This is a genomic window from Kitasatospora sp. NEAU-CNBT7 (assembly GCF_057220535.1).
Genome location: NZ_JBXQQB010000008.1, coordinates 1 through 55,948 on the forward strand (window position 1 = coordinate 1; position 55,948 = coordinate 55,948).

Below are 55,948 nucleotides of genomic sequence, written 5' to 3' on the forward strand. Positions count from 1 at the left end.
GGCGGGTTGCCGTGCTTGCGGCTGGGCAGGTCGGCGTGCTTGGTGCGGAGCATGGCGAGGGCGGAGGCGAGGACGGTGCGGGTCTCGGCCGGGTCGATGACGTCGTCGACGAGGCCGCGTTCGGCCGCGTAGTACGGGTGCATCAGCTCGCTCTTGTACTCCTTGATCTTCTGGGCGCGCATCGCGTCGGGGTCCTCGGCGCCGTTGATGTCGCGGCGGAAGATGACGTTCGCGGCGCCCTCGGCGCCCATCACGGCGATCTCGTTGGTCGGCCAGGCGTAGGACAGGTCCGCGCCGATCGAGCGGGAGTCCATCACGATGTACGCGCCGCCGTACGCCTTGCGCAGGATCAGCTGGATCCGCGGCACGGTGGCGTTGCAGTACGCGTACAGCAGCTTCGCGCCGTGCCGGATGATCCCGTCGTGCTCCTGGTCCACACCCGGCAGGAACCCGGGCACGTCCAGCATGGTGATCAGCGGGATGTTGAACGCGTCGCACATCTGCACGAACCGGGCGGCCTTCTCCGACGCGTGGATGTCCAGCACCCCGGCCAGCGACTGCGGCTGGTTGGCGATGATGCCCACCACATGCCCGTCGATCCGCGCCAGCGCGCAGATCACATTGGTCGCCCACCGCTCGTGCACCTCGAGGTACTCGCCGTGGTCGACGACCTCCTCGATCACCTTGCGCATGTCGTACGGCCGGTTGCCGTCCGCCGGCACCAGGTCCAGCAGCGCGTCGCCCCGCCGCTGCACCGGGTCGTCGTTCGGCTGCACCGGCGGCATCTCCCGGTTGTTCTGCGGCAGCAGCGACAGCAGGAACCGCACCTCCTCGATGCACGACTGCTCGTCGTCGTACACGAAGTGCGACACCCCGGACACCGTGGAGTGGACGTCCGCGCCGCCCAGGCCGTTCTGCGAGATCTTCTCGCCGGTCACCGCCTGCACCACGTCCGGGCCGGTGATGAACATCTGCGAGGTCTCCCGCACCATGAACACGAAGTCCGTCAGCGCCGGCGAGTAGGCCGCGCCGCCCGCGCACGGGCCCAGCATCACCGAGATCTGCGGGATCACCCCCGACGCCCGGGTGTTGCGCTGGAAGATCCCGCCGTACCCGGCGAGCGCGGTGACGCCCTCCTGGATCCGGGCGCCCGCGCCGTCGTTCAGCGACACCAGCGGCGCACCCGCCGCGATCGCCATGTCCATGATCTTGTGGATCTTCTGCGCGTGCGCCTCACCCAGCGCACCGCCGAAGATCCGGAAGTCGTGCGCATAGGTGAACACCGGCCGCCCGTGCACCGTCCCCCACCCGACGACCACACCGTCGGTGTGCGGCTTCTTCGCCTCCAGGCCGAAACCCTGCGCCCGGTGCCGACGGAACGGCTCCACCTCGTTGAACGAACCCTCGTCCAACAGCAGCGCGATCCGCTCACGCGCGGTCAGCTTCCCCTTCGCGTGCTGCGCCTCGGTGGCCTTCTCGCTCGGGCCACGGCGGACCTGCTCCCGAAGGTCGTGCAGCTCGGCCACCCGACCCCGGGCGTCAGCGGGGGTCTCGGGGACCTCGTCGCCGATCGGCGCCTCGTGCAGAACCGTCATCTCGAAACCACTCCAAGTCGCCGCGGGAACTGTCCGACAGCCGGACCTGCGATGGGCGGCTGCTGCTGCGAACACTTCTTCACTTACGACAGTACGAGGCGGGGCGGCCGCGTTTCGGCGTTGATTCCGTACAAGGTCGAGAGCCATTAGATGTACAGGCTGAACAGAACACCGTTCGGCACCCCGGGTGGGCCACCCGGGGTCGGACGCGTGTCCGAGGGGCGTCCCGGTGGCCGGGACGGCGAGGAAACCGGCTGGTCAGCGCGGTGTATCAGGGGGAGGGTCGGGGCCCGGCCGGCCGCCGGGGCCGACCGGGCCCGGCCCGGCCGACCGGCGGCGGACGGCGCGGCGAACGGGCGGTGACTCGTAGGGAAGCGCCAAAAACGTTTCCGTCAGGCCCGAGGCCCCTTTTCGGGGTCCTCCTTGCCCTCCCGGAGGTCCTCCTCGCGGCGGCGCAGATCGGCCTCCCACTGCTTGAGCATGTCCTCGTGCCGCTGGTTGTCCCGCTTCAACGAAGCCAGGAACTCCGGGTCGTCGTCCGGCGCAAGCTGGCGCCCGCGCGGGCGCTCGTACTCGGGGAAACCGGCGGTCGGTCCCGAGGGCCAGGCCACCGTCCGGGCGCGGGCCGAGCGGCGCTCCTTGCCGACCGCGAGCCAGGCGATCGAGCCGACCAGCGGGAACAGCAGCACGATGACCACCCAGGCCACCTTGGGCAGGTAGCGAACCTCCTCCTCCGGGGCGGTCAGGCAGTCGATGAAGGCCCACACCCAGAAGGCGAGCGCGAGCAGGAAAGGCAGGTTCCTCAACACGGTGGTGATCTCCCCCGGCGAACGGCGACGGCAACGGGTCCGGACGCGGACGGGACCCTTGGCGGGGCCAGGTTAGTCCGTGCCGGATACTGGCTGGCATGGCATACGACGATCTCCGTTCGTTTCTGAGGGCCCTGGAGCGAGAGGGCGACCTCAAGCGGATCAAGGCAGAGGTGGACCCGTACCTGGAGGTCGGGGAGATCGTCGACCGGGTGCAGAAGGCGAAGGGCCCGGCGCTGCTGTTCGAGAACGTCAAGGGCGCCTCGATGCCGCTGGCGATGAACGTCTTCGGCACCGAGCGGCGACTGGCCAAGGCGCTCGGCCTGAAGTCCCCGGACGAGATCTCGGAGAAGATCGGCGGCCTGCTCAAGCCCGAGCTGCCGAACGGCTTCACCGGCATCCGCGAGGCCTTCGGCAAGCTCGCCTCGATGACGCACGTCCCGCCGAAGAAGGTGAAGTCCGGCGAGGCCCCCGTCCAGGAGGTCGTGCTCACCGGCGACGACGTCGACCTGGACCAGCTGCCCGCCCTGTTCACCTGGCCGCAGGACGGCGGCTCCTTCTTCAACCTGGGCCTGACCCACACCAAGGACCCGGACACCGGGGTGCGCAACCTCGGCCTCTACCGCCTGCAGCGGCACGACCGGCGCACCATCGGCATGCACTGGCAGATCCACAAGGACAGCCGCAACCACGCCGCGGTCGCCGCCAAGCGCGGCGAGAAGCTCCCGGTGGCGATCGCCTTCGGCTGCCCGCCGGCCGTCACCTACGCCGCGACCGCGCCGCTGCCCGGCGACATCGACGAGTACCTGTTCGCCGGCTTCGTGGCCGGGGAGCGCACCCGGATGGTCGACTGCAAGACCGTCCCGCTCCAGGTGCCCGCCGACGCCGAGGTGGTGCTGGAGGGCTGGCTGGAGCCCGGGAAGATGCTGCCGGAGGGTCCGTTCGGCGACCACACCGGCTTCTACACGCCGCAGGAGCCGTTCCCGGCGCTGACCATCGACTGCGTGACCATGCGGCGGCGCCCGCTGCTCCAGTCCATCGTGGTCGGCCGCCCGCCGACCGAGGACGGCCCGCTGGGCAAGTTCACCGAGCGGTTCTTCCTGCCGCTGCTGAAGGTGATCATCCCGGACATCGTCGACTACGACCTGCCCGAGGCCGGCGGCTTCCACAACTGCGTGATCGTCTCGATCGACAAGAAGTACCCCAAGCACGCCCAGAAGGTGATGCACGCGATCTGGGGCGCCCACATGATGTCGCTGACCAAGCTGATCATCGTGGTGGACTCCGACTGCGACGTGCACGACTACCACGAGGTCGCCTGGCGGGCCCTCGGCAACGTCGACTACAGCCGCGACCTGTCCGTGGTCGAGGGCCCGGTCGACCACCTGGACCACGCCTCCTACCAGCAGTTCTGGGGCGGCAAGGCAGGCATCGACGCCACCCGTAAGCTGCCCGAGGAGGGCTACACCCGCGACGGCGGCTGGCCCGAGATGGTCGCCTCCGACCCGGCCACGGCCGAGCTGGTGACCAAGCGCTGGAAGGAGTACGGACTGTGACCACGGCGGCCGTCCCGGCCCATCCGAACAAGGCCAAGGCCTTCCTGCGGCTGGTGATGATCGAGCACTCGGTCTTCGCCCTGCCGTTCGCCTACATCGCCGCGCTGACCGCGATGTACGAGCGCTACGGCGAGATCCGCTGGGGCGTCCTGCTCCTGGTCACCGTCTGCATGGTCGGCCTGCGGACCTTCGCGATGGCCGCGAACCGGATCATCGACCGCGAGATCGACTCCCGCAACCCCCGTACCGCGGGCCGCGAGCTGGTCACCGGCGCGGTCTCGCTGCGCACCGCCTACCTGGGCTCGGCCGTCGCGCTGGTGGTCTTCCTCGGCGCGGCCGCCCTGCTCAACCCGCTCTGCCTGCTGCTCGCGCCGGTCGCCGTGGTGCCGATGGTGGTCTACCCGTACGGCAAGCGGTTCACCGACTTCCCGCACGCCATCCTCGGCCTCGCCCAGGCGATCGGCCCGATCGGCGCCTGGCTGGCCGTCACCGGCTCCTGGTCCTGGGACGCCGTGGTGCTGGGCCTCGCGGTCGGCATCTGGATCGGCGGCTTCGACCTGATCTTCGGCTGCCAGGACGTCGCCGCCGACCGCGCCGAGGGCGTCCGTTCGGTGCCCGCCCGCTTCGGCATCCCGGCGGCCCTGTACGGCGCCCGCGCCTGCCACGCCGTCACCACCGGCCTGCTGGTCTGGTACGGCCTGCTCACCGACGCCGGCCCGGCCTTCTGGACCGGCCTCGCCGTGGTCGCCGGCGCCTTCGTCTACGAGCACTCCATCGTCAAGCCCGGCGACCTCTCCCGCCTCAACCGGGCCTTCTTCACCACCAACGGCTTCGTCGGCATCTCGCTGTTCGCCTTCACCCTGGTCGACCTGGTCATCCGCGGCCTCGGCCTCTGACCGCCCCGCCCGCCGCCCGCCGCCGTCCCGGCCCACCGCCGGGACACGCGGCGGGCGCGGTGCTGTCGGGCGGCGACGGGGCACGGGATGCTGGGACGAGAGTCAGCCGTCCGCTGTGAGGGAGTGTCCACCGATGATCGGCAAGCTGCAGTGCGTGGTGCTGGACTGTCACTACCCGGCGGGTCTGGCCCACTTCTACGCCGGGCTGCTCGGCGGGGAGGTGGACCGGCCGGACCCGCGCTGGGAGCTGGACGAGGAGTGGTCGACGGTGCACGCGCCCGGCGGGCTGGTGCTGGCCTTCCAGCGGGTGGAGGACTTCCGGCCGCCGATGTGGCCGGACCCGGCGCACCCGCAGCAGCTGCACCTGGACATCGAGGTGGCCGACCTGGACGAGGCCGAGGCGAAGGTGGTGGCGCTCGGCGGGGTGCACAAGCTCAGCGAGGAGTCCTGGCGGGTCTACACCGACCCGGCCGGGCACCCGTTCTGCCTGGTCCGGCACGCGGCCTGAGCCGCGGGACGGGCCCGGCGCTCAGTCCAGGACCAGGGTGTCCCCGATCCGGAGCCGGCCCGGACGGGTGACGGTGGCCAGCGCGTCGAGCCGGCCGTCGTGGGCGTGGGTGATGGCCTTGAGGATCTCCGGGGCGTGCGGCAGCCCGGGCTGGGCGGTCCCGCTCATCGCGCAGCGCTCGCTGGAGCGGACGAACGCCAGCCGGACGCCCCGCCGCACCCCGCCGGCCCGGCCGAACCAGCCGTCCTCGGCGAACGCGGGGGTGCCGGGCGGCGTCCGCAGCAGGATGTTGGGGCGGAACCGCCGCTCGTCCACCACCGCCGTGGGCACGGCCGCCCGGACCCAGTCCAGGGTGGCGGTGGTGAGCACACTGACCGGCAGCTGGTCGAAGTGCGGGACGCCGTCCTCCCGGGCCAGGCCGACGTCCTCGCGTTCCAGGTAGGCGCGCAGGAAGGCGGTCGGGTCGGCGACCGGGCTGCCGAGCGGGTCGAACAGCTCGGGGGCGTCGATCCGGCTGCCGAGCCGGGAGCTGAGCCGCAGCAGGCCGTCCATCCGGCGCAGCCGCCGGGTGTTCTTCCCGGAGCCGAGCCGGCCGGTGCCGTCCCGGACGGCGTAGAGCCGGTCGCCGGCCAGCCCGCGTTCGTCCACCTCGACGGCGTCGAGCGGTTCGCCGCCGGTGGACTTCACCGGGTACCGCCAGAGCCGCTCCACGACTCCGATGATCTCTGCCATGGCGGGAGCCTATCGGCGCCGCCCGCTATGGTCTAGACCAACTCAAGACGCCCTGGCGCCAAGCGGGTTGGGGTGCCACCGCCCACGGCCGGGCTCACCCCAGCCGGGCCACCGCCCGCACCGGAGCGCCGTCGGCGGCCACCAGCCGCAGCGGGAACAGTGACACCTCCACCGGCTGCCCCGCGGCCTGGGCCGCCAGCAGCGGCGCCAGGTCGGTGAGGTTCTCGGCGATCACCGCGCCGCCGTCCGGCCCGAGCAGCACCCGGTGCGCCGCCAGCGTCGGCTCCTCGGGCGCCGGGTCGTGCTCGTCGGCCAGCTGGTCCAGCAGTGCGGCCACCGCCGGGTCGGCCGGGCCCGGGTCCGGTGTCGGGTCGACCGACAGCGCGTCCACCCCGACCGTACGGATGCCCGCGGCGACGATCGCCCCGGCGGTCTCCGCGGTCAGGTACGGGTGCGCCAGGTAGCGGTCGGTGCCCCAGTGGCGCGGCCAGCCGGTGGCCAGCAGCAGGACGGTGCCGGGCCCGGCCAGGGCCAGCGCGGGCGCCAGCAGTTGTGGTGTCACCGGCGTCCGGGGGGCCAGCCCGCGCAGGTCGGCCACGACGGCCGGCCCGGTGAACAGCTCCAGCGGCAGCCCGTCCAGGGTGGGCCAGGTGACGTCCACGTGGTACGGCGCGTCCACGTGCGTGCCGGTCTGCGAACCCAGGTGCAGGCCGAGCACGTTCACCCCCTCGTCGGCCGAGGTGAGCGCGGGCCGCAGCTCCACCTCCGGGTCCCCGGGGTAGACGGGCATCCCGGTGGTGACCGGATGCGTGAGATCGATCAGCGTCGACGCCATGCCCCCCATCCTCCCGCAGCCCCGGGCCCGGGCCCCTCGACGGGGGCGCCCCGGCCGGCAAGCCCTAGGGTGCGAGGTATGAACGATCAGCAGGTGCGCAGGCCGTGGGTGGTAGGGGTGTCGGGCGCGTCGGGCACGCCGTACGCGGCCTCGGTGATCCGGGGGCTGCTGGCGGCGGGTGAGGCGGTGGACCTGGTGGTCAGCCGCGCGGCCAGGCTCACCATCCTGGACGAGACCGGCATCTCCTTCCGGGACGCCCACTGGCAGGACGACCTGGCGGCCTGGACCGGGGTCGAGGACCTCTCCGGCGTCCGCCACTGGCCGGCCGGCGACTTCGCGGCCGGCCCCTCCAGCGGCTCCTACCCGGCCAAGGGGATGCTGGTGGTCCCCGCGACCACCGGCGCGGTGGCCGGGATCGCGCTGGGCCTGTCCAAGGACCTGCTCCAGCGCGCCGCCAGCGTGACCCTCAAGGAGCGCCGGCCGCTGGTGGTGTGCCTGCGCGAGACCCCCCTCAATGGGGTGACGCTGAAGCACCTCGTCGAGCTGGACGCCCAGGGCGCCGTCGTGCTGCCCGCCTCGCCGGGGTTCTACGCGGGCGGCTCCACCGCCCGTGAGCTGGTGGACTTCGTGGCCGGCCGGGTGCTGGACGCGGTGGGTGTGCCGCACGCGCTGTACCGCCGTTGGGAGGGTGAACTGGGCGGGGCGGTGAAGGCGCCGGGGCGGGCCGGGTGAGAGTCCGGTGAACGGGAGAGTATGTTCTTTGCGATATCCGGGTCGATCCGCGTGTAACGCCTTTGATTTCGGATAATGATCAGTGGGTCTGGAGAGGTTCGGAAGGACGCGGGCAGGCATATGGACTCAGTGGACAGACAGCTCATCCAGGCGCTCCGGGAGAACGGCCGCGCCTCGTACGCCGAGCTCGGCCGGCTGGTCGGCCTGTCCGGCCCCAGCGTGACCGACCGGATCAACCGGCTGGAGCAGGCCGGTGTGATCACCGGCTACCGGGCGACCGTCAACCCGGCCTCGCTGGGCTACGGCGTGACCGCCCTGATCGGTCTTCAGCTGACCGACGCCGCCGACCACGAGGACGTGGCGCACCGGCTCAAGGACCTCCCCGAGGTCGAGGACTGCTGGTTCATCGCGGGCGACGACTCGTACATGCTCAAGGTCAGGGTCCCGGACGTGGAGGGACTGGAGTCGGTGGTCAAGCGGATCTCCGGCACCAAGGGTGTGGCCCGCACCAGGACCACGGTGGTCCTCTCCACCAAGTGGGAGAACCGGGTGAGCGAACTGCCGCTGACGGACATGGGGGAGTGACGTCGATGCCACTGGTCGGACTGGAGGAGCTGCGCGCCGCGCAGCAGCGCATCGCCGGGGTGGCCGTACGGACCCCGCTGCTGCCGTGTCCGTGGGCCGCGGACGGTACCCGTGCGCTCTGGCTGAAGCCGGAGAGCCTCCAGCCCACCGGGGCGTTCAAGATCCGCGGTGCGTTCAACCGCCTCGCCGTGCTGAGCGAGGCGGAGCGGGCCCGCGGTGTCGTCGCCCAGTCCAGTGGCAACCACGCGCAGGCGGTGGCGTACGCGGCCCGGATCCTCGGGATCAAGGCCGTCATCGTGATGCCCGACACCTCGCCGGCCGTCAAGGTCGGCAACACCCGCTCGTTCGGCGCCGAGGTGGTCCTGGTGCCGCCCGGCGAGCGGGACACCCTGCCCGCCGAACTGGTCGAGCGGCACGGCTACGTCTGGGTGCCGCCCTACGACGACCCGTACATCATCGCCGGGCAGGGCACCGTCGGCCTGGAGATCGCCGAGGACGCCCCGGACGAGCTGGACACCGTGCTCGTCCCGGTCAGCGGCGGCGGTCTGATCTCCGGCACCGCGGCCGCCCTCAAGCTGGCCTGCCCGGGCGTCCGGGTGATCGGCGTCGAGCCGGAGCTGGCCGCCGACGCGCAGCAGAGCCTGCGCACCGGCCGGCACACCGTCTGGCCGGTCGCGGACACCTACCGCACCCTCGCGGACGGGCTGCGCACCCCGTCCGTCGGCGCGCTCCCGTTCGAGCACCTGCAGGCATACGTGGACGACATCGTGACGGTCAGCGAGGACGAGATCCGCGCCACCGTGGCCCTGCTCGCCCGCCGCGGCCGCCTGGTGGCCGAACCGTCGGGCGCGGTCGCCCCCGCCGCCTACTTCCACCGCGCCGGCGAGCTGGAGGGCCGGGTCTTCGCCGCGGTCGTCAGCGGCGGCAACCTGGACCCGGAGCTGCTGTCGGAACTCCTCGCCGGGTAGCGGCGGCCGCCGTCCGCCGGGGTGGTGCGGCCCGGTTGCCGGGCCCGGCGGGCGCTAGGCGTAGTCTCGGTTCCGGCATTGATTCGAAGTCGGAGGAGGCGGAGCGCCGCATGGACGCAGGGCTCAAGCGCGAGCTGGAGGCGAAGGTCTACGCGGGTGAGCGGCTGACCCGCGAGGACGGCATCGCGCTCTACGAGAGCGACGACCTGGCCTGGCTGGGCGGTCTCGCGCACCACGTGCGGACGCGCAAGAACGGTGACGTCGTCCACTTCAACGTCAACCGTCACCTCAACATGACCAACGTCTGCGCGGCCTCCTGCGCGTACTGCTCGTTCCAGCGCAAGCCGGGCGAGAAGGACGCCTACACGATGCGGATCGAGGAGGCGGTCAAGCTCGCGAAGGCGATGGAGGTCGACTCCCTCACCGAGCTGCACATCGTCAACGGCCTGCACCCGACCCTGCCCTGGCGCTACTACCCGCGCTCGCTGCGCGAGCTGAAGGCCGCGCTGCCCAACGTCTCGCTCAAGGCGTTCACCGCCACCGAGATCCACTGGTTCGAGCGGATCAGCGGCCTGAGCGCCTCCGAGATCCTGGACGAGCTGATCGACGCGGGCCTGGAGTCGCTGACCGGCGGCGGCGCCGAGATCTTCGACTGGGAGGTCCGGCAGCACATCGTCGACCACGAGACCCACTGGGAGGACTGGTCGCGGATCCACCGCCTGGCGCACGAGAAGGGCCTCAAGACCCCGTGCACCATGCTGTACGGGCACATCGAGGAGCCCCGCCACCGGGTGGACCACGTGCTGCGGCTGCGTGAGCTGCAGGACGAGACCGGCGGCTTCCAGGTCTTCATCCCGCTGCGCTACCAGCACGACTTCCACGACTCCAAGGACGGCATCGTCCGCAACAAGCTGATGGCCCGCACCGAGATGGCGACCGGCGCCGAGGCGCTGAAGACCTTCGCGGTCTCCCGGCTGCTGTTCGACAACGTGCCGCACGTCAAGGTCTTCTGGGTGATGCACGGCGTCACCACGGCCCAGCTGGCGCTCAGCCACGGCGCGGACGACATGGACGGCTCGGTGGTCGAGTACAAGATCACGCACGACGCGGACAACTTCGGCACGCCGAACAAGCTCGGCCGTGACGACCTGCTGGACCTGATCCGCGACGCGGGCTTCCGCCCGGTCGAGCGCAACACCCGCTACGAGGTCATCCGCGAGTACGACGGCCCGGACCTGCAGCGCCGCGAGACCCCGCAGGCGATGCGCCTCTGACCCGGCGTCCCCCGACCCGCCGCCCGCGCCCCCGAGGGGCCGGGCGGCGGACGTCATGGACCGGCCCGGACGGGCCCGTTCATGAAAGGGAGCGCGTATGCTCACAGGCTCACCACACGCCACGGGTTCCGCTCCGCCCCGAGGCTTGGAAGGATCGTCAGCATGTCCGGTTCCTACCGTGCCCAAGCGCCGTACCCCCAGGCCGCCCCGGCGGCACCGTACGGCGGCGGGCCGGTGACGGGCCACCCGGCCGGGCCGCAGGACCCCTGGGCCGGCGGGCAGCAGCACCAGGCCCAGGACCCGTACCAGCAGCCGTACGACCCCTACCAGGGCCACCCGCAGGCCGGCGGCGGATACGGCGGCCACCAGGGCGGTCACCGGACCGGGCAGCAGCCGTACGCCGGGCAGCAGCAGTACCAGGAGCCGTACCGGCAGCCCTTCCAGCAGTACCCGGTGGGACCGGCCGGCGACCCGTACACCGAGGACCCGTACCCGTACACCGAGGACCTCTACACCGAGGACGTCCACACCGGGGACCCGTACGCCGGGGACCTGTACGACGAGGACCTGTACGACGCCGAGCCCTTCGGGGCCGCGTCCCCCGCGCCGGCACCGCCCGCTGCCGCCGCGACCCCTGCCCCCGCGACCCCGGCCGCCGGGCGCCGGGCCGCCGCTGCGGAGGGGGCCGAGGACCGCTCGCGCGGCCACCGGCGCAAGCCGAAGGCGAAGCGCCGCGGCGGCCGGGCGACGGTGGGCGCGGCGGTGGTCCTGGCGGCCGCCGCGGGCTGGTTCTCCGTCGGCCCCGGGCGCGGTCTGCCCGCGTCGATGGTCAGCGCCCTGGACCGTCCCGAGCCGGACCAGGTCACGCCCAGGACCGACGACCCGGCGGCCGCCGCCGCGGCCGCGAACCGCACCGAGGCGCCCGCCGCCGACCGCTCCACCCGGTCCGACGCCGGCCTGGCCGCCATCGCGGGCCTCGGCCCGTCCTGGATGGCGAAGATACCCGCGCAGACCAACCAGCTGGTGCTGGTCTCGGGACGCGGCAAGGACTCTCCCGACTCCACCGTGACGATCTGGACCCGCACGCCCGGCGGCGGCTGGAAGGCCGGTACCAGCTGGCCCTCGCACAACGCCCTCAAGGGCTGGACGGCCTCGCACACCGAGGGCGACCTGCACAGCCCGATCGGCCTGTTCTCGCTCAGCGACGCCGGCGGCCGCAAGCCCAACCCGGGCGGCGCCCTGCCGTACAGCGAGGACGCGAACTTCGTGATGGGCGGCAAGGGCTTCAACGGGGAGCCGCTGGCCGGCTCGTTCGACTACGTGGTCGCGATCGACTACAACCGGGTGACCGGCCGCTCGCCGCTGGACACCGCCAAGCCCGAGGGCAAGGCCAAGGGCGGCGGCGTGTGGCTGCACCTCGACCACGGAGGCCCCACCCACGGGTGCGTCTCGCTGACCGAGGACCACATGGTCGAACTGATCAAGACGCTCGACCCGGCGGCCCATCCGATGATCGCGATGGGCGACGCGGAGTCGCTGGCGGTCTGACCTGGGCGGTCGGGCGCCACCGCGGCCGGCCCGCTGTGCCAAGGGGTGTTGTCCGGCCCCTACAGCATCCGCCGCCGGATCCTGTCTGAGGGCGTCACCGCCCGACTCGCCGGTAACCGGGTTGAGTTGCGGTATGACCGCCTCTCGTATCGTTTCGCTCGGCCACTACCAGCCGCCCAAGGTCCTCACCAACGACGACCTGGCGAAGCTGGTCGACACCGACGACGAGTGGATCCGCTCCCGGGTGGGCATCCGCACCCGGCACATCGCGGTCGACGAGACCCTGGTCGACCTGGCCACCGAGGCCGCCCAGAAGGCCCTGGCCGGCAGCGGCTTCCAGGCCGCCGAGATCGACCTGGTGGTGGTCGCCACCTGCACCGCCGTCGAGCGCAGCCCCAACACCGCCGCCGCGGTCGCCGCCCGGCTCGGGGTGCCGTCCCCGGCGGCGTACGACATCAACACGGTCTGCTCGGGCTTCTCGTACGCGCTGGCCACCGCCGACCACGCGATCCGGGCCGGTTCGGCCACCCGGGCGCTGGTGATCGGCGCGGAGCGGATGTCGGACACCATCGACTGGACCGACCGCTCGACCTGCGTGATCTTCGGTGACGGGGCCGGCGCGGCCGTGGTCGAGGCGGTGCCGGACGAGCAGTCCGGGATCGGGCCGGTGGTCTGGGGCTCCACCCCGGAGAAGGGCGACGCCGTGGTGATCACCGGCTGGGACCCGACCATCAGCCAGCAGGGCCAGGCCGTGTTCCGCTGGGCGACCACCGCCATCGCGCCGCTGGCCCGGGAGACCTGCCGCAAGGCCGGGCTGGAGCCGTCCGAGCTCAAGGGCTTCGTCGCGCACCAGGCGAACCTGCGGATCATCGACGCCATCGCGGCCAAGCTCGGCGCGCCGGACGCCGTGGTGGCGCGGGATGTGGTGGACTCGGGCAACACCTCGGCCGCCTCGATCCCGCTGGCGCTGTCCAAGCTGGTCGAGCGGGGTGAGCTGGCCTCGGGCGACCCGGTGCTGCTGTTCGGCTTCGGCGGCGGTCTGGCGTACGCCGGCCAGGTGGTGCGCTGCCCGTAGCGCGCAGCCCGTCCACACGCCGGTGGGGCGGCCGGAATCACTGGATTCCGGCCGCCCCACCGTGGTGCTGCGGCTCGTTGGTGCGCGTCACGGTACGTCGGCGGACCTCCCCCGAGGACACGGCCGCCGTCCGACACACCCCGGACAGGAGGCCGGGAGCTGCGCGCGGGATGGACGGGGTGGGTGGTGCGGTGGGGCGGACCTACTTGGGCGGCTTCTTTCCGGCCACGCCCAGGTAGACCTGGAGGGCCAGGTTGGGCTTGAGGTCCTTGACCTTGACGCCCCAGGAGGTGAACGCCTTCTGGTGCTCGGCCGCCGAGGCCAGCAGCGAGATCAGTGCGCCGGCGACCGCCGCCGGATCGACCGACTTGTCGGTCTTGCCCTGATTCGCCTTCACCGCCTCGGAGAGCGGTCCGGCCACCGAGTTGAGGACTTTCATGCGGATCTTGAAGAACCGCTTGTCCCCCTCGGCTGCACCGAGAGTGACGACGCGCAGAATGGCGTCGTTCTTGCGCCAGAAGGCGAGGAATCCGTCCACCAGATCTTCCGAAGTGGCGTAGCCGGTCTTTCCCGCCCAGGACTTTCCATCGACGAGCTCTTTGAGCCCGGCGCTGTCCTCGGCCATTTCCTCAGCGATCTCGAGGACGGCGCCCTCGACATCCGGGAAGTACTGGTAGAAGGTCGCGGGGGAGGTACCCGCCATACGGGCGACGTCGATGACCTTGACGTCCCGATACGGCGACGTGCTGAGCATCTCGCGGAGGCAGTCGAGCAGCTTCTGCCGCGTCTCCTGTCCGCGTCGCCCGGCGACGCGACCGTCGACGGTGCGAACTTGTCCTGTCATGCCGTCAGCTTACCGTGGCGAGATCTTGGCGCGATTCGGTGATGCGACTATTACGCCGCCCGGGGGTGCTAAAGCGGGGGCGCCGCGGAGTGTACGCACGGAATTTCAACTGATCGCCCGGATGGTGTTGAAGCCCCCCCGTGCACTGATGACCCCACAGCGTGACGAAGGGTCTGCTGAGGGGAGGTCGGATGACCGACGGTGACCATCGGCGAACCGTCAGATGGTGCCGGCGGTGCTCCGGGGGCGGCCGGGGCGGCGGGCGGAGGGTATCCGCCGACGCGTCGAGGGCGGGGGAGATTGGATCCCGGGGGGTGCGCATTGGACAATCGGTCCGGCACCCCGACGGGTGGCGGCGGTAAGGGGAGGTGGCAACGGAGTGGACCAGCTGACGGCGCACGATCCGAGACGGATCGGGCCCTTCGAGGTGCTCGGGCGGCTCGGCGCGGGCGGGATGGGTCTGGTCTATCTGGCGCGGTCGGCGTCCGGCCGGAGGGTCGCCATCAAGACCGTGCGCGCCGAACTGGCCGAGGACGACCTGTTCCGGGTCCGGTTCGCCCGGGAGATCGCGGCGGCCAAGACGGTCGGCGGGTTCTACACCGCCGCGGTGGTCGACGCGGACGCGGACGCGGCGGTGCCCTGGCTGGCGACCGCCTACGTGCCCGCGCCCTCGCTGGAGGACCTGGTCAACGAGTGCGGCCCGCTGCCGGTGGACGCGGTCCGCTGGCTGACCGCCGGGATCGCCGAGGCGCTGCAGTCGATCCACCACGCCGGGCTGGTGCACCGCGACCTGAAGCCCTCCAACGTGCTGGTGGTCGAGGACGGCCCGCGGGTGATCGACTTCGGGATCGCGGCCGGGGTCTCCAACACCCGTCTCACCATGACCAACGTCGCGGTCGGCACGCCCGCCTACATGTCGCCCGAGCAGGCCCGCGACAGCCGCAGCGTCAAGGGCGCCAGCGACGTCTTCTCGCTCGGCTCACTGATCGTCTTCTGCGCCACCGGCCACGCCCCGTACCGCGGCTCCAACCCGGTGGAGACGGTGTTCCAGCTGCTGCGCGACCAGCCGGACCTCTCCGGGCTGCCGCTGGAGCTGGTCGACCTGGTCCGGGCGTGCATGCGGCCCGCGCCCGAGCACCGGCCGACCCCCGCCCAGCTGCAGGCCGAGCTGGCCCCGCACCTGTTCTCCCGGGACGACGCCGCGGGCGAGGCCGGCGACTGGCTGCCGCCCGCCGCGCTGGACCTGATCGAGCGCAGGCGCAGCCGCCGCCCGGTGCCGCCCGCGCCGGTGCAGCCGCCGCCGGTGCCGTCGGCCCACCCGGTCCAGCCGCCGCCCGTCCTGCTGCCGCCGCCGGGCCGGCCGCCGACGCCGGTCCGCACGCCCGACCCCCGGACCGACGGCGGTTCGCTGGGCGGCGAGGCGGCCACCGAGAAGATCCGCGGCGGCCGGCCGCCGGGCGGCGGGGAGCCCGAGGTGCGCCTGCCGGGCGCCTCGGTACGGATAGGGCCCGGGCCGCGCGCCGACCAGACCGGCAGCGTCGCCCCCGCCGTCCCGCCGACCGGCACGGACTGGGTCCGCCGGACCGGCGCCGCGCCCGTACCGCGCCCCGGGCAGCCGTCCCAGGGGGCGCCCGCCGCGCGCTGGCGGCCCTGGCGGTTCCGGATGTCCAACGACGTCTGGGGCACCCCGGTGGTCGCGGACGGCACGCTCTTCGTCTCCAGCTTCGAGGTGCACGCCCTCGACATCGCCTCCGGCGAGCGCCGCTACAAGACCCGGGACGTGGCCTGGGCGCTGGCCGTGGACTCGGGACGGGTGCACGCGGCCGACGGCCCGCACCTGTACACCGTCGACGTCGCGGACGGCACCGAGCGCTGGCGCAGTTCGCTGGACGGCTGGATCTTCTCGCTGGACGCCGCCGACGGGGTGCTCTGCTGCGGGATCAGGGGCGGCGGGGTGCAGCTGCGTTCGGCGGCCAGCGGCGCCGAGCTGTGGCGGGCCGACGACGCCCAGCAGGACTACGAGAACCCGCAGTCCGGGCCGGCCCTGGTCGGCGGCGCCGCGTACTACCACGGCGCCGGCCGGCTGCGCTGCGTGGACCCGCGCGGCGGCGGCCTGCGCTGGTCCTTCCAACTGGGCGAGGAGGTGCCCGCCCGCCCGGTCGGGCGCGCCGGGGTGGTCTACGCGACGGCGGGCACCCGGGTGCACGCGCTGGACGCGGCGACCGGCGCCGAGCGCTGGCGCTTCGACGCGCCGGTGGTGCTGTTCACCCCGCCCGCGGTGGACGACGGGGCGGTCTACGTCGCCGACTACCTGGGGACGCTGTACGCGCTGGACGCGGCCACCGGCCGGGAGCGCTGGCGCGGCCGGACCGCGCCCCGGCAGGGGGCCGAGCCGGTGGTGCTGGCCGACGACACCGCGCTGCTCGGCTCGGGCGACACGCTGTTCGCGTTCGACACCGCCTCGGGGCGGGAGCGCTGGCGCTACGCGGCGCGCGGCGAGATCGTCGGCCTGCCGGCGGTCGCCGACGGGCTGGTGCACCTCGGCAGCAAGGACCACTCGCTGCACACCGTGGACCTGGCCACCGGCCGGCTGCGCTGGGAGCTGGGCACCAAGGGCGAGCTGACCGGTTCCCCGGTGGCGGTCGGCGGCCGGGTCTTCGTCGGCAGCAAGGACCGCTGCGTGTACGCGCTCGACTCGTACTACGGGACGGCGGTGCCGTAGGCCGGGGCCTTCCGCGGGCTGCGCGGGGCCGTCCGCGGGTGCGGGCGGTCAGGCCCGGCGGGCCTGCGGGTGGCGGGCGCACCAGCCGTCCCAGGCGGAGGCGACCATCGACTCGACCTCGTGCCGGGCCGACCAGCCGAGCTCCTGGTGGATCAGGTCGGCGGCGGCCACCACCCGGGCCGGGTCGCCCGCCCGGCGCGGGGTGATCTCGGGGGTGGTGTCGTAGCCGGTGACCCGGCCGATCACGGCGAGCATCTCCCGGACCGACACGCCCTCACCGCGGCCGATGTTGAGGGTCAGGTTGACCTGCCCCGCGGCGGCGTCGAGCCGCTTGACGGCGGCCACGTGGGCCGAGGCGATGTCCTCGACGTGGATGAAGTCGCGGACGCAGCTGCCGTCCGGGGTGGGGTAGTCGTCCCCGAAGACGAGCGGGGCACGGCCGGCGGTCAGCCGTTCGAAGACCATCGGAACCAGGTTGGTGGCACCCTCGTCGGCCAGTTCGGGGGAGGCGGTGCCGGCCACGTTGAAGTAGCGCAGCGCCACCGTGGACAGGCCGTACGCCTTGGCGGCGGCGTTGATCAGCCACTCGCCGACCAGCTTGGTCTCGCCGTACGGGTTGATCGGCACGCAGGGGGTGTCCTCGGTGACCAGGTCGACGTCCGGCATCCCGTAGACGGCGGCCGAGGAGGAGAACAGCACCCGGGTGATGCCGGCCGCGACGACGGCGTCCAGCACCACCCGCAGACCCTCGACGTTCTCCCGGTAGTAGCGCAGCGGCTCGCCGACCGACTCGCCGACCTGCTTCTTCGCCGCGATGTGCAGCACCCCCGTGACGCCGTGCTCACCGATCGCGCGGTCGACGACCGCCCGGTCGAGGGTCGAGCCGACCACCAGCGGCACCCCGGCGGGCAGCCGCCCGGCGGCCCCGCTGCTGAGGTTGTCCAGGACGACGACCTGCTCACCGGCCTCGGCGAGGTGCTGTGTGACATGCCCGCCGATGTAGCCGGCTCCGCCTGTGATCAACCACGTCATGCAGCGATCCTATGGCGGCGTGCCGCCTCAGTGAACAGGACAAAAAGGTGAAATGCTGACAAAGGTCGGCCCGTTCGCAGGCCCTGAGGAGCCGGAACCCGCCGCCGACCGTGCCAGCACGAACCGGAGGACGTCCAGGTGCGCCCCAAGAAGGTCCCGACCCGGCCGATCCCGGCCGGACCCCGCCCGACCGGCCCCAAGGCCAGGCTGCTGCCCGCCGTCCTGCTGGCCCTGGGCGCGCTGGTGCTGACCGGCTGCTCCGGCGGCTCCTCGTCCTCGTCCGCCGCCGCGTCCTCCTCGGGGGCGCTGCCCTCCTCGTCCTCCTCGGCGGCCAACCAGCTGGAGAGCGACTACCAGCGGGTGATCGCGACCGTCCTGCCCTCGGTGGTCCAGATCACCGCCGGGGACAGCCTCGGCTCCGGCATCGTCTACGACGACAAGGGCGACATCGTCACCAACGCGCACGTGGTCGGGACCGCCAAGAACTTCGGCGTCACCCTGGCCAACAGCACCACCGCGCTGGACGCCACCCTGGTCGGCAGCTTCCCGGACTCCGACCTCGCCGTGATCAGGCTGTCCAGCGTGCCGGGCGGCCTCAAGCCGGCCGTCTTCGGCGACAGCGGCAAGGTCGAGGTCGGCCAGATCGCGCTGGCCATGGGCAGCCCGCTGGGCCTCGCCAGCAGCGTCACCGAGGGCATCGTCTCGGCCACCGGACGGACCGTCACCGAGCCGCAGAACGGCGACTCGCCCGGCGCGACCATCGGCAACATGGTGCAGACCTCGGCCGCGATCAACCCCGGCAACAGCGGCGGCGCGCTGGCCGACCTGTCCGGCCGGGTGATCGGGATCAACACCCTGGCCGCCGTCGACCAGGAACTCAACGGCAGCGCCGCCCCCGGCATCGGCTTCGCCATCCCGGCGTCGACCGTCACCGGCATCGCCGACCAGCTGATCAAGGACGGCAAGGTCACCAACTCGGGCCGGGCCGCCCTCGGCATCACCGCCCGGACGTTCTTCGACAGCAGCTTCCAGCCCGCCGGGGCCGCCGTCGTCACCGTGGTCTCCGGCGGCGCCGCCGGCACGGCCGGCCTCCAGCCCGGGGACGTGATCACCCAGCTGGGCGACACGAAGATCACCACCATCGGCTCGCTCACCACCGCGCTGGCCTCGCTCCAGCCCGGTGCCAAGGTCACCGTCACCTACCAGCGCGACGGACAGACCAAGACCGCCGACGTCACCCTCGGCAGCCTCTGACGGGGCTCCGCGACCGGCACCACCCACCGGACCCGGGCCCGGCGGACCGCGCACACATGGGAGGCGGACCGCCGGGCCCGAACCACGTCCGGCCGCGGCCGGGCCCGGTCAGGGACGGGCCGCCCTGGTCCGCCACGGCAGCTCCACCGTCACCCCGGTCGGACCGCCCGCCGGGCTCTCCACCAGGAACACCCCGTCCACCGCGTCGATCCGCTCCGCCAGCCCGGCCAGCCCGCTCCCCGGGTACGCCGCCGCGCCGCCCCGCCCGTCGTCCTGCACCAGCAGCATCAGCCGGTCCTCCACCCGCCAGACGTCCACCGTCGCCGAGCGCGCCCCCGCGTGCTTGGAGATGTTGGTGAGCAACTCGCTGACGGTGAAGTAGGCGATCCCCTCCACCGCCGAGTCCGGCCGCTCGGCACCCTTCAGGTCGACGTGCACCTTGACCCCGCCGGGCACCGTGCAGCGCGCCGCCACCGCCGACAGCGCCGCGTCCAGGCCGCGGTCGGTCAGCACCGCCGGGTGGATGCCCCGGGCCAGGTCGCGCAGCTCCTGCAGGGCGAGCTTGACCTCGCCGTGCGCCGCACCCACCATCGCGGCCGCGGCCGCGACCCCCTCCGGGGTGTCGGTCTCGGCCAGCTTCTCCTTCGCCAGGCCCAGGTCCATCGCCAGCGCGACCAGCCGGGCCTGCGCGCCGTCGTGCAGGTCCCGCTCGATCCGGCGCAGGTCGGCGGCGGCGGTGTCGACCACGGCGCCCCGGTCCTCCTCCAGCTCGTGCACCCGCTTCGCCAGCGCGTTCGGCGCCAGCAGGCTCTCCACCAGCATCCGCTCCAGCGCGGCCATCCAGCGCACCACCCAGGGCAGCACCGGCCAGCCGACCACCAGCAGCACCAGGGTCACCGTGAAGCTGATCAGCCCCCACACCAGCTGCACCACGTTGAACAGCGCCGACCGCCAGCCCAGCGAGTCCGTCAACAGGGCGATCACCCAGCCGGAGACCCCGCTGCGGCGCTGCACCAGCGGGCCCGGCTCCTCGGCCGTACTGCCGAGCGACGCCCGCGCCCTGGCCCGTTCGACCCGTCCGAGCCCCCGGCAGCCGGCCAGCCCGGCGGCCAGCAGCGGCAGGCCGAGCACGGTCACCGACAGGGCCAGGCCCACGGTCAGCGTCGTCACGGTGAACACGAAGCCGGCGATCCCCACCGGCAGGTTCAGCAGCAGGTGCTGGACCTGACCCCACAGCTGCGCCCCGTACAGCGACGGGCGGCGCGGCTGTGCCGGCCGGTGCTCCGCGGTATCCATCCGACTTCCACCCTCTCGATCGACCCGGTGGCACCCAGCATCCCGGTAGCGGCGGCTCCGGGGCCATGGGGGTGATCTCCGTTCGCTCCCGGGGGATAACCCCACCACCCCGTACCCGCGGGTAGGGTGCCCGGTCGCCGTCTTGAGGACCGGGCAGGTGCGGGAGCAGCGAGGCCGTGCACTTAGACTCACGCCGTAGCGATGGTTATGGGTGTGTAAAGAAGAGCGGTGATCCTGCCGGGCCCCGGGCCCGGCCGGGCGGCCCGATGTGGAGGCGAACGCATGGAGGGGCAGCTGGTCGCTGCCGACCCTGCCGTGGGCAGCGGCTACTTCGACGCGTATGCGGCGGTAGGCCTGCTGGCGGTCATCGGCGTGCTGTTCGTCGCGGTGGCGTTCACCGCCAACCGCCTGCTGCGCCCGGCGGTGTACTCGCCGGAGAAGCTGCTCACCTACGAGTGCGGCGTCGACCCGGTGGGCGAGGGCTGGGCGCACACCCAGGTCCGCTACTACGTCTACGCGTTCCTGTACGTGATCTTCGCGGTCGACGCGATCTACCTGTTCCCGTGGGCGACGGTGTTCGCCGCCGCCGGCTACGGCGCGGCCACCCTGGTGGAGATGTTCGTCTTCATCGCCTTCCTCGCGGTCGGACTGCTCTACGCCTGGAAGAAGGGCGTTCTGGAATGGACGTGACCCACTCGCACGGTTCCGGCGGGCCCGTACCGCTGGGGATGCCCGACCCCGCGCGCCCCGGCGCCGCGGTCGAGCAGCGCCGGCTCGGCCCGCTGGCCCGGCTCGCGCCGGACCCGGTCAAGGTGGTGCTCAACTGGGGCCGCCGCTACAGCCTCTGGTGCTTCAACTTCGGCCTCGCCTGCTGCGCGATCGAGTTCATCGCGGCGTCGATGGCCAAACACGACTTCATCCGGATGGGTGTCATTCCGTTCGCGCCGGGCCCCCGCCAGGCCGATCTGATGATCGTCTCGGGCACCGTCACGGACAAGATGGCCCCGGCCGTCAAGCGCCTGTACGAGCAGATGCCCGAGCCCAAGTACGTGATCTCCTTCGGCGCCTGCTCCAACTCCGGCGGCCCGTACTGGGACTCCTACTCCGTCACCAAGGGCGTCGACCAGATCATCCCGGTCGACGTCTACGTGCCCGGCTGCCCGCCCCGGCCCGAGGCGCTGCTCCAGGGCATCCTCAAGCTCCAGGAGAAGATCGCCGCCGAGTCGCTGCCGGAGCGCTACGCCGCCCCGGACTCCGCGCTGCGCCGCCCGCTGGTGGCCGGACCCGGGGAGGCGTCCGAGTGACCCGCACCCCCGAGGAGACCGCCGCCGCCATCGGCGAGTGGGCCACCGCCGCCGAGGCGTACCAACTGCTCACCGTGGACGTCCCGGCCGAGCACTGGACCGAGGCGCTCACCGCCGCCCGCGACACCCTGGGCCTGACCTACTTCGACTGGCTGAGCGCCGTCGACGAACTGGCCGACTGCTACGCGGTCTGCGCCCACCTCGCCGCCCCCGGCGGGGGCACCGTCCGCCACCTGCTGCTGCGCACCCGGATCCCGCGGGACAAGGCCGTGCTGCCGACCGCCGTCGAGGTCTACGCCGGGGCCGGCTGGCACGAGCGGGAGACCAACGAGATGTTCGGCATCGACTTCGCCGGGCACCCGCACCTGGTCACCCTGCTGCTGCCGGACGGCTTCGAGGGCCACCCGCTGCGCAAGGACTTCGTGCTCGCCGCCCGGGTCGCCAAGGCCTGGCCCGGCGCCAAGGAGCCGGGCGAGTCCGAGGGCGACGGACCGGCCCGCCGCAAGATGCAGCCGCCCGGCGTCCCCGACCCGAACGAGTGGGGGCCGCTCAAGGGCACCCTGCCGCCGGTCGCGGAGCGCCCGGCCCGCGGCGCCCGCGCGGCCGGCGCGGCCCGGACCCCGCGCGCGGCTGCGGCGGGGGCCGAGGGCGCGGCCGCGGGCGAGGTCCGGCCGCGCCGGGCCCGCAGCGTCGGCGAAGGCTCGGTCAGCCAGGCCCCCGAGAGCTCGGCTCCCGAGAGCCCGGCTCCCGAGAGCCCGGCCGCGGGGGCGCCGGAGGTCCGGGCCGACCGGCCGCGCCGCACCCGGAGCGTGACCGAGGGCTCCACCAGCCAGGCCGCGCCCGCCGAGGCCGCCGAGAACGCGCCCGCCGAGAACGCGCCCGCCGCGCCCGCGCCCGAGCGCCCCGCCCGGGTCGCCCGTACCCAGTCCTCGGACGCGCCCTGGCACACCCCGGTCCCCGCCCACGGGCCGGACACCCCCGAGCCCGAGACCCCGGACGCCGCCGAAACACCCGAGGCACCTGAAGCACCCGAAACACCCGGGGCACCCCCGACCGGGACGCCGGAGAAGGACGGAGACAGCGCGTGAACTGGATCGACACGCTGCTGCGCTGCCTCGGCACCCTGGTGGCCTTCCTGACCCTCCCGCTGGTGATCGGCCAGAGCGAGCACAAGGTGATGGCCCACATGCAGGGCCGGCTCGGCCCGATGTACGCCGGCGGTTTCCACGGCTGGGCGCAGCTGGTCGCCGACGGCGTGAAGTTCGCGCAGAAGGAGGACATCGTCCCGGCCGGCGCCGACCGCAAGGTCTTCCAGCTGGCCCCGGCGGTCGCCCTGCTGCCGTACCTGGTGGTGCTGCTGGCGATCCCGATCGGCCCGAACGGGCTGGTCGGCCAGGCCGTGGACGCCGGACTGTTCTTCGTGCTGGCCGTGATGGGCATCGGGGTGCTCGGCTCGCTGATGGCCGGCTGGGCCTCGGCGAACAAGTTCTCGCTGCTCGGCGGCCTGCGCACGGCCGCCCAGCTGATGTCGTACGAGCTGCCGATGCTGCTGGCCGCCGCCTCGGTGGCGATGGCGGCGGGCACGGTCTCGCTGACCGGCATCGTGGCGGAGTTCCACTGGTGGTGGCTGCCGTGGCAGGCGATCGGCGCGTTCGTGTTCTTCACGGCGGGCCTGGCCGAGCTGCAGCGCCCGCCGTTCGACATGCCGGTCGCCGACTCCGAGATCATCTTCGGCGCGTACACCGAGTACACCGGCCTGCGCTTCGCGCTGTTCCTGCTCTCCGAGTACGCCGGCATCCTGGTGGTCTCCGCGCTCACCGCGGTGCTCTTCCTCGGCGGCTGGCACGGCCCGGGCCCGGACTCGCTGGGCTGGCTGTGGACCCTGCTCAAGACCTTCGCGCTGGCCTTCGTGGTGATCTGGCTCCGGGTCACCTACCCCCGGCTGCGCGAGGACCAGCTGATGAAGTTCGCGTGGACCGGGCTGATCCCGCTCGCGCTCCTCCAGCTGGCCCTCACCGGCATCATCAAGGTGGCGATCTCCTGATGCGCATTCCAGGTAGCGGTCTGGCCAAGGGCCTGGCCGTGACGCTGCGGACGATGACGAAGAAGACCGTCACCGCGCAGTACCCCGACGTGCAGCCCGAACTGCCGCCGCGCACCCGCGGCGTGATCGCGCTGCTGGAGGAGAACTGCACGGTCTGCATGCTCTGCGCCCGCGAGTGCCCCGACTGGTGCATCTACATCGACTCCCACAAGGAGACGCTGCCGGCCGCCGACCCGAACGCCCGGGCCCGCACCCGCAACGTGCTGGACCGGTTCGCGATCGACTTCTCGCTCTGCATGTACTGCGGGATCTGCATCGAGGTCTGCCCCTTCGACGCCCTGTTCTGGTCGCCGGAGTTCGAGTACGCGGAGACCGACATCCTGGAACTCACCCACGAGCGCGACCGGCTGCGCGAGTGGATGTGGACCGTCCCGGCGCCGCCCGCGCTCGACCCGGCGGCGGAGGAACCCAAGGAGATCGGCATGGCCCGCAAGGCCGCCGACAAGCTGGCCGCCGCGCAGGAGGCCGCCGCGGCCGCCGCCGAGGCCGAGAAGGGTGATCAGCAGTGACGGGCCGTCTGCTCGCCGCGGCCGGGCCGCTGGAGCCGGCCGCCCGCTCCTTCCTGTCGCCCACCGGCGCGGAGATCGTCTTCGTCCTGGTCGGCCTCGCCGTGCTGGGCTCCGCCGTGATCTCGGTGACCACCCGGCAGCTGGTGCACGCCGCCCTGTGGCTGGTGGTCGCGCTCGGCGGGCTGGCGATCGAGTTCCTGCTGCTGACGGCGGAGTTCATCGCCTGGGTGCAGGTGCTGATCTACCTCGGCTCGGTCGTGGTGCTGGTGCTGTTCGGCCTGATGCTGACCAAGGCACCGATCGGGCGCTCGCCCGACGCCGACTCGGGCAACCGCTGGGTCGCGCTCGGCGTCGCGCTGGCCGCCGCCGCCACCCTGGTCACCCTGGTCGCCGACGCCTTCCGGTCCACCTGGGTGGACCTCGGCGCGGGCGGCGGCTCCACCCGGGTCACCGGCGAGAGCCTGTTCCGGTACTGGGTGCTGCCGTTCGAGGCGCTGTCGGTGCTGCTGCTGGCCGCGCTGGTCGGCGCCATCGTGCTGTCGCGCACCGGCAACGGCCGGGTGCCCCGGCCCCGGGCCGGGAAGCTGCGGGCCGGCAAGGCCGTGGGCCGCCCCGCCACCACCGCCGCCACCCGGGAGCGCTGACCACCGATGCATCTCGCCTACCCCGTCGTCCTCGCCGCGCTGCTGTTCAGCGTCGGCGTCTACGGCGTGCTCGCCCGGCGCAACGTCGTCCTGGTGCTGATGTCCGTCGAGCTGATGCTCAACGCCGTCAACCTCAACCTGGTCGCCTTCGACGTCTGGCTGCGCGACACCCTGCACGCCGGCCAGGCGCTCACCCTGTTCACCATCACCATCGCCGCCGCCGAGATCGGCCTGGGCCTGGCGATCGTGCTGCTGGTCTTCCGCACCCGGCGGACCGCCGACATCGACCGGATCACCGCGCTCGGCGACCCGGCCGAGGCCGGTCCCGAGCCCGCCGAAGCCGAGCTGAAGGGCCAGGCCGAATGAACCTCGCGCTGCCCGTCCTCGTCCCCGTGCTGCCCGCCCTCGGCGCGGCCGCCATCCTGGCCACCGGCCGCCGCGCCCCCGGCTTCGCCCGGCCGCTGGCGATCCTGCCGGTCGCCGTCTCCGCGGTGCTCGCCCTGGTGGTCGCCGTCCAGCTGGGCACCGACGGGACGTTCGACGCCGCCACCCGGCTCGCCCCGACCAGCGGCCCCGGCATCTTCCTCTCCGTCCACCTGGACGGCTACAGCTCGCTGATCTCCGTGCTGGTCGGCCTGGTCGCCACCTGCGTCCAGGTCTACTCGACCGCGTACCTCGCGGAAGACCCGCGCTACCCCTCGTACGCGGCGCTGGTCTCGCTGTTCACCGCGGCGATGTTCCTGGTCGTCTACTCCGGCGACCTGATCATCCTGCTGGTCGGCTGGGAGGTGATGGGCATCTGCTCGTACTTCCTGATCGGCCACCACTGGGAGAGCGCCGACGCCCGCTCGGCCTCGCTGAAGGCCTTCCTGGTCACCAAGCTCGGCGACGTGCCGTTCCTGTTCGGCATCTTCCTGCTCGGCGCCGACGCCGGGACCTTCCGGATCGACGGCGTGCTCGCCGCCGCCGGCGAGGGCCGGCTCGGCCACCCCACCCTGACCGCGCTGCTGCTGCTGGCCGGCGTGGCCGGCAAGAGCGCCCAGTTCCCGCTGCACACCTGGCTCCCCGACGCGATGGCCGGCCCGACCCCGGTCTCCGCGCTGATCCACGCCGCCACCATGGTCGCCGCCGGCATCTACCTGGTCGCCCGGCTGCTGCCGGTCTTCCTGCTGTCCGGCGCCGCCCTGATGGTGCTGGCCGTGATGGCCGCCGTCACCATGGTCGGCTCGGCGCTGTGCGCGCTCGCCCAGGACGACCTCAAACGGGTGCTCGCCTACTCCACCGTCGGCCAGCTCGGCTACATGGCCGGCGCGCTGGCCTGCGGCGACCGTGAGGCGGCCGTGTTCCACCTGGTCAGCCACGGTGCGTTCAAGGCGCTGCTGTTCCTGGCCGCCGGCGTGGTGATCCACGCCGCGCACACCAACTCGGTCACCGCGATGTCCCGGATCCCGGGCCTGCGCCACCGCGTCCCCGACGCCTACTGGACGATGGGCATCGCCCTGGTCGCCCTGGTCGGCCTGCCGCCGTTCTCCGGCTTCTTCAGCAAGGAGGCGGTCTTCACCGCCGCCGAGCACGCCGCCGACGGCGACGCCCTCACCAACGGCCTCGGCCCCGCCTCCGCGGTCCCCGCCGCGGCCGGCTGGACCGTCCTGGTCTGCGCCGCCCTCACCGCGCTGCTCACCGCCGCCTACGCCACCCGGATGTGGCTGGTCGCCTTCCACGGCCGCGCCGCCGAGGGCGCCGCGCCCGCCACCCCCGGGCCGGTCACCCCCGAGCCGGGCGCGCCGTACTCGCCCGAACCGGACGAGGCCGACCCCACCCGGGACGAGCCGCCCGCGATGCGCTGGCCGCTGTGGGTGCTGGCGGTGCCGACCATGGGCTTCGGCCTGGCCGGCCTGCGCGGCGACTGGCTGCCCGCCCTGCTGGACGGCGGCTCGCTGCGGCCCTCCACCACCACCGCCGTGATCGCCACCGGGCTGGCGCTGGCCGGCATCCTGATCGCGTACGCCGCCTGGCGCACCGCCGCCGCCCGCCGCCCGGCCCAGGCCGCCGCCGACCGGGTGCCCGAGCAGGCCGGCCCGCCCGCGATCGAGCAGCTGCCCGCCGACCCGGGCCGCCTCCTGCTCGGCCCGCTGTACGGGCCCGCGCAGCAGGGCTTCGGCGTCGACCGGCTGTACAGCGCGGTGTTCGTCCGCCCGACCGCGGCCGCCGCCAGGCTGGTCCGCTTCCTGGACCGCGAGGTCATCGAGACCTACGTCCGGGGCGCGGGCACCGGCACCAACCTGCTCGGGTGGCTGGTCCGGCGGACCCAGACCGGCAACGCCCAGACCTACCTCAGCGCCCTGCTCGCGGGCGCCGTCCTGCTCGCCGTCCTGGTGGCGGTCGGCTCATGACCTCCCGCCCGATCCCCCGTCAGTCCGCGGCACGAAACCGGAGCACCCGATGAACGCGGTCCTCATCGCCCTCCTGCTGCTGCCGCTGCTCGGCGCCGCCGCCACCCTGGTCCCGTTCGGCGCCGACCCGGCGGCCGACGGCCGGCGCGCCCTGCGGTTCGGCGTCGGCGTCACCGGCGCGGTGCTGGCGCTCACCGTCGCACTGGCGGCCGGCTTCGACCACGACCACCCGGCCCGGATGCAGGCCGTCACCGACACCGACTGGATCCCCGCCATCGGCGTGCGCCTCCACCTCGGCGTCGACGGCATCTCGCTGCCGCTGATCGTGCTGACCGCGCTGCTCACCCTGCTCTGCGCGGTCTACTCCACCAAGCGCCTGCCCGGCGGCGACGGCATCCCCGGCGCCCGCGCCTTCACCGGCCTGCTGCTCCTGCTGGAGACCGGCATGCTGGCCACCTTCGCCGTGCTCGACCTGGTGCTGTTCTTCCTGGCCTTCGAGATCGTGCTGATCCCGATGTACTTCCTGATCGCCCGCTGGGGCAGCGGCCGCAAGGTCCCCTCGGCCAACCGCTTCATCCTGTACACCCTGCTCGGCTCGGCCGTGATGCTGCTCGGCTTCCTGCTGATCGGCGTCAACGCCGGCACCTTCGACATGACCCGGCTCGCCGACGCCCACGGCAGTGGCCTCACCCACACCACCCAGGTGATCGCCGCCCTCGCCATCCTGCTCGGCCTCGCCGTCAAGGCACCCGCCTGGCCGCTGCACAGCTGGCTGCCGGACGCGCACACCGCCGCCCCCACCGTCGGCTCGGTGCTGCTGGCCGGCGTCCTGCTGAAGATGGGCACCTACGGCCTGGTCCGGATCCTGCTGCCGATCGTGCCGCAGGGCGCCGCCACCTTCGCCCCCTACCTGGGCGCGTTCGCCGCCGTCGGCATCGTCTACGGCTCACTGGCCTGCCTGGCGCTGGCCCGCCCCGGCGCCAAGGGCGACCTCAAGCGCCTGATCGCCTACTCCTCGGTGGGCCACATGGGCTTCGTGCTGCTGGGCATCGCCTCGCTCACCCAGTCCGGCGTCAACGGCGCGCTGTTCGCCAACATCGGCCACGGCCTGATCACCGGCCTGCTGTTCTTCCTGGTCGGCGCCGTCAAGGACCGCTACGGCACCGCCGACCTGGACACCCTCTCCGGCGCTACCGGCGCCGCCCTGTACGGACGGGCCCCCAGGATCGGCGCGCTGCTCGCCTTCGCCGCCGTCGCCAGCCTCGGCCTGCCCGGCCTGGCCGGCTTCTGGGGCGAGCTGCTCGCCATGTACGGCGCCTTCGACCCGGCCGCCGGACTCTCCCGCCCCGCCTTCCTCACCTACCTGGTGCTGGCCGGCCTCGGCACCCTGCTGACCGCCGGCTACCTGCTGGTCGTGGTCAAGCGGGTCTGCATGGGCGACCCGGAGCAGCCCGCGCCGGTCGCCGAGCTGCCCGACCTCAAGCCGTACGAGGCCGTCAGCTGGACCCCGCTGGCCGCGCTCACCCTGCTCGCCGGCCTGTGGCCGGCGCTGCTGCTGAGCCTGTCCGACCCGGCCGTCAAGCACCTGCTCGGGGGTGGCTGACCCGTGCTCAGCCACCCGACCGGCACTCACCTCCTGGGGCAGCCCGCCATGAGCACACTCGCCGTCACCGACCCGGGCGGCCTGATCCAGTCCGTCGACTGGGTGGCCATCGCGCCGCCGCTGGTCGCCGCGCTCGGCGGCCTGGCCGTGCTGCTGGCCGACCTGCTGCTGCCCGCCCGCAGCCGCAAGGCGCTCGGGTGGATCGCCGTCGGCGCCCTGGTGCTGGCCCTGGCCGCGCTGCTCCCGCTCACCCGGGGCACCGCCCGGACCACCTTCTGCCTGCCCGGCGGGGGCGGCTGCTCGTACGTCGCCGACCACTTCGCGCTGGCCTTCCAGCTGCTCGCGCTCGGCGGCGCGCTGCTCGCCGCGCTGCTGTCGCTGCACACCGTGGACGAGGAGAAGCTGCCCGGCGGCGAGTACTGGTTCCTGCTGCTGTCCAGCGCGAGCGGCGCCGCCCTGCTGCCCGCCGCCCGCGACCTGGCGACCCTGGTCATCGCGCTGGAGGTGGCCTCGCTGCCCGCCTTCGCACTGGTGGGCCTGCGGCGGGACGGCCGCGGCGCGGAGAGCGCGCTGAAGTTCTTCCTCTCCTCGGTCACCGCCACCGCCGTGATGCTGCTCGGCGTCAGCTTCGTCTACGCCGCCACCGGTTCGGTCCACCTCACCGCCGTCGCCGACGGCCTGGCCCACGCCCCCGGACAGCTCAAGCCGCTGGCCGAGGCCGGCGCCGTGCTCACCCTGGTCGGCTTCGCGTTCAAGGTCGCCGCCGTCCCGTTCCACTTCTGGGTGCCCGACACCTACACCGGCGCCCCGCTGCCGGTGGCCGGCTACCTCTCGGTGGTCGGCAAGGCCTCCGGCCTGTCCGGCCTCGCCCTGGTCGCCACCCTGGGCTTCCGCCCGTACGGCCACACCTGGGGCCTGGCGCTCGCGGTGCTGGCCGCGCTCACCATGACGGTGGGCAACGCCGGGGCGCTGCGCCAGCGCTTCGACACCGGGCACAGCGCGGTCCGGCTGCTCGCCTGGTCCTCGGTCGGCCAGGCCGGCTACCTGCTGGTCCCGGTGGCCGCCGCCGGGTACGCCGGGACGGGTGACCCGCTCGGCGCGACGGTGGCCTACGCGCTGATCTACGGCCTGGTCAACCTCGGTGCCTTCGGCGTGGTCGCGGTGGTCCAGCGCTCCGGCGGCACCCGGGTGGACGACCACCGCGGGCTGTTCGCCCGGAACCGCTGGAGCGCGCTGGCGCTGGCGTTCTTCCTGCTCTGCCTGGCCGGCCTGCCGCCCGGCGTGATCGGCCTGTTCGGCAAGGTGGTGGTCTTCCGGGCCGCCGTCGACGCCGGGCTCGGCTGGCTCGCCGTGGTGATGGCCGCCAACGTGGCGGTCGCGCTGTACTACTACCTGCTGTGGACGGCCCGGCTGTTCGCGCCCGCCGAGGGCGCCGCCGAGTCCCGCCGGGTGCCGGCGCCGCTGGCCGCCACCCTGGGGCTGGCGGCGGCCGGTGCGGCCGTGCTGTCCGTCGCCCCGCAGCTGGTGCTCCAGGTGGTCTCCGGCAGCCTGTTCTGACCTGCCCGCCCGGCCCGCGGCCGGTAGCGTCCGACACACAGGGGAACGAACCCGGCCCGCCCTGCCGTTGAGCTGGGCAGAGGGCTGGGACGGACGGCTTCCCACGCGCACCACATGGAGGGTCTGCCGTGCACCGCGGGCACAACGGGTTGAGGACGGCCGTACTGCTGGGCGGCCTGTCCGCGCTGATCCTGGTGATCGGCAGCTTCTTCGGACGCACCGGCCTCCTGGTGGCCCTGGTGGTCGCGATCGGCACCAACGCGTACGCCTACTGGAACAGCGACAAGCTGGCGCTGCGGGCCATGCGGGCCCGGCCGGTCAGCGAGATCGAGGCGCCGCAGCTGTACCGGATCGTCCGCGAGCTGTCCACGGCCGCGCGGCAGCCGATGCCGCGGCTCTACATCTCGCCGACCCCGGCGCCGAACGCCTTCGCCACCGGCCGCAACCCGCGCAACGCCGCGGTCTGCTGCACCGACGGCATCCTGCAGCTGCTGGACGAGCGGGAGCTGCGCGGCGTGCTCGGGCACGAGCTGAGCCACGTCTACAACCGGGACATCCTGATCTCTTCGGTGGCCGGCGCGCTGGCCTCGGTGATCATGTTCCTGGTGAACTTCGCCTGGCTGATCCCGGTCGGCCGCAGCGAGGACGACGACGGGCCCGGCCTGATCGGGATGCTGCTGATCGCGATCCTCGGGCCGCTGGCCGCGGGGCTGATCCAGATGGCCGTCAGCCGCTCCCGGGAGTACCAGGCCGACGCCGACGGCGCCCGGATCACCGGTGACCCGCTGGCCTTGGCGAGCGCCCTGCGCAAGCTCGACGCGGGCACCCAGCGGCTGCCGCTGCCGCCCGAGCCGCAGCTGCAGACGGCCAGTCACATGATGATCGCCAACCCGTTCCGCCCCGGCGAGTTCGGCGCCCGGCTGTTCTCCACCCACCCGCCGATGCGCGAGCGGATCGCCCGGCTGGAGCAGATGGCCGGGCGGTAGTCCACCGGTCCCGGGGCCCGGGGCCTGTCCGGGGGACGCGCCCGGCGTGGCTCGGTGCCGGCCCGGGCGGGGCTGGTAGTGCTAGGTGCACCCGCCCTCGGAAGGTGCCCAGCCGTGACGATGCTGCCCCAGGACGACCTGTCGGCCCCGCCCCGCCCACCCCGGCGGCCCGGGCTCACGGCGCGCCGCAGGCGGCGGGGCCGGGCCCTGGTGGGGTGGCTGACCACCACCGATCACAAGCAGATCGGCACCCTGTACATGGCCACCTCGTTCGGCTTCTTCCTGGTCGGCGGGGTGCTGGCGCTGGTGATGCGGGCCGAGCTGGCCCGCCCGGGGACGCAGATCCTGTCGAACGAGCAGTTCAACCAGGCGTTCACCATGCACGGCACGATCATGCTGCTGATGTTCGCCACCCCGCTGTTCGCGGGCTTCGCCAACTGGTTCATGCCGCTGCAGATCGGCGCGCCGGACGTGGCCTTCCCCCGGCTGAACGCGCTGGCGTACTGGTTCTACCTGTTCGGCTCGCTGATCGCGGTGGGCGGCTTCCTCACCCCGGACGGCGCCGCGGACTTCGGCTGGTTCGCCTACGTGCCGCTGTCCGGGATCCAGCACAGTCCGGGCGTCGGCGGCGACATGTGGATCATGGGGCTGGCCTTCTCCGGCTTCGGCACCATCCTCGGCTCGGTCAACTTCATCACCACCATCGTCTGCCTGCGCGCCCCCGGCATGACGATGTTCCGGATGTCGATCTTCGTCTGGAACATCCTGTTCACCAGCATCCTGGTGCTGTTCGCCTTCCCGGTGCTGGCCGCCGCCCTGCTGGTGCTGGAGGCCGACCGCAAGTTCGGCGCCCTCGTCTTCGACCCGGCCAACGGCGGGGTGATGCTCTGGCAGCACCTGTTCTGGTTCTTCGGCCACCCCGAGGTGTACATCATCGCGCTGCCGTTCTTCGGCATCGTCACCGAGATCATCCCGGTCTTCAGCCGCAAACCGACCTTCGGCTACACCGGCCTGATCGCCGCCACCATCGCGATCACCGGCCTGTCGGTCACCGTCTGGGCGCACCACATGTTCGTCACCGGCCAGGTCCTGCTGCCGTTCTTCTCCTTCATGACCCTGCTGATCGCGGTCCCGACCGGGGTGAAGTTCTTCAACTGGATCGGCACCATGTGGCGCGGCTCGCTCAGCTTCGAGACCCCGATGCTCTGGACCATCGGCTTCCTGGTCACCTTCCTGTTCGGCGGCCTCACCGGGGTGCTGCTGGCGTCCCCGCCGATCGACTTCCACGTCTCGGACAGCTACTTCGTGGTCGCCCACTTCCACTACGTGGTCTTCGGCACCGTGGTCTTCGCGATGTTCGCCGGCTTCTACTTCTGGTGGCCGAAGATGACCGGCAAGATGCTGGACGAACGCCTCGGGATCATCCACTTCTGGACGCTCTTCGTCGGCTTCCACACCACCTTCCTGGTCCAGCACTGGCTGGGCGCCGAAGGCATGCCCCGCCGCTACGCCGACTACCTCGCCTCGGACGGCTTCACCACCCTGAACACCGTCTCCACCATCGGCTCCTTCCTGCTCGGCCTGTCCACCCTGCCGTTCCTCTACAACGTCCTGCTCACCCAGCGGCACGCCGCCAAGGTCACCGTGGACGACCCGTGGGGCTACGGCCGCTCGCTGGAGTGGGCGACCTCCTGCCCGCCGCCCCGGCACAACTTCGTCACCCTGCCGCGGATCCGCTCCGAATCACCCGCCTTCGACCTGCACCACCCCGATGTCGCGGAGTACGACCGGCTGACCAACACCGGCGAGCCGGCGCCGGAGAAGAAATAGCGAAGAAGTCGCCCGGACCCGTCGATCCGGCCCCCGCCCGTTCGACGTACGGGGTGAAGGCACCCGAGCGGGCCCGCCGCCCGCCGAAGGACGGAGAAGACGATGCGATTCATGATGCTGGTCAAGGCCAACGCCGACTCCGAGGCCGGCGTACTGCCGACCTCCGAGGCCATCGCCGAGATGGGCCGTTTCAACGACGAGCTGATCAGGGCGGGGGTGCTGCTCGCCGCCGAGGGCCTGCACTCCAGCGCCAAGGGCGTCCGGCTGACCTACACCGACGGGGGCAAGCCCACCGTCACCGACGGGCCGTTCGCCGAGACCAAGGAACTGCTGGCCGGCTTCTGGCTGATCGACGTCAGCTCGCTGGAGGAGGCCGTCGAGTGGGCCTCCCGGGCGCCCTTCCCGGGCGGTGAGACGCTGGAGATCCGCCGGGTCTTCGAGGCCGAGGACTTCCCGGCGGACGCGGTCTCCCAGGAGGCCCTGGAGAAGGAGCAGGCCTGGCGGGACGCCAACCAGCGGCCGATCCAGGCCTGACCCGCGGTTCCACGGGCGTCCGGGGCCGAAAGCTGCTCTGATGGAGGGCTGTGACGGCCTCGGACACCCCCGGACCCGGCAGCCCCGGACCCGGCGGCCACGCATCGGACCCCGCATCGGACTCCGCGGAGGGCCCGGTGCCCGGCGCGCCCGTACCGCCCGTACCTGATGCGCCGCCACCCGGAGCCCGGCGGGCCGCCGACCGGGCCGCCGACCGGGCGGTCGACGCGGTCTGGCGGATCGAGTCGGGCCGGATCACCGCCGTGCTGGCCCGGCTGGTCGGCGACTTCTCCGCCGCCGAGGAGCTGGCCCAGGATGCCCTGGTCGCCGCCCTCGAACAGTGGCCGCGGACCGGCGTCCCGGCCAACCCGGGCGCCTGGCTCATGGCCACCGCCCGCCACCGCGCGATCGACCTGATCCGCCGCGAGCAGCGGTACGCCCGCAAGCTCGCCCAGCTCGGCCGGGAACTCGGCGACGAGCCCCACCCCGGCCCCGAGGAGCTGGCCGGACCCCTCGGCGAGGACGTCCAGGACGACCTGCTGCGGCTGGTCTTCACCGCCTGCCACCCGGTGCTCTCCGCCGAGGCCCGAGCCGCGCTCACCCTCCGGGTGCTCGGCGGCCTGCGGACGGACGAGATCGCCCGCGCCTTCCTCACCTCCGAGGCCACCGTCGCCCAGCGCATCGTCCGCGCCAAACGGACCCTCGCCGGGGCGGGCGTGCCGTACGAGGTGCCGGAGGGCCACGAGCTGGCCGCCCGGCTCGGCCCGGTGCTGGAGGTGATCTACCTGATCTTCAACGAGGGGTACGCCGCCACCGCCGGGGACGACTGGATGCGGCCCGCCCTGTGCGAGGAGGCGATGCGGCTCGGCCGGGTACTGGCCGGGCTGATGGGCGAGGAGGCCGAGGTGCACGGCCTGGTCGCGCTGATGGAACTGCAGGCCTCCCGGTCGGCCGCCAGGACCGGGCCCGGCGGTGAACCCGTGCTGCTGCTCGACCAGGACCGCGGGCGCTGGGACCAGTTGCTCGTCCACCGCGGCCTGGCCGCACTGGACCGGGCCTGGGGACTGGCGAGCCCGCCCGGCCCGTACACCCTGCAGGCGGCCATCGCGGCCTGCCACGCCCGCGCCAGGGTGGCCGGGGACACCGACTGGGTGCGGATCGCCGCGCTGTACACCGCACTCGCCGAGCGGGCCCCCTCGCCGGTGGTGGAGCTCAACCGGGCGGTGGCGCTGGGGATGGCCTTCGGCCCCGCGGCTGGCCTGGAGCTGGCCGACCGGCTCCTGGACGAGCCCGCGCTGACCTCCTACCACCTGCTGCCCACGGTCCGCGGCGACCTGCTGGCCCGGCTCGGCCGGCCCGCCGAGGCCGCCGCGGAGTTCGAACGGGCGGCCGCCCTCACCCGCAACGCCCGCGAGCGCGCCGTCCTGCTCGCCCGGGCCGCCGCCGGCGCCCGGGACGCACGAGCCCGGGGCGGAGGTGGCGACGACGCCGTGCCATGAGGCCGGGCCCGTGGGAGGCTTGGACCATGAAGGTGCTGGAGACCGTTCTCAACGTCCTGTGGCTGGTTTTCTGCGGCATCTGGATGGCCATCGCGTACGCAGTCGCAGGGATCATCTGTTTCATCCTGATCATCACGATTCCCTTTGGCATCGCCAGCTTCCGCATCGCCGGATACGTCCTGTGGCCGTTCGGGCGCTCGACGGTGGTGCGGGCGGACGCGGGCGCGGCCTCGTGCGTCGGGAACGTGATCTGGCTGGTGTTCGCGGGCTGGTGGCTGGCGCTGGCGCACATCGCGACCAGCATCCCGCTGTTCCTGTCGATCATCGGGATCCCGTTCGGCTGGGCGAACCTGAAGATGATCCCGATCTCGCTGATGCCGCTGGGCCGCGAGATCGTCCCCTCGGACCAGCGGTTCGCCGGCTGGTGACCGAGGTGTAGGCGGCCCGGGGCACCCCGGCCGGGATCGGTACCGTGGGCGGCGTCCGAACGGGCGCCCTCCCCGAGGTCCGCCCCGACCCCGAGGAGACCCACCACCTTGCCCAGCTGGCGCACCACCCTGACCGCCGCAGACATCGACGGCGCCGGGCTGCGCGCGGACTACACGGCCGCCGCCCGGCGGGTCCTGCGCCGCGAGCAGGCCCCCTATCTCGCGCTGCGGCTGCTGGCCGCGCCGCCGCTGGTCCCGTACCTGGCGGCCGGCCTGGCGTTCATGAACCTGGTGGACGACACCGCCGAGACCGGCACACCCGAGCAGCGCGCCGAGGGCCTGCGGGCGCTGACCGCGCGGGTCGGGGAGGCACTGGACTCCGGGCGCAGCGACGACCCGGTGCTGCGGGCGTACGCCCACGCGGTGACGGTCCGTGGGCTGCCGGCGCACTGGGTGTCGGACTTCCTCGCGGGCGCGGCCACCGCCGAGGCCGACTTCGCCGGATTCGGTACCGAGCAGGACTTCGAGGCCTACCTGGACGCCTACGCCTGGCCGGGCGTGGTGGTCTTCACCGGCCTCCAGTACCGGGGCGGGCCGGACCCGGAGGCCGCCGCCGGGTGGCGGCGGTTCGTCGCCGCCGCCCAGCGGGTGGACTTCCTCGCCGACCTGGCCGGGGACCTCGCCGACGGCCGGCTGTGCATCCCGCGCGAGCGCCTCGCCGAGCACGGGGTGACCCGCGCCGAGCTGGAACGGGCCCAGGACGGCCCGGCGGTCCGGGCGCTCCTCGCCGACCAGTGCGGACGCGCCCGCGCCGCCCTGACGGCGGCCGCCGACGTGGTCCAGCTCGCCGACCCGGGACTGCGGGCGGTCGGCCGGATGATGACGGAGCTGATGGCGCACCAGCTGACGGCCGTCGAACGGGCCGGGGCGGGCGCGCTGCGCAAGGACGTCGGCTACGGGCTGCTGGCCCCGCTGCGGATCCTGGCCCGGGCCCGCCGCACCAGGACGGCCTGACGGCCCGTGACGGCCCGTGGGGCGCCTGCGGACGCGCGCTGCGGCCGGGTGCCGGTCCGAGTGCCGGGCCGGATGCCGGTCCGGGGGCCGCGCGGAGGGTCGCCAGGACGGCCTGCGCTACGTCTGGTCCGACGGGCGCTCCACCGGGCTCTCCACCGGCTGCTCCGATGGCCGCTCCGATGGCCGCTCCGCCGGTCGCTCCGGCAGGTACCGGCCGGCGGGCAGGACCCGGATCTCCCGGGCGAGCAGCTCGGCGAAGGCCGTGGTGAGCCGGTCGGGCCTGGTCCGGGTGTAGGCGGTCAGGGTCCGCCGTACCGGGGGCTCGGGGCGCAGCACCAGGCCGTCGAAGTCCGGCGGGAGCACGTTGGCCGGGACCAGGGCGGCTCCGAGCCCGGCGGCGGCGAGCAGCGGGGCGGCGGCGGTCTGCTCGGTGCGGACCGCGACCCGGGGCCGGAACCCGGCGGCCGCACAGGCCTGGTCCAGCACCTCGGCGAGCCCGTTGCCCGGCGCGTAGTGGACCCAGTCCCGCTCGGACAGCTCGCCGAGCGGCACGGTCGGCCCGGCGGTCTCCTCGCCCGGCGGCAGTACCACCACGAACTCCTCGACCCCGAGGTCCCGTACCGGCCCGTCCCAGTCCGTCGGCGCCGGACCGACCGCCAGGTCGCCCTGCCCGGCCGCCATCGCGGCCTGCAAGCGGTCGGCGTGCGGATACTCGCGCAGGCGGATCCGCACCCCCGGGTGGTGCTGCCGCCAGCTGCGCAGCACCGCGGGGAGCGGGCCGAGGCTGACCGAGTACACGGTGGCGAGTTCGAGTTCGCCCTGGTCCAGCCCGGCGACCCGGCGGGCGGCCGACCGCAGCCGTTCGGCGTCGAGCAGGGCGGCGCGGGCGTGCGGCAGGACCGCGCGCCCGGTCGGGGTGAGCCCCACCGAGCGCGGCAGACGCTCCAGCAGGGCGCCGCCGACGCTGCGTTCGAGGGCCCGGATCTGGTGCGAGAGGGCGGGCTGGGTGACGTGCAGCAGCTCGGCGGCCTTGGTGAAGGAGCCGGTGTCGACCACGGTGACCAGGTATTCGAGCTGCCGGAGAGTAGCCATGCAAAGATTTTATGGTTGGGGGAGGAAACGTGCCTTGGACGTATGGCCCCTGGTCGGCGGAGGGTCGGGGTGACCGTTCCACCGGGCACCGCCCGCCGTCCGAGGAGTCCCTCCGCCATGTCCGAGCCCCGCACCACCCCCATTGCTCCGACCGCCGTCGCCCCGACCGCGGTCACCACCGCTCCGGCCACCTCTGCTCCGGCCACCTCTGCTCCGGCGGGCGCCGCGCTCCCGCTGGCCGGCCGCCGGGTCGTCGTGATCGGAGCCGGCGCGCACACCGGCCGCCGGCTGGCGATCACCGCCTCGGCGGCCGGCGCCGACCTGGTCCTGGCCGGCCCCGACCCGCGGAAGCTGGAGTGGACCGCCGGTGAGCTGGCCGGCCGGGCCGAGGTGGTCCCGGTGGACCTCGCCGACGAAGCGTCGATCGCCGCCCTGGCCACCGCCGTCGGCGGCTTCGACCACCTGGTCTCCACGGCCGCGATGCCCGCCAACGGCCCGCTGGCCGCTCTGGCGGCGGACGACGTCCGGCGTGCCTTCGACGCCAAGGTGATCGGCCCGCTGCTGCTCGCCAAGCACCTGGCCGGGCAGGCGGCGGCGGGCGGCTCGTTCACCTTCTTCTCCGGCGTCGCCGCCTGGCGTCCGGCCCCCGCCCGTACGGTGATGGCCACCACCAACGGCGCGCTCGCCTTCCTGGTGCAGGCGCTCGCCGTGGAGATCGCGCCGGTCCGGGTCAACGCGGTCTCGCCGGGCATCGTCGACACCGGCGCCTGGGACGGGCTGGGCGCCGAGAAGGCGGCCTTCCTGCGCGGCGTCGCCGAGCGCAACCCGGCCCGCCGGGTCGGCTCGGTGGACGACCTGGTGCAGGCGGTGCTGTTCGCGATGGGCAACCCGTACGTCACCGGCACGGTGCTGCACGTGGACGGCGGCGGGCGGCTGGTCTGACGGGCGGGTGGCCGGTCCATCGGACGGGCGGACGGGCGGGGCGGGTGGCCGGTCGGGCGGGTGCGGTGGGCCGGAACCGCGGCGCGGGGCGGAACCGCGGTGCGGGGCGGGCGCCGACTCTGCGAGCATGCGGGGCGTTGGCCCACCGTCCCTGCGACCCCTCCCGGGAGCCGATCCGTGACCGCTGACCTGCCACCCCGATCCCGTGTGGTCGCCGAAGCGCTGGCCGCCGCCGGGATCGCCCCCGCGATCCGGGAACTGCCCGACTCGGCCCGGACCGCCCCCCAGGCGGCCGCCGCGCTGGGCTGCCCGGTCGCGTCCATCGCCAACAGCCTGGTCTTCGTCCACGACGGCGCGCCGCTGCTGGTGATGACCAGCGGCGGCCACCAGGTGGACACCGGCTTCCTGGCCGGGCAGTTGGGCGGCGGCCCGGTCGTGCGGGCCACCGCCCGTCAGGTCCGGGAGGCCACCGGCCAGGCGATCGGCGGGGTCGCGCCGACCGGGCACCCGGCGCCGCTGCGGACCGTGGTGGACACCGCGCTGGCCGGGTTCCCGCAGCTCTGGGCCGCCGCGGGCACGCCGCACACCGTGGTGCCGATGACGTACGAGGAACTGGTCAGGCTCACCTCGGGCACCCCGCTGGCGGTCGAGCCCGGCACCCCGGAGGAGGGCTTCGGCGGAACCCCGGGCCGGGTCCCGGGCCCGGCCGGCGGCTGACCCGCCGTCACTGCGCCGCCCTGGCGGTCGCCGACGTCGTCGGGGCCGGACGTCAGGCGCCGGCGGACCCGGGCGGCGGTCCGTCGGAGACCGCCGCGCGCAGCGCCCGGAACTCGTCCGCGATGGCCTCCAGCGAGTAGTGCGCGTTCAGCCCGCTGGGGTTGGGCAGCACCCAGACACGGGTCTCGCCGATGGTGTGCTCCTGCGGGCCGACCGCCGCCTTCGGCCGCCCGAAGGCCGTCCGGTACGCGCCCACCCCGAGTACCGCCAGTGCCCGCGGACGCAACCGCTCCACCCGCTCGACCAGCGCCGCGCCGCCCTCCCGGTACTCCTCGGGCGTCAGCTCGGCCGCCTTGGCGGTCGTCCGGGCGACCACGTTGGTGATGCCGAGGCCGAGCGGGATCAGCTCCTGCTGCTCGTCCGGCCCGAAGCGGCGGGGCGTGAAGCCGGACAGGTGCAGTGCGGGCCAGAACCGGTTCCCCGGCCGGGCGAAGTGCCGGCCGGTCGCGCCGGACCACAGGCCCGGGTTGATGCCGCAGAACAGCACCCGCAGGCCGGGTGCGGCCACGTCCGGGATGGTGGCGTCCTGGGCGGCGACCAGTTCCTCGGGGGTGGGGCGGTGCGCGGTCCTCGTCATCCGCCCCACTCTGCCGCATCGCCGCGCACCGTGTCCCGTGAGGTCCGGAAGTACCCAGGGGCCCGGCCCGGGGCTGTCCGGGGCTGTCCCGGGGCTGTCCCGGGGTTGTCCGGGACCCGGGGCACGCCACCCCCACCCGGGCACGCCATTCGGCGCGCCACTGCGCCCGCCACCGGCGTGCGTATCCGGTGGGGCGCCGGCCGCCCACCCTGATGGCTAGCCAGTTCGATTAATCTGCTGACCCGGGCGCGCCCGATGCGGAGAATGATGAGATGTCATACGAACTCAACGCGCTGGCGGCCACCGCCGAACTGCTCAACGTGGTGGCGGCGGAGGTCCCGGTCGCGCGGGTCGTGCGACTGGAGCAAGGACTGGCGCTGATCCCGATGACGGACCGACTGCACGCAGCCCTGCACCAGCCCGCCGCAGCCGGGCAGCCGGGTTTCAGCTACTTCCCCGGCGGCCTGGTCCGCCGTCTCGAGGCCTGGTCCCAGTCGTCCCCGATCGCCTACCTGGAGGCGGCCTACTTCGGCGGCGAGGGCAGCCAGAGCGCGGCGGTCTGGGTGGACGGCCGGCTGACCCTGGGCCCACTGCACCTCGCCGAGGACGGACCCGACCCCGACGACGGCACCCCGATCTCGCAGGCGCTGCGCCGGCTCGGCGCCCGCCGCGACCCGGGGCGGGACGAGTTCGAGACGGTCGGCCTCGGTCGCCGCCGTGACATCGAGGACTGGATCGCCGCCGCCGGCGGCTGACCCGACCCGCCGCAGGGCCCGCGGCCGGGCCCGCAGCCGCAGGGCTGGATGCCGGACCTGCCACCGGACCGGTTGTCGGACCCGCTACCGGACCTGCCGCCGGACCAGCTGTCGGCCGGTGGAGCGGCGTGCGCTGTGCCTACGAAGCGTCACGCACCGTTCGGCCGACAAGCGGTGGCCGGTCCCGGAGAGGTGTCCCAACGTGTGCTTCAGGCGAATGCCTGAACCCCACCGAAAGGAAACAGCTCTCCCATGCGTGCCTCCTGGACGGCCGCCGTCCTGACTGCGGCGGTGGGCCTCACCGCAGTAGCCCCGGCGACCGTCGACCTCGCGTACGGGGCCGACGCCTCCACCGCGACCGCCCCTCGTACCGCCGCCGTCGCCCCGGCGACCGCCCCGCTCCCCGCCGCTGTCCCCGCCCCGCTCCCCGCGGCCCTCCGGGCGTCCGACCCGGCGGCCACCACCCGGGATGCGCTCGGCGCCATCGGCGACCTCCTGAACCTGGTCAACAGCATCCTCTCGCTGGCCACCTCGGCCACCGACCTGCTCGACCCGGCCGCGCTGCAGAAGAAGGTCGACGAGCTGACCAGCGCCATCACCGGCCTGCTCGGCTCGCTGCCCGCGGTGCCGACCCTGCCCACGACCCCGGCGCCGCCGGTCGACCTGCCGGTCCCGGTGCCCTCCCCGGCGGCCGTGACCGGGCAGACCGTCCAGGTCATGCCGGCCCCGGCGGTCGGCAAGCCCGCGGACCTGATGAAGAAGGTCCAGGACGACGTCACCGCCCTGACCGACGCGGCCACCCGCCCGGCCAACCGCCCGGCCGTCCGGCCGGCGCCCGGCGCGGCGGCGGACGCCAAGGCCGGGACGGACCGGGAAGCGGTGCGCGGGGCGGCGGCCACCCTCACCGCCGACGCCCTCGCGGCGGCCGTCGCCGCAGGTACGACCGCGCTCCGTACCTCCGGCTGACCCGCCCGCCCGGCCGGACACGCCGCAGGGGCACATCGCCGAGTCACTGCTCGGTGGTGTGCCCCTGCGGCGTGCGGGGGTGCTGGCCCCCGGCGGCCCTCCTGGGCCGGAAAGCAGGCGTTCGCGCAGGCGCCATTCTCTGCTCGCATGTGCCCTGGATGTGCCCTCGTTCTGCACCTGTTTTCAGTGCTGTGCATCGAGGGCCCGGCCACTGTAGCGGCAGGTCAGCCAGCGACGGGCGGGCCGTTGCTGCTGCGATCGTCGAGGACGAGGTGGGGCCGCTGCAGGTGCTCGTCGCTGCCGTCCTTGATGCCCGATCGGGTGCCGCCCAGAGAAAGTCGCTCCCTTGTCCACCGAGCCTGGGGAGGCCAAGGCAGCGCACGGACTACGCCGACTGTCAGGTGACGGCAACGAATGCGCTGGTCGAGGCAGTCGGACACTTCGCTCGAGGACAGGACCCGCAGGAGCCGACGGCACTCCTTGACGCCACCGGCCATAGGCCTTGTCTACTGCCCGTCGTATCGGACGACGACGCCATCGAGTTCCTTCGCGACCTGGTCGGCGAGCCCGTAGTCGCAGAGATTGATCGACCAGTTCGCGGCTGTGGCGAGGTAGGCGGGTACTCCACGGTAGGCGATTGCAGAGCGCAGCGCCTTGTCCCGGTCGGTATCGCTGCTGTAGAGCTGCAGGGTCGCGCAGTTGGGGGTACGGCCGACCTTGCTTCCGGTTTGGCAGGTCAGTGAACCGGCGGCTCCGGACTTCTGGTCCGTGCAGCCGACAGCGGTGTCGAGGGCTGCGGCGAGCTGCTCGGCGCTGGCGAAACGGGGGGATGGCGGGATCGACGGCAGAGGGTGATCGGGGATCTTCTGCTCGTCGCCGGGGAGTACGACGCCGCCGAGCGCCTGGGCAATTTGCGGCGCGTAGGCAGGGTTGACGACGTTGATGCGCCAGTTCCCGGCAGCGACGAACGTCTGGTGGAATGCGGTGCGCCCCGCTGCGATCGCATCCCCGATGTCGTCCCGTGTGTAGCGGTCCGAGTCGAAGACCTCGATGGCGTTGACGAAGCTGTTGCCGTTGATGGTCGCGGTGCAGTCGATGTTCGATCCGCCGTTCATCGTGTTGCGCAGGGTGACTCGGCAGGGGATGCCTGCCTTGTCGAGGGCATCCACGACGGCGTCCGCGCTGCTGAACTGTGGCGCTGTCGGCACGTTTGAGGGCATGGGGACGCGCGGCGGCGGTCCGCCGCTTCCACAGGAGGCCAGGGAAGCGGCGGACACCAGCACGAGCAGCGTACGGGCGAGGTGGGGCCGGCGCATCGTTCGCTCAGCCTGCCGGTGGTACGGGAGCCGGGCCGGGGCTCGGCGCCGGCGGTCCGGGTGCCGGTGCGGGCGGAGTGCCCGGTGGCGGTACGACCGGTGGGCGTGGCTGGTCCGGGGGCAGCGGGGCGTTGCCGCGTTCGCCGGTGCTCACTCCCGGACCGGCGTAGATCGGGTTCACGTTGACGCTGCGGTCGTTCGGGGTCCGGGCGGCGAGCTCGTCCAGGGCCCTGCGCCGCTCCGCCTCGGGCAGGTTGTTCCATGCGTCCGCGTCGCGGAGCGACTGCTGGAGCCCGTCCCAGTTGTCGGATCGGTCCTTGATGGCCGCGCCGCGCTCTGAGCCGTCGTCGCCGTACCTGGCGTTGGAGTCGCGCACCTGGGGTGTGTCAGCGGCGTACAACAGGAACAGTTGTTTGTCAGTGGCGGCACCGTGCGGGTTCTGCTGGAGCTGCTTCATGTAGAAGGCGCTCAGTCGGACATCCTCGCTCGGGTTCTCCTCGATGTATTTCGCCAGCTGGGTGTCGCTCAGCCCTGCGAGACCGGGGAATGCGCGCGGGCTGTCGTTGATCACAGCTCGGGCGGTCGCGAGCTTGACGTGGGTGATGCCGAGAGACTTGTCCGGCTTGAGGCTCTCCTCCGCGGACCAGTTGGCCATACGCCCTGCGGCGGTAAGCGGCCCGTCCAGGCCGGGCTCCTGGTTCTGGTACCACTGCTGCTCCTGCCACATGATGGCGAGCAGCAGGTCCGTGCTGATGCCGGTCTCGGCGGACGCTCGACGGGCCGCCTCGATCAGCTCGGGTGGGACGTTGATCCGGTGCGGACCGTTCTGGGCACTCTGCAGCCGCATGGCGATCGAGAGGGCGCTGTTGCCGTCGCGGTCGAGCGCTTCCTGGACTGTCCTGGAGCTCTCGACGACGGCCAGTTGGGTCAGGGTGCGAAGCTCGTCGGCCGCCGCCGCGTCTGCAGCGGTCGCATCGTGCAGTGCCGCCGTGATCAGAACCTGCGCCTGGTGGATCTGCTCGTTCAGGGCTGCGGCCCCGGCCGGTTCGGTGAACACGGGGTCGGTGTAGACGCTGCCGTCCTGGTTGACCTTCAGATGGTGACCGTGGGCAAAGTCGAGTGCACCGTGAAGGGCGCTTTGGGCGTTTGCTATCGCGGTGGCGAGCCGGTCGTAGACCTTGGCAAGGTCGCGCATGGACAGGGCCGCAGCCTCGTAGGCGTCCGCATGCTGCGCGAACCGTGCTCGGGCAGAATCTCCGGTCGGGCTTGCCCAGGCGCTGGCGAGCGTACGGGAGACCTCGTCACGTGCGACTGCGGCCACGTTCTCGCAGTGCCTGGCCGTGGCCAGAGCGTCGTCACACGCCTTCTGCCAGAGCTGGGGCTGGGCGCGATCCAGATCATCGAGCGTCAGCATTAGGCGCCCCGCAGCCACTGGGCGTCACCGGAGAGCATTGCAGCCGTCTGGCCATCCGTGGTGACGTAGCTGTTCGCCGATGCCTTGAGCGCGTCGGCAGCCGCCTCGACCTCGTCCGCCTCCTTGTGCAGGCGGTCCCTCCATGCCATGACGCACTGGGAGTTGGCGCCGGCTGCCTGCAATCCGCGATGTGCGCCGCCGGCCGTCTCCGCGTCGTCCAGCATGAACCCTCGGCGACTCTCCGCACTGGCCTCCTGCATGGAGACGGCTACGCGTAGAACGCTATCCGGATCGATGTCGATGTCGGCTCGCAAGTCATCCCCCCATGGTGACTCATTGTCCAGCGATCTTGACGCTCCGTAGGACGAGCCTGAATCGTCGATGGTTCCCCGGGCGCAGAACTCTCTGGACTGCGGCCCCCTCGCCCCGACGTGCGACTCGCCGGACGGTGGAGGCGGCTCGCTGGCCGCCCGCCGATAGGCCTGGCCCTCCGTCGCGGCGAGGAGGGCACATCGAGCAACACTGATCGACACGGTCGTCAGCGTTGCGCCCTCGATGTGCCCTCCCGGGCCGAAAAAGTAGCGTTTCCGCAGGTCAGTGCGGTCTGCTAGCGGTAGTTCACGAACTGGATCGCGAACTCCAGGTCCTTGCCCTTGAGGAGGGCCTGGACCGTCTGCAGGTCGTCCCGCGACTTGGAGCTGACGCGCAGTTCGTCGCCCTGGACCTGGGCCTTGACGCCCTTGGGGCCCTCGTCGCGGATGATCTTCGCGACCTTCTTGGCATCGTCCTGCGTGATGCCTTCCTTGACGTCCACGGAGATCTTGTACTCCTTGCCGGACAGCTGCGGCTCACCCGCGTCCATCGCCTTCAGCGACAGCCCGCGCTTGATGAACTTGTCCTTCAGGACGTCCAGGATCGCCTTGACGCGCTCCTCGCCGTTGGCCTTCATCTCGATCTTCTCGCCCGACCGCTTGATCTCGGCGCCGACGTTCTTGAAGTCGAAACGGGTGGAGATCTCGCGGGAGGTCTGGTTGATCGCGTTGTCGACCTCCTGCCACTCGACCTTCGAGACGATGTCGAAACTGGAGTCGGCCATGGGTGTTGGTCTCCTTGCGGTACTGGCTTCACGGTCAGGGGCCACCCGTCCCGGACGGCCGCCGCCCCAGCCTATCCAGCCACGCCCCCGCGCCGCGGCCGACAGCCGCGACCCGCCCTTGATCGTCACGTGACCAATCGAGTGGCGGACCACCCCCGTCCATCGGGTATCGTTTACGACGTCGAACGGGGCAGCCCCCCGCGAGACACCATCCCTGGCTGGTTGCCCGAGCGGCCAAAGGGAGCAGACTGTAAATCTGTCGCGCAAGCTACGCAGGTTCGAACCCTGCACCAGCCACCGGATAACGGAACGGCCCTGAACTGCGGAAACGCAGTTCAGGGCCGTTTCTGTTTTGTTCGAATGACTGGTACGTCGAGTGGTCGATTTGGGGGGTTTGTCTCACCCGATCCCGCCGGAATCCCACCTCTGACCAGCGCGTCCGGACCAGTCACGGACCAAGAATCACGCCTGCCCGGCCGGACGTGGGATCTGCCGTGGGACGGCGTTGCGGCGGAGCCGCTTGGAGATCAGCTCGTTCGCGTAGTCCTCGGTGCCGTGGAGGCACTTCGCGTAGACCCGCAACAGCACCGCGACGCTGTGGCCGGCGCGACGCGCGACCTCGGTCGGATCGACCCCCGAGTTCAGCCAGAGCGAGACACATGCGTGACGCAGGTCATACGGGCGCTTGCCCAGCGCGGTGGCGCAGTCGGCGGGGGAGAGCACCTCGGCGCGGGCCTTCGCCCAGACGGCGCCGTATCCGCTCTCCTGGACCATGCCGTCCCGCGAGGTGCGGAACAGCCGCCCGTCCGGCGCGATGCCGTACGCCTCGATGTGCTCCCGCAGCAGCGCGACCAACTCCGGGGGGATCGGTACGGGCCGGGTCGCCTTGACCGCTCGGTGCTTCAGTCCGCGCGTGTCGTGGGACGTGCCGTCGTCGGTCCACGACGATCCGACCCGAGGCCGGCTGCCGTCCAAAACGAGACGGCCCCAGCCCTCCTCCGGCAGCACGCACCGGTCGCGCTTCAGGTGGATCACCTCGGCCGGCCGCATCGCGGCGTAGTAGAGGCACCCGAAGAACGCCTTCAGCCGAGGCCCGCGGCGCCCCTGCCGCCCGACGGCGTCGAGAAGCGCGATGGCCTGCTCCGGGTTCACCACTACCCCGGGGTCGACCTCCTCCTCGACCTCCGGTGGCTGCCACTGGACCAATGGCATCGGGTTCGTGGTCAGCAGCCCCTCCTCGACGGCGTGGCCGAGGACGTGGTGCAGGATCCGGCGCTTGCGGAGGATGACCGACGGCGCCGCCTTCGTGCCGTCCAGCTTCACCGCCAGGGCGTCCAGCATCCGGCGCATCATCCTGGGCTCCTCGAACTCCGCCACCATCAGGGAGTTCTTCTCGACCCAGGCGAGGGCCCTGACCATCTCCGGTGGGGGCTCCTTGTCCCGCTGGTTGACGTTGAAGGCCCAGCTGTAGAGGGCACGTCGCACGATCCGCTTGTCCGGCATCCCCGCTTTCGAGCGGACCAGCTCGAACGTCACCGTGGCCAGGGCGTCGGCCCACGTCGTCCGGGTCTTGGCCGGCGCCCCCTCCCAGCGCCTCTCCACGTAGTTCCGGCCGTGCTGGTACCAGCTGACCTGCTTCTCCTTGCGCAGCTCGGAGAGTGGCAGGCCTCGGTCGAGGTCGAACGCCTCGCCGGCCCGGGCGGCGGTGATGAGTTCGGCCTTTCGGCCGTCGGCCTGGGTCTTCGTGAGGAACGACTCGGAGAACTCACGGACTCCGACGGTCCAGCGGACCATGAAGGGCCTGCGCCGGTCGGGGCGGACCCGGTGCTCCCAGAACTGCACCTTGTACGAGGTCGGCATCAGGCGGCGGCCTCGCACGACGCCCACCAGGCGTCGAGCGCTGCGCGGCTGACACGGATCTGACCGTTGGGCAGCTTGGTCAACTTCGGGCCCTTGCCGCGGGCGCGCATCCGGTAGAACGCGGCGCGCGACATCTCCAGCTCTTCGAGGACAGCGGGGAGCTTCAGGTACTCCTGCTTGGGCATGGCGGGGTCTCCATGTGAGGTCACGCGCCACCTGTGGTGGCCGCGGGAGGGGTGGAAAGGGTGGAAAGGGTGGAAAGCCTGCTGACCTGGGCTTTCGTGGGGTGGAAAGGGGGGTGCTAAGTGGGGTGGAAAGGGTGGGGTGTCGGCGGGCGCGGGCGGGGCGGGGGCTTTCCACCCCCCTTTCCACCACCCTTTGCACCCGGTGTTTTCGCAGGTGGGAGGGCTTTCCACCCTTTCCACCCTTTCCACCCCCGGGGTTCAGTCGGCGGGTGGGGCGTAGAGCAGGACGGTGGTGTGGCGTCCGGTGCCGGGTTCCTGGACGCTGGCGTAGCCGTCGATGTGGAGGAGCCGGGCGACGAGTCGGGCGCGGTCGTCCTTGGTGTCGCGCTTGAACAGTCGGTAGACGTCGTCGCCCTTGAGGCCGCCGGGTCCGGCGTTGCGGACGGCCGCGGCGAGCTTGTCCAGTTTCGGGTCGCCGGTGGTCGCCCCGGCCATCCCGAGGACGTGCGCGGCGGAGGCCCGGGAGTAGTTGACGAGGGCGTGAGCTGCCCGCAGGTGGACTTCGCCGATCTGGCGTTGGTGGTCAACGAGGGCGTAGACCATGGCCAGGCGCAGGGCGTAGGGGGCGGCGCGGGCGGTGAACTCGGCGAGCGGGCCGGCGCCGTCCTCGTCCCCGCACAGTGCCGGGTAGATGTCCTCGCGCCACGCGGCCCGGGCCGGTTCGTCGAGGGTGACCTCGCCTGCCTGGCGGGCGTCGGTGAGGACAGTGCGCCAGGCGGTGGCGAGGTTGTCCACAAGTTGTGGATCGGCTCCGCGGGATTCGGCGAGCAGGAGATTGCGGTGGACGAAGACCGGCAGGTAGCGGTTGTAGGTGCCGCCGGCCATCTCGGAGTCCTGCATCTTGGCGCGCAGTTCGCGGGGGCTGATGTGGCCGATGATCGCGACGTGCGGAGCCGTGGCCCGCATCGCCTCGCGGTTCATCACCCCGAGGTCTTCGCCGTTCCACGCCTGCCGCAGGACCCCGCCCAGAGAGGAGCCCTCGCGGCGGGCGCGGGCCATGGTGATGCCGTACTCGGATTCCACGATCCAGCGCCGCTTGTCGAGGATCCCGGGGTCGTCCTTCTTCTTCGGGTCGCCGTCGCGGACGGCTTCGATCAGGCCTTCGCCGGACGACAGGCCGGACAGTGCGTTGTCCTTGAAGAACGTCGGTTCGGCGGCGGTGAGCAGCATTTTGGCGGTGTTGGTGGCGGCGCCCTTGCGGCCGGCGGCGGTGGCGCCGATGGTGAGTGCCCAGATGAGGGCGGGGTGGCGGTCGTTGCCGATCCGCAGGTGCGGGCCGGAGCCGAGCATGGCGCCGGCGGCGGACAGCAGGTTGACCAGGACCCCGACCGGGTCGGCCTCGGTGGTGCCGTCGAGTTCGCGGACGGTGTCCCCGGCCCAGCCCTGGAACACGGCCGGGTCCGGTACCGGGCCGGGCCGCACCGGCCGCTCGACGTCCGTGAGGGGCCCGTAGAACGTGTCCACGGGCGGCCCCGCGGCGGTGACGTTCTCGGGTGGCTCGGTGGTCGGGGCGGCGGTCACCCGGCCTCCCGGTGGCGCCGACGTGGGGCGAGAGATGGGCGGCGGGTGGTGTGCGGGTACGGGCCGTCAGGGCCGTTGGCGGAAGCGGTCATGAGGGCTCCTCCAGTGCTGTGGTCGGGCTTGAAACGGAGGCGGGCAGGGGGCTGGACTCTGTGGTCACGGCCCGGGGAAGCGCGGGGCCGGAGAAGCGGCCTTTCCGGCCCCGCGCCGGGTGGGCGCGTGTCTAGCCGGGCCGTCCCGGGGTGGTGGCGGCCCGGGCGATTCCGCGGTGGATGGTGCGCTCGCACTCCGGGTGCGGCAGCCCGATGGCCAGGCCGGCGGACAGCAACGCGTCCAGCACCACGTCCTCGGGGATGACACCGGTGTGGACGTGCCGGCCGAGGGCGGCGGCGGACGCGAAGAGCTGCTTGCCGCGGCCCCCGGGCTGGGTCCTTGCCCGGACCTTCGCGGCCTCTCGGTCGATCGCGGCCCGGGCGTAGGCATCCTGCTTGTGGATCCGTCGGTCAAGGTCCCGCTGCTCCGGCACGTTGACCGGGGCGGGCTTGGGTGCGAGCAGGGCCAGCAGCCCGGCCGGCGCGGGCGCGATGGCGTGGGGATCGGTGCCGGGGGCGAACAGGTACCGGCCGCTCTCGCCGAGGGAGCCGGGGCCGACCAGGTACCCGGCCGGGCCCCGGACGTCGATCCCCGCCGCGATGTCCTTGACCGAGTTGACGATCCGGGCGCCGGGCGTGGAGGAGAGCCACAGGTGCCGGCCGCCCGACGGGGTCGCCACTGTCGCGGTGGGCGGGACGGTGAAGCGGTGCTGCTCGGCGAGTCGGGCCAGGTCGGCGATGCCGTCCTGGCCGTCCTTGACGTCGAGGTCGAGGCCGATCAGCCAGTGCGGGGGCCGCCCGCAGGCGATGCCGTAGGCGGTGGCCCACGGGGCCCGCTCGAACATCTCCTGGATCACGGTGTGGTCGGTGGTGGCGTCGTGGACGCCGTGCCCGAACCGGCCGCACGTCGCGCGGCAGTTCTCGCGGACCTTGCCGGGCGGGTGCGGGCTGGGGATCGCGGGCCGCTTGGTGCGGGCCAGGGGGAAGACCGCCAGACCACGATCGGCGGCGGTATGGGCGGCGTGCAGAGCGCGGTGCCAGTCGGACACGGGCAGCTCCTCAGGCAGAGAGGGAATGGAAGGAATCCGGCCCGGCCGCGGCCGGGCCGGGGGCGTTGATGGGCTCGGTGTGCTGCTCGGCGCAGACCTTGTGCGACGGTCGGTGCCGCTCGTCCCGCAGCGGGGTCGGCCGGCGGCACCAGCGACAGGGCAGGGCGCGGGCGCGGTCGAAGTGGGAGGCGTCGCGCCAGTCGAGGACGGCGGCCACGGCCCGGCCTACGCGACCGGCAGGGGCGAGGGCGTGGCGGCGAGCAGGCGGGCGGCGGCCTGGCGGCCGATCAGTTCGGTGTAGGCCGGGGGGATGGCCTCGGCCAACTCGCGTCGGTCGCTCGTCCAGTGGATGCCCATGGCGTCCTGCCACTGGGCCACGGTTCCCTTGCCGCCGCCGTTGCCGTACACGGCGAAGTACGGGCCGGTGAACCACCGGCCGTGGCGCATCCCGGCGACCCGGCCGCGGTGGCGCAGGTGCTCGGGCTGGTCGAGGACGAGTCCGCCGCCGGCCTCGAAGTGGCGGTGGCGGATGACGGCGAGGCCGAACATCTCCCCGCACAGCGTGACGGTGATGTCCATGCGGCGGGAGGCACGGCCCGCGGGCTGCTCGATGATCCAGGGGCGGTCGGTGGACCGCAGGGCGGCGCGGGTGGGTTCGAGCAGGTCCGGGTACCGGTCGCGCTTGGCGGCGTTGGTGCCGGCGGTGAGGGTGCAGTCGAACTGGCACGGCGGGCTGGTGTGGATCAGGTCGAACTCGGCGCCGTGCTCGCGGATGTAGTCGACGGCGTCGCCGCGCACGAAGGTGTGCGGGTAGTTGGGCTGCGGGGCGATGTCGATGCCGGTGACGTCGAACCCGGCCCGCGCGTAGCCGGTCCCGGCGCCCCCCGCGCAGCAGAACGCGTCCAGGACCCGCAACCGGCGGACGCTGCGGAGGGTGGCGGTCACCGGGACACCCCGGTCAGCTCGTCGACCAGGTGGGCGTTCGCGTTGGCGTATCCGGCGAGGGCCCGGACGGCGGCTTTGGCGTCGCGGGTCATGGCGGCGCCGGGCCGGGTCGTGCTGGGGGTGATGAGGAGCCGTTCCGGTACGGGGAGGAGCAGGTCGGCGGTGACCAGCAGGGCGGGCCGCTCCGTCAGTTCGGGGCTCTCCAGCGTGGCCCACTGCTGGTCGGCCCACGGGTTGTGCTCGCGCTGCCAGTCCAGGACCCGGGCGGGGCGGTGGGTGAGGGTGTGGTGGCGGAGCGGGACGGTGATCCGCAGGGCGAGCCGGTGGTCCTCGGTGATGACCGCAGTGACGGCGTGCAGGTCGGGCCGGATGCGCACGTAGCCGGGCACCATGATCGGGCCGGTGGCGACCATCCAGGCGACGGCGGCGAAGTCGACGGCGCGGAGCGGTTCGCCGTCGTCGTTCAGCAGGTGGGGGTGCAGGGCGAGGTGGGCGCCGTAGCGGGAGTCGCCGTCGGACGCGCGGGACCTGTCGTAGCTGTCATCGGTGACGGTGAGCGTGTGCGTGCCGAACTCGGGCATGCTGGTGTCCTTCGGTCTCGTGGAAACGGGAGCGGATCGCCCCGCAGCAGCCGGTCTCACCCGGCAAGGTCGTCCGGCTGCTGCGGGGTTTCGTGCTGTCCGGGGCCGGTGGCCCCGGGGTTCAGCGGTTGCGGTTGGTCATGGTGACGCTGACGTTCACCGCGCCCCGCCCGCCAGCGGCGCTGTTGCTGTTCTTGATCAGCCAGGCGAGGGCGAGGACGGCGGCGAGCAGGCCGAGGCCGGTCGCGGCCTGGGCGACGGCTTGCAGCATGTAGCCGACCCCGAGGCCGGCGGCGCCGGTGCCGATCCCGCCAGCCAGCAGCCGGGCGGGCCACGGGTCACGCTCGGGCAAGGCGTTGAGCGCCCGTTCCGGGGCGTGGGCCTGGCTGGCGGCCGGGACCGGCGGGCCGAGGTGCGGGAGTGGGGCGGGCTGGTACGGGATCAGCGGGGCGGCGGTGGCCGGGTGGGGGAGGTAGTAGGGCCGGCCGTCGGCGGTGTGGAGCACCGCCGGGGTGTGCTGCTGGTGATGGTTCATGGCGGTGCCCTCCGGGATGGTCAGTGGTGGGAGATGAGTCCGACGGTGGCCTGTATGGCGGCGTTGACGGGTCCGGCCAGGCCGGTGGTGGCGAGGGTGAAGCCGGACAGCCACAGCGCGGCGGCGGTCGGCAGGGAGGCCCGGCGGCCGCGGATCAGCAGGACGCTGACGACGGCGAGCAGGACGGCGAGTGAGACGGAGACGATCACGGCGGTGGCCTTCCGGGTGCCGGTTCGGATCGGGGTTGTGGGCCATCACGTGGCACCAGTGGCAGGCCGCGGAGAGGCGGCCCGCGGCTTGTCGCGTTGGTTGTCGCTTGGCACTTGTCGTCTGTCACTTGTCGCTTGTCGCTTCCCAGGTCACAGGGGGTATCCGCGCCGTGCGACAAGCGCACCGCCCCCTGGGCGCGCGGAGACGACAAGCGACAAGCGGGGGTGTCAGCTGTCTGCGGGGGGCTTGGGTGCGTGGGTGTGGTGGACGTAGCGCGCTGCCGTACCGGAGCCGGTGCGGACCGTCTCTCCTGCCTCGGTCCACTCCCGGAGCCAGCCGTTGATGGTCTGCCGGGTGGTGCCGAACTCGGGCTTCAGGACCCGCTCCATTGCGGACGCTCCGGTGCCGTCCGGTCCGGCCTTGATCAGCAGGATGAGCGCGGCCTCGCGGGCGCCGGGCTCTTCCGGGGTGTCCTGTTCGCGGCCGCTGGACCAGGTGCTGGGGTCGGACCAGTCGGTGGCCGTCGCGCTGCCGGGCTCGTCGGCCGCGGGCAGCAGCCAGAGGCGCTCCAGCTCGTCGGCCGGTGCCTGGGCGGGCTGGTCCCACCCAGCGGTGGCCTTCCACCCGCCCGGCAGCGGCCCGGTGTTCAGCCCCTGCTCCGGCCGGCCGGCCGCCTGCTCCGTGCCGCCGGGCTGTCCGCCGGCGGGGACGGTGGCGGATTCCCAGAGGTGGCCGCACCGCTCCAGCTGCCAGCGTTCGGTGTAGTCGGTGCCCGCGGCGTCCAGTGACGGGGCGTCCAGGGCGGGGCGGCGGTGGGAGGTGAGGGCGGTGATGTCCTCGATCTGGCCGGGGGTGATGCGCCATTGGCGGGCCTTGGCGGGCTGCTTGCCCTCGGTGCCGACCAGCAGCGAGCCGGGGCCGGAGAACGAGTCTTCTGCGCGCAGGGCCCGCCAGCCGAAGAGGTGCCCCAGTTCGGAGTCCTCGTAGGCGCCGGTGGCGACCCGGTTGGACGCCATTTTGCGGACCAGCGGGTCGGGCATGACGTCCTGGGTGACCCGTAGGACGGAGACGACGACCCGGATGGCCATGGCGCGGGCGATCCGGATGACCTGGGAGATTCCGGCGAGCACCGCTTTGGCCTCGCGGGTGGCGGCGACCTCGGCGCCTTCGTCCATGACGATGACGATCTCGGGCACGTTGGGGCCGACGGGGAGCTTGTCCTCGTTGGCGTCGCGCATGGCGTCCTGGTAGGCGGTCTTGCGGCGCTTGGCGATCCGCACCGCCGCGCCGAGCATCCGCTTCGCTTCGGCGGGGGTGGAGGCGACCCAGTCCACCCCGGGGGTGGGGATGTCCGCCCCCGCCCATCGCGTTCCGGGCCGGCCGGTCTGGGCGTCGCGCCAGGCGTTCAGCCAGGGCAGGCCGATGCTGCCGGCGTTCAGGTCGATCACCCAGACCAGGGTGTCGTTGGTCTGGCCGAGCCGGGCGATCAGGGTGTGCAGCCAGTTCGTCTTGCCGGAGCCGGTGGGGCCGGTGACGATCGTGGACGCCTGCCGCAGGTCCAGCTCGGCCCGCTCCCCGGTGGACAGCAGTGCGACCGGCACCGGGTTGTTGACCGTGGTCGTCTCCTGCAGGTCCTCGACCGGGAACGGCAGCTCCGTCCCGGCCAGGTTCTTCGTGGTGACCATGATGAGGACCCGGCGCCGGGAGATGCCGGGCATGGTGGCCAGGCCGCAGCCCTCGGGCAGGTCGAGGTCGGCGCCGAGGCCTTCGGTCCGGTCGGTGATGGTCCGGCGGGTGGTGCCGCCCTCGGGCAGTTCGACCTCGACGGTGTAGCCGGCGCCGGAGGGCCAGTGCTCGATCCCGAGGACGACCACGTCGACGTTGCAGACGCGCTTGATGCGGGCGGTCCAGTCGGCGCCCATCTGCCGGCGGGCGCCGATCAGCAGCAGGTGACGGCGGGACTCCTGCTCGATCTCCTCGTGTGCGGCGAACCCGACCGCGAGGGTTCCCGCGAGGGTGCCGGCGGCGGTGAGGGTGCCGAGGTGGGGCCAGGTCCACGGGCCGCCGTGGGCGATGGCCCAGGAGGACCAGCCGCTGGCGGTGAGCCAGCATGCCCCGCGGAAGGTGAGGGTGGCGCCGGTGAGGCGGCGGCGCAGGCCGGCGGTGAGGGTGCCGATCGCGCCGGCCGCGCCCGCGGCGAGGGCCCAGCCCGGGGGCATGCCGGTGGCGTGCCCCAGCGAGGCGGTGGTGAGGGCGCCGAGGGTGCCGTTGACGGTGCCGGACAGGATCCCGTGTCCGGCCTTCCAGTCGATCCGCACCCCGGACTTAGCGGGGTGCTTGGGGTTGGTCATCGTGCTTCTCTCCTGCTCACGAAAGGGGGAGGGAGCGGGCCGCCCACCGCGGGGTGGGCGGCCCGGGACGATCTGCGGTGCGGGGTCGAGCGGGTGGGTTACTGGACGTTCCAGCGGCGTTCGCCGTCGAGGCCGTTGCGGGGGTTCTCGATCCGCTCGATGTCGGCCTCATGCACCCGGCGGTAGATGACGGGGACCTCTTCGAGCGCGCTCACGACCTTGGCCATGGCGCGGTAGCCCTCGCCGATCTCCTCGACCACCGCCGGGTCCACCGGCAGCCTCTCGGCGGACAGCTCGGCGAGGACCCGCAGGACGTCCTGGAGGGTGAGGAACGCGGTGGGCAGGTCGTTGACCAGCTGCTCGAACTCGGTCATGTGCTCGGGGTCGAACGTGGAGGCGGCCTGCAGCATCACGTCGGCCGCGGAGGAGAGGGAGAACGCGGGAAGGGTGGACTCGGAGTCGGACATGGTTGCCTCCTGGGGGTGCCAGCCGTAGATGACGCGGATCGGTGTCCAGACGGTCGGGACCTGCACCGCCTGCCTCTCAGGGGCCGGGGTGGCGGTGGGTTCGGCGTTGCGGGCGGGGTCGTTCACGGTCTCGGCGGGCACCGGCACCTCGCCGACGGCGGCCAGGTCGGTCCCGGCGATCGCCGCGTCCCGCGCTTCGCGGGCGGTGCGGGCACGGCCGGCCAGGTGCCGCCAGGTGCGGCGCAGGTGGGAGGCGACCATGCCGCGGTGCCGCCAGTTGCCCGCCAGCACCGAGGCGGTGCCGACCACCCCAGTGGCGAGGACGGCGCCGGTCATCCTGGCCCGGTAGCGCCATGCCGAGCGCTTCAAGGCCTTCTGCTGCTCGGGCGTCGACGCCACCGGCGCGGACGACTTCCCGCCCCTCGCCTTGGTGGCGGCGGCGGTGGTGGCGGTGGTGGGGTTGGTGAGGCCGGTGGCCGGGTCGAGGCCGG

54 protein-coding genes and 1 tRNA gene (1 of these 55 cut by a window edge) are annotated in these 55,948 nt (G+C 73.0%); 32 read left to right on the forward strand and 23 right to left on the reverse strand.

Going from position 1 to position 55,948, the window contains the following annotated elements; translation table 11 throughout:
* Positions 1 to 1,595: acyl-CoA carboxylase subunit beta (locus AC2TEW_RS13015; protein WP_484623523.1), on the reverse strand; the 1,595-nt coding region annotated here is incomplete at its 3' end.
* A gap of 392 nt (positions 1,596 to 1,987) precedes the next feature.
* Positions 1,988 to 2,404 carry a PLD nuclease N-terminal domain-containing protein gene (locus AC2TEW_RS13020; protein ID WP_484623524.1) on the reverse strand — a complete coding sequence of 139 codons (417 nt, stop codon included), beginning with the start codon at positions 2,402 to 2,404 and terminating at the stop codon, positions 1,988 to 1,990.
* A 98-nt stretch (positions 2,405 to 2,502) separates the two neighbouring features.
* On the opposite strand from AC2TEW_RS13020, the gene AC2TEW_RS13025 reads away from it, so the two are divergent.
* From AC2TEW_RS13025 to AC2TEW_RS13035, 3 genes are all read left to right on the forward strand, one after another.
* Positions 2,503 to 3,960: a menaquinone biosynthesis decarboxylase gene (locus tag AC2TEW_RS13025; RefSeq protein ID WP_484623525.1), complete on the forward strand. Its 1,458-nt coding sequence runs from the start codon at positions 2,503 to 2,505 to the stop codon at positions 3,958 to 3,960.
* The gene (gene mqnP / locus AC2TEW_RS13030; RefSeq protein WP_484623526.1) at positions 3,957 to 4,856 is read left to right on the forward strand and encodes a menaquinone biosynthesis prenyltransferase MqnP; all 900 of its coding nucleotides are present in this window, start codon (positions 3,957 to 3,959) and stop codon (positions 4,854 to 4,856) included. The genes AC2TEW_RS13025 and mqnP overlap by 4 nt, the downstream gene beginning before the upstream one ends.
* A 133-nt stretch (positions 4,857 to 4,989) precedes the next feature.
* A complete protein-coding gene (locus tag AC2TEW_RS13035; RefSeq protein WP_484623527.1) occupies positions 4,990 to 5,364 on the forward strand; it encodes a VOC family protein in 375 nt (124 codons plus the stop codon).
* A 21-nt stretch (positions 5,365 to 5,385) separates the two neighbouring features.
* Here the strand turns inward: AC2TEW_RS13035 and AC2TEW_RS13040 are convergent, their stop codons facing one another.
* Together AC2TEW_RS13040 and AC2TEW_RS13045 are read right to left on the reverse strand one after the other, a co-directional pair.
* The gene (locus tag AC2TEW_RS13040) at positions 5,386 to 6,096 is read right to left on the reverse strand and encodes an MOSC domain-containing protein (protein WP_484623528.1); all 711 of its coding nucleotides are present in this window, start codon (positions 6,094 to 6,096) and stop codon (positions 5,386 to 5,388) included.
* A 94-nt stretch (positions 6,097 to 6,190) separates the two neighbouring features.
* Complete coding sequence (locus tag AC2TEW_RS13045) at positions 6,191 to 6,931, reverse strand: cyclase family protein (protein WP_484623529.1); 741 nt, start codon at positions 6,929 to 6,931, stop codon at positions 6,191 to 6,193.
* Positions 6,932 to 7,009: 78 nt separating this feature from the next.
* Between AC2TEW_RS13045 and AC2TEW_RS13050 the strand changes: the two genes are divergently transcribed.
* From AC2TEW_RS13050 to AC2TEW_RS13075, 6 genes are all read left to right on the forward strand, one after another.
* The gene (locus AC2TEW_RS13050) at positions 7,010 to 7,663 is read left to right on the forward strand and encodes a UbiX family flavin prenyltransferase (protein ID WP_484623530.1); all 654 of its coding nucleotides are present in this window, start codon (positions 7,010 to 7,012) and stop codon (positions 7,661 to 7,663) included.
* Positions 7,664 to 7,783: 120 nt separating this feature from the next.
* Positions 7,784 to 8,248: an Lrp/AsnC family transcriptional regulator gene (locus AC2TEW_RS13055; protein ID WP_033823149.1), complete on the forward strand. Its 465-nt coding sequence runs from the start codon at positions 7,784 to 7,786 to the stop codon at positions 8,246 to 8,248.
* 5 nt (positions 8,249 to 8,253) lie between these two features.
* Complete coding sequence (locus AC2TEW_RS13060; protein WP_484623531.1) at positions 8,254 to 9,216, forward strand: threonine ammonia-lyase; 963 nt, start codon at positions 8,254 to 8,256, stop codon at positions 9,214 to 9,216.
* Between the two features lie 110 nt (positions 9,217 to 9,326).
* Positions 9,327 to 10,490, forward strand: coding sequence for an aminofutalosine synthase MqnE (gene mqnE / locus AC2TEW_RS13065; RefSeq protein ID WP_484623532.1), 1,164 nt, complete (start codon positions 9,327 to 9,329; stop codon positions 10,488 to 10,490).
* A 162-nt stretch (positions 10,491 to 10,652) separates the two neighbouring features.
* Entirely contained in the window at positions 10,653 to 12,038 is a 1,386-nt protein-coding gene (locus AC2TEW_RS13070) for a hypothetical protein (protein ID WP_484623533.1), read from the forward strand.
* 133 nt (positions 12,039 to 12,171) lie between these two features.
* Positions 12,172 to 13,113, forward strand: a complete 942-nt coding sequence (locus AC2TEW_RS13075; RefSeq protein ID WP_033823152.1) for a beta-ketoacyl-ACP synthase III — start codon at positions 12,172 to 12,174, stop codon at positions 13,111 to 13,113.
* A gap of 202 nt (positions 13,114 to 13,315) precedes the next feature.
* Here the strand turns inward: AC2TEW_RS13075 and AC2TEW_RS13080 are convergent, their stop codons facing one another.
* On the reverse strand, positions 13,316 to 13,957 hold the full coding sequence (locus tag AC2TEW_RS13080; protein WP_033823153.1) for a TetR family transcriptional regulator: 642 nt from the start codon (positions 13,955 to 13,957) through the stop codon (positions 13,316 to 13,318).
* Positions 13,958 to 14,336: 379 nt separating this feature from the next.
* Here AC2TEW_RS13080 and AC2TEW_RS13085 point away from each other — a divergent pair, with 379 nt between their 5' ends.
* Positions 14,337 to 16,679, forward strand: coding sequence for a serine/threonine-protein kinase (locus AC2TEW_RS13085; protein WP_484623534.1), 2,343 nt, complete (start codon positions 14,337 to 14,339; stop codon positions 16,677 to 16,679).
* Between the two features lie 48 nt (positions 16,680 to 16,727).
* On the opposite strand, the gene galE is transcribed toward AC2TEW_RS13085, so the two are convergent.
* On the reverse strand, positions 16,728 to 17,711 hold the full coding sequence (gene galE, locus AC2TEW_RS13090) for a UDP-glucose 4-epimerase GalE (RefSeq protein ID WP_484623535.1): 984 nt from the start codon (positions 17,709 to 17,711) through the stop codon (positions 16,728 to 16,730).
* A 168-nt stretch (positions 17,712 to 17,879) separates the two neighbouring features.
* On the opposite strand from galE, the gene AC2TEW_RS13095 reads away from it, so the two are divergent.
* The gene (locus AC2TEW_RS13095; protein ID WP_484623712.1) at positions 17,880 to 18,965 is read left to right on the forward strand and encodes a S1C family serine protease; all 1,086 of its coding nucleotides are present in this window, start codon (positions 17,880 to 17,882) and stop codon (positions 18,963 to 18,965) included.
* Between the two features lie 108 nt (positions 18,966 to 19,073).
* On the opposite strand, the gene AC2TEW_RS13100 is transcribed toward AC2TEW_RS13095, so the two are convergent.
* Entirely contained in the window at positions 19,074 to 20,261 is a 1,188-nt protein-coding gene (locus tag AC2TEW_RS13100) for a sensor histidine kinase (RefSeq protein WP_484623536.1), read from the reverse strand.
* A 282-nt stretch (positions 20,262 to 20,543) separates the two neighbouring features.
* Here AC2TEW_RS13100 and AC2TEW_RS13105 point away from each other — a divergent pair, with 282 nt between their 5' ends.
* The 16 genes from AC2TEW_RS13105 (at position 20,544) to AC2TEW_RS13180 (ending at position 36,666) form a co-directional block, all read left to right on the forward strand.
* The gene (locus tag AC2TEW_RS13105) at positions 20,544 to 20,951 is read left to right on the forward strand and encodes an NADH-quinone oxidoreductase subunit A (RefSeq protein WP_033824561.1); all 408 of its coding nucleotides are present in this window, start codon (positions 20,544 to 20,546) and stop codon (positions 20,949 to 20,951) included.
* Entirely contained in the window at positions 20,942 to 21,565 is a 624-nt protein-coding gene (locus tag AC2TEW_RS13110) for an NADH-quinone oxidoreductase subunit B (protein WP_484623537.1), read from the forward strand. The genes AC2TEW_RS13105 and AC2TEW_RS13110 overlap by 10 nt, the downstream gene beginning before the upstream one ends.
* Positions 21,562 to 22,653: an NADH-quinone oxidoreductase subunit C gene (locus tag AC2TEW_RS13115; RefSeq protein WP_484623538.1), complete on the forward strand. Its 1,092-nt coding sequence runs from the start codon at positions 21,562 to 21,564 to the stop codon at positions 22,651 to 22,653. The genes AC2TEW_RS13110 and AC2TEW_RS13115 overlap by 4 nt, the downstream gene beginning before the upstream one ends.
* Positions 22,650 to 23,609, forward strand: a complete 960-nt coding sequence (nuoH, locus tag AC2TEW_RS13120) for an NADH-quinone oxidoreductase subunit NuoH (RefSeq protein ID WP_484623539.1) — start codon at positions 22,650 to 22,652, stop codon at positions 23,607 to 23,609. Before AC2TEW_RS13115 ends, nuoH begins: the two co-directional genes overlap by 4 nt.
* The gene (locus tag AC2TEW_RS13125) at positions 23,609 to 24,178 is read left to right on the forward strand and encodes a NuoI/complex I 23 kDa subunit family protein (protein ID WP_033826082.1); all 570 of its coding nucleotides are present in this window, start codon (positions 23,609 to 23,611) and stop codon (positions 24,176 to 24,178) included. The genes nuoH and AC2TEW_RS13125 overlap by 1 nt, the downstream gene beginning before the upstream one ends.
* Positions 24,175 to 24,822: an NADH-quinone oxidoreductase subunit J family protein gene (locus AC2TEW_RS13130; protein WP_484623540.1), complete on the forward strand. Its 648-nt coding sequence runs from the start codon at positions 24,175 to 24,177 to the stop codon at positions 24,820 to 24,822. Before AC2TEW_RS13125 ends, AC2TEW_RS13130 begins: the two co-directional genes overlap by 4 nt.
* Before the next feature lie 6 nt (positions 24,823 to 24,828).
* Entirely contained in the window at positions 24,829 to 25,188 is a 360-nt protein-coding gene (gene nuoK, locus AC2TEW_RS13135) for an NADH-quinone oxidoreductase subunit NuoK (protein ID WP_484623541.1), read from the forward strand.
* A complete protein-coding gene (locus AC2TEW_RS13140; protein ID WP_484623542.1) occupies positions 25,185 to 27,215 on the forward strand; it encodes an NADH-quinone oxidoreductase subunit 5 family protein in 2,031 nt (676 codons plus the stop codon). The genes nuoK and AC2TEW_RS13140 overlap by 4 nt, the downstream gene beginning before the upstream one ends.
* Before the next feature lie 49 nt (positions 27,216 to 27,264).
* On the forward strand, positions 27,265 to 28,818 hold the full coding sequence (locus tag AC2TEW_RS13145; protein WP_484623543.1) for a complex I subunit 4 family protein: 1,554 nt from the start codon (positions 27,265 to 27,267) through the stop codon (positions 28,816 to 28,818).
* Positions 28,819 to 28,866: 48 nt separating this feature from the next.
* Positions 28,867 to 30,375, forward strand: coding sequence for an NADH-quinone oxidoreductase subunit N (locus AC2TEW_RS13150; RefSeq protein WP_484623544.1), 1,509 nt, complete (start codon positions 28,867 to 28,869; stop codon positions 30,373 to 30,375).
* 128 nt (positions 30,376 to 30,503) lie between these two features.
* Entirely contained in the window at positions 30,504 to 31,361 is an 858-nt protein-coding gene (gene htpX / locus AC2TEW_RS13155; protein WP_484623545.1) for a zinc metalloprotease HtpX, read from the forward strand.
* 138 nt (positions 31,362 to 31,499) lie between these two features.
* Positions 31,500 to 33,191: an aa3-type cytochrome oxidase subunit I gene (gene ctaD / locus AC2TEW_RS13160; RefSeq protein ID WP_484623713.1), complete on the forward strand. Its 1,692-nt coding sequence runs from the start codon at positions 31,500 to 31,502 to the stop codon at positions 33,189 to 33,191.
* Between the two features lie 102 nt (positions 33,192 to 33,293).
* Entirely contained in the window at positions 33,294 to 33,725 is a 432-nt protein-coding gene (locus AC2TEW_RS13165; protein ID WP_484623546.1) for a YciI family protein, read from the forward strand.
* A 137-nt stretch (positions 33,726 to 33,862) separates the two neighbouring features.
* Complete coding sequence (locus AC2TEW_RS13170; protein WP_484623547.1) at positions 33,863 to 35,224, forward strand: RNA polymerase sigma factor; 1,362 nt, start codon at positions 33,863 to 33,865, stop codon at positions 35,222 to 35,224.
* Between the two features lie 26 nt (positions 35,225 to 35,250).
* The gene (locus AC2TEW_RS13175; protein ID WP_484623548.1) at positions 35,251 to 35,652 is read left to right on the forward strand and encodes a YccF domain-containing protein; all 402 of its coding nucleotides are present in this window, start codon (positions 35,251 to 35,253) and stop codon (positions 35,650 to 35,652) included.
* A gap of 108 nt (positions 35,653 to 35,760) precedes the next feature.
* On the forward strand, positions 35,761 to 36,666 hold the full coding sequence (locus AC2TEW_RS13180) for a phytoene/squalene synthase family protein (protein WP_484623549.1): 906 nt from the start codon (positions 35,761 to 35,763) through the stop codon (positions 36,664 to 36,666).
* Positions 36,667 to 36,783: 117 nt separating this feature from the next.
* Here the strand turns inward: AC2TEW_RS13180 and AC2TEW_RS13185 are convergent, their stop codons facing one another.
* On the reverse strand, positions 36,784 to 37,758 hold the full coding sequence (locus AC2TEW_RS13185) for a LysR family transcriptional regulator (protein WP_484623550.1): 975 nt from the start codon (positions 37,756 to 37,758) through the stop codon (positions 36,784 to 36,786).
* A gap of 117 nt (positions 37,759 to 37,875) precedes the next feature.
* Here AC2TEW_RS13185 and AC2TEW_RS13190 point away from each other — a divergent pair, with 117 nt between their 5' ends.
* Complete coding sequence (locus tag AC2TEW_RS13190; protein WP_484623551.1) at positions 37,876 to 38,700, forward strand: SDR family oxidoreductase; 825 nt, start codon at positions 37,876 to 37,878, stop codon at positions 38,698 to 38,700.
* 177 nt (positions 38,701 to 38,877) lie between these two features.
* Complete coding sequence (locus AC2TEW_RS13195) at positions 38,878 to 39,417, forward strand: YbaK/EbsC family protein (protein WP_484623552.1); 540 nt, start codon at positions 38,878 to 38,880, stop codon at positions 39,415 to 39,417.
* Between the two features lie 52 nt (positions 39,418 to 39,469).
* On the opposite strand, the gene mug is transcribed toward AC2TEW_RS13195, so the two are convergent.
* Positions 39,470 to 40,054, reverse strand: coding sequence for a G/U mismatch-specific DNA glycosylase (gene mug / locus AC2TEW_RS13200; protein WP_484623553.1), 585 nt, complete (start codon positions 40,052 to 40,054; stop codon positions 39,470 to 39,472).
* 272 nt (positions 40,055 to 40,326) lie between these two features.
* Between mug and AC2TEW_RS13205 the strand changes: the two genes are divergently transcribed.
* Positions 40,327 to 40,809 (forward strand): hypothetical protein, encoded by a 483-nt coding sequence (locus AC2TEW_RS13205; RefSeq protein ID WP_484623554.1) that lies wholly within the window; start codon positions 40,327 to 40,329, stop codon positions 40,807 to 40,809.
* Between the two features lie 252 nt (positions 40,810 to 41,061).
* On the forward strand, positions 41,062 to 41,775 hold the full coding sequence (locus AC2TEW_RS13210) for a hypothetical protein (protein ID WP_484623555.1): 714 nt from the start codon (positions 41,062 to 41,064) through the stop codon (positions 41,773 to 41,775).
* 506 nt (positions 41,776 to 42,281) lie between these two features.
* Here AC2TEW_RS13210 and AC2TEW_RS13215 read toward each other — a convergent pair.
* The 4 genes from AC2TEW_RS13215 to AC2TEW_RS13230 form a co-directional block, all read right to left on the reverse strand.
* Positions 42,282 to 42,944 (reverse strand): hypothetical protein, encoded by a 663-nt coding sequence (locus tag AC2TEW_RS13215; RefSeq protein ID WP_484623556.1) that lies wholly within the window; start codon positions 42,942 to 42,944, stop codon positions 42,282 to 42,284.
* A gap of 154 nt (positions 42,945 to 43,098) precedes the next feature.
* Complete coding sequence (locus AC2TEW_RS13220; RefSeq protein WP_484623557.1) at positions 43,099 to 44,505, reverse strand: hypothetical protein; 1,407 nt, start codon at positions 44,503 to 44,505, stop codon at positions 43,099 to 43,101.
* Positions 44,505 to 44,654 (reverse strand): hypothetical protein, encoded by a 150-nt coding sequence (locus AC2TEW_RS13225; RefSeq protein ID WP_484623558.1) that lies wholly within the window; start codon positions 44,652 to 44,654, stop codon positions 44,505 to 44,507. Before AC2TEW_RS13225 ends, AC2TEW_RS13220 begins: the two co-directional genes overlap by 1 nt.
* 458 nt (positions 44,655 to 45,112) lie before the next feature.
* The gene (locus AC2TEW_RS13230; RefSeq protein ID WP_484623559.1) at positions 45,113 to 45,601 is read right to left on the reverse strand and encodes a YajQ family cyclic di-GMP-binding protein; all 489 of its coding nucleotides are present in this window, start codon (positions 45,599 to 45,601) and stop codon (positions 45,113 to 45,115) included.
* A gap of 216 nt (positions 45,602 to 45,817) precedes the next feature.
* Here AC2TEW_RS13230 and AC2TEW_RS13235 point away from each other — a divergent pair.
* Positions 45,818 to 45,898: transfer RNA gene (locus AC2TEW_RS13235), tRNA-Tyr, on the forward strand.
* 165 nt (positions 45,899 to 46,063) lie between these two features.
* Here the strand turns inward: AC2TEW_RS13235 and AC2TEW_RS13240 are convergent.
* From AC2TEW_RS13240 to AC2TEW_RS13285, 10 genes are all read right to left on the reverse strand, one after another.
* Positions 46,064 to 47,479 (reverse strand): tyrosine-type recombinase/integrase, encoded by a 1,416-nt coding sequence (locus AC2TEW_RS13240; RefSeq protein WP_484623560.1) that lies wholly within the window; start codon positions 47,477 to 47,479, stop codon positions 46,064 to 46,066.
* Complete coding sequence (locus tag AC2TEW_RS13245; protein ID WP_363635345.1) at positions 47,461 to 47,646, reverse strand: helix-turn-helix transcriptional regulator; 186 nt, start codon at positions 47,644 to 47,646, stop codon at positions 47,461 to 47,463. The genes AC2TEW_RS13240 and AC2TEW_RS13245 overlap by 19 nt, the downstream gene beginning before the upstream one ends.
* 258 nt (positions 47,647 to 47,904) lie before the next feature.
* Positions 47,905 to 49,227, reverse strand: coding sequence for a DUF3987 domain-containing protein (locus tag AC2TEW_RS13250; RefSeq protein ID WP_484623561.1), 1,323 nt, complete (start codon positions 49,225 to 49,227; stop codon positions 47,905 to 47,907).
* A gap of 223 nt (positions 49,228 to 49,450) precedes the next feature.
* A complete protein-coding gene (locus AC2TEW_RS13255; protein WP_484623562.1) occupies positions 49,451 to 50,368 on the reverse strand; it encodes a bifunctional DNA primase/polymerase in 918 nt (305 codons plus the stop codon).
* Positions 50,369 to 50,593: 225 nt separating this feature from the next.
* The gene (locus tag AC2TEW_RS13260) at positions 50,594 to 51,313 is read right to left on the reverse strand and encodes a class I SAM-dependent methyltransferase (protein WP_484623563.1); all 720 of its coding nucleotides are present in this window, start codon (positions 51,311 to 51,313) and stop codon (positions 50,594 to 50,596) included.
* A complete protein-coding gene (locus tag AC2TEW_RS13265) occupies positions 51,310 to 51,894 on the reverse strand; it encodes a hypothetical protein (protein WP_484623564.1) in 585 nt (194 codons plus the stop codon). The genes AC2TEW_RS13260 and AC2TEW_RS13265 overlap by 4 nt, the downstream gene beginning before the upstream one ends.
* A 121-nt stretch (positions 51,895 to 52,015) precedes the next feature.
* Positions 52,016 to 52,429, reverse strand: a complete 414-nt coding sequence (locus AC2TEW_RS13270; protein WP_484623565.1) for a hypothetical protein — start codon at positions 52,427 to 52,429, stop codon at positions 52,016 to 52,018.
* A 20-nt stretch (positions 52,430 to 52,449) separates the two neighbouring features.
* The gene (locus tag AC2TEW_RS13275) at positions 52,450 to 52,638 is read right to left on the reverse strand and encodes a hypothetical protein (protein WP_484623566.1); all 189 of its coding nucleotides are present in this window, start codon (positions 52,636 to 52,638) and stop codon (positions 52,450 to 52,452) included.
* A 228-nt stretch (positions 52,639 to 52,866) separates the two neighbouring features.
* Positions 52,867 to 54,990: a hypothetical protein gene (locus AC2TEW_RS13280; RefSeq protein WP_484623567.1), complete on the reverse strand. Its 2,124-nt coding sequence runs from the start codon at positions 54,988 to 54,990 to the stop codon at positions 52,867 to 52,869.
* A gap of 98 nt (positions 54,991 to 55,088) precedes the next feature.
* Positions 55,089 to 55,948, reverse strand: the 3' portion of a protein-coding gene (locus tag AC2TEW_RS13285) for a hypothetical protein (protein WP_484623568.1). The gene runs 853 nt beyond the window's last position; the window shows 860 of its 1,713 coding nt (coding positions 854-1,713); the start codon falls outside the window, past its right edge; it ends in the stop codon at positions 55,089 to 55,091.

Coding starts and splice junctions, on each gene's coding strand:
- AC2TEW_RS13025 (WP_484623525.1), top strand. CDS start 2,503: ATGGCATACGACGATCTCCGTTCGTTTCTGAGGGCCCTGGAGCGAGAG.
- AC2TEW_RS13035 (WP_484623527.1), top strand. CDS start 4,990: ATGATCGGCAAGCTGCAGTGCGTGGTGCTGGACTGTCACTACCCGGCG.
- AC2TEW_RS13040 (WP_484623528.1), bottom strand. CDS start 6,096: ATGGCAGAGATCATCGGAGTCGTGGAGCGGCTCTGGCGGTACCCGGTG.
- AC2TEW_RS13045 (WP_484623529.1), bottom strand. CDS start 6,931: ATGGCGTCGACGCTGATCGATCTCACGCATCCGGTCACCACCGGGATG.
- AC2TEW_RS13050 (WP_484623530.1), top strand. CDS start 7,010: ATGAACGATCAGCAGGTGCGCAGGCCGTGGGTGGTAGGGGTGTCGGGC.
- AC2TEW_RS13055 (WP_033823149.1), top strand. CDS start 7,784: ATGGACTCAGTGGACAGACAGCTCATCCAGGCGCTCCGGGAGAACGGC.
- AC2TEW_RS13060 (WP_484623531.1), top strand. CDS start 8,254: ATGCCACTGGTCGGACTGGAGGAGCTGCGCGCCGCGCAGCAGCGCATC.
- mqnE (WP_484623532.1), top strand. CDS start 9,327: ATGGACGCAGGGCTCAAGCGCGAGCTGGAGGCGAAGGTCTACGCGGGT.
- AC2TEW_RS13070 (WP_484623533.1), top strand. CDS start 10,653: ATGTCCGGTTCCTACCGTGCCCAAGCGCCGTACCCCCAGGCCGCCCCG.
- AC2TEW_RS13075 (WP_033823152.1), top strand. CDS start 12,172: ATGACCGCCTCTCGTATCGTTTCGCTCGGCCACTACCAGCCGCCCAAG.
- AC2TEW_RS13080 (WP_033823153.1), bottom strand. CDS start 13,957: ATGACAGGACAAGTTCGCACCGTCGACGGTCGCGTCGCCGGGCGACGC.
- galE (WP_484623535.1), bottom strand. CDS start 17,711: ATGACGTGGTTGATCACAGGCGGAGCCGGCTACATCGGCGGGCATGTC.
- AC2TEW_RS13100 (WP_484623536.1), bottom strand. CDS start 20,261: ATGGATACCGCGGAGCACCGGCCGGCACAGCCGCGCCGCCCGTCGCTG.
- AC2TEW_RS13105 (WP_033824561.1), top strand. CDS start 20,544: ATGGAGGGGCAGCTGGTCGCTGCCGACCCTGCCGTGGGCAGCGGCTAC.
- AC2TEW_RS13110 (WP_484623537.1), top strand. CDS start 20,942: ATGGACGTGACCCACTCGCACGGTTCCGGCGGGCCCGTACCGCTGGGG.
- AC2TEW_RS13125 (WP_033826082.1), top strand. CDS start 23,609: ATGCGCATTCCAGGTAGCGGTCTGGCCAAGGGCCTGGCCGTGACGCTG.
- nuoK (WP_484623541.1), top strand. CDS start 24,829: ATGCATCTCGCCTACCCCGTCGTCCTCGCCGCGCTGCTGTTCAGCGTC.
- AC2TEW_RS13140 (WP_484623542.1), top strand. CDS start 25,185: ATGAACCTCGCGCTGCCCGTCCTCGTCCCCGTGCTGCCCGCCCTCGGC.
- AC2TEW_RS13145 (WP_484623543.1), top strand. CDS start 27,265: ATGAACGCGGTCCTCATCGCCCTCCTGCTGCTGCCGCTGCTCGGCGCC.
- AC2TEW_RS13150 (WP_484623544.1), top strand. CDS start 28,867: ATGAGCACACTCGCCGTCACCGACCCGGGCGGCCTGATCCAGTCCGTC.
- AC2TEW_RS13165 (WP_484623546.1), top strand. CDS start 33,294: ATGCGATTCATGATGCTGGTCAAGGCCAACGCCGACTCCGAGGCCGGC.
- AC2TEW_RS13175 (WP_484623548.1), top strand. CDS start 35,251: ATGAAGGTGCTGGAGACCGTTCTCAACGTCCTGTGGCTGGTTTTCTGC.
- AC2TEW_RS13185 (WP_484623550.1), bottom strand. CDS start 37,758: ATGGCTACTCTCCGGCAGCTCGAATACCTGGTCACCGTGGTCGACACC.
- AC2TEW_RS13190 (WP_484623551.1), top strand. CDS start 37,876: ATGTCCGAGCCCCGCACCACCCCCATTGCTCCGACCGCCGTCGCCCCG.
- mug (WP_484623553.1), bottom strand. CDS start 40,054: ATGACGAGGACCGCGCACCGCCCCACCCCCGAGGAACTGGTCGCCGCC.
- AC2TEW_RS13205 (WP_484623554.1), top strand. CDS start 40,327: ATGTCATACGAACTCAACGCGCTGGCGGCCACCGCCGAACTGCTCAAC.
- AC2TEW_RS13210 (WP_484623555.1), top strand. CDS start 41,062: ATGCGTGCCTCCTGGACGGCCGCCGTCCTGACTGCGGCGGTGGGCCTC.
- AC2TEW_RS13220 (WP_484623557.1), bottom strand. CDS start 44,505: ATGCTGACGCTCGATGATCTGGATCGCGCCCAGCCCCAGCTCTGGCAG.
- AC2TEW_RS13225 (WP_484623558.1), bottom strand. CDS start 44,654: ATGGCATGGAGGGACCGCCTGCACAAGGAGGCGGACGAGGTCGAGGCG.
- AC2TEW_RS13230 (WP_484623559.1), bottom strand. CDS start 45,601: ATGGCCGACTCCAGTTTCGACATCGTCTCGAAGGTCGAGTGGCAGGAG.
- AC2TEW_RS13245 (WP_363635345.1), bottom strand. CDS start 47,646: ATGCCCAAGCAGGAGTACCTGAAGCTCCCCGCTGTCCTCGAAGAGCTG.
- AC2TEW_RS13265 (WP_484623564.1), bottom strand. CDS start 51,894: ATGCCCGAGTTCGGCACGCACACGCTCACCGTCACCGATGACAGCTAC.
- AC2TEW_RS13270 (WP_484623565.1), bottom strand. CDS start 52,429: ATGAACCATCACCAGCAGCACACCCCGGCGGTGCTCCACACCGCCGAC.
- AC2TEW_RS13280 (WP_484623567.1), bottom strand. CDS start 54,990: ATGACCAACCCCAAGCACCCCGCTAAGTCCGGGGTGCGGATCGACTGG.